This is a genomic window from Liquorilactobacillus ghanensis DSM 18630, assembly GCF_001435235.1.
GTDB classification, from domain to species: domain Bacteria; phylum Bacillota; class Bacilli; order Lactobacillales; family Lactobacillaceae; genus Liquorilactobacillus; species Liquorilactobacillus ghanensis.
Genome location: NZ_AZGB01000016.1, coordinates 1 through 57,671, shown reverse-complemented (window position 1 = coordinate 57,671; position 57,671 = coordinate 1). Strand labels below are relative to the sequence as shown.

The following is a 57,671-nucleotide window of genomic DNA, read 5'->3' as shown; positions in this document are numbered from 1 at the left end:
CTGTTGTTAAACTTGCCATAGATGTTCACTATCCTTTCTTATTGACCATAATTCCCATTTCATCCCAAATATGTCCAATTAAATCCAGCATTTTAGATGATGGGATTTCTTTAATAACCTTCCCTGTCTTTTGATTAACTAACTGTACGTAAATCCGATTAGTTCGTTTATGAATTTTAAATTTCGTTTCCACATTATCATTTGACAATTGTTGGTTGAATTTATTAACCGTTGTTTTTAATGTTTTAGCTTCAGGTTTATCCTGTTGATCAGAAACATCTGCTTTAACCTGTTGCTGCATAGACTTCATCGTTTGTTGTAGTTGTTTTGCCTGAAAACTATCAAATTGATAATCAGCTTGATTGAACCAATCCTGATCAACTCCACTAATTCCACTGACAGCCTCAATATGTTCGCTAGCCATACATTTACCCTCTTTCTATAAAAATATGTTGTTCTTTATGTAGGAAAAGCCGCCCGCCTGAAGACGACCGACTTTTCAATACTACAACAAACTGAAAAATTAGCCCTGTAACAAAGTCAAAACACTGTTTGGCATTGCATTAGCCTGAGCTAACATTGAAGTAGCTGCCTGAGTAAGGATGTTGGATTTGGTAAATTGAGTCATTTCCTGAGCCATATCCACATCACGAATCCGTGAGTTAGCTTCTGACAAGTTTTCGTTAGAAGTTTCCAAGTTACTAATAGCATAGTTCAAACGGTTCTGTGTAGCTCCAAGAGTTGAACGCTGGTTAGTAACTGTTGAAATTGCATCATCAATCGCTTTAATTGCAGCATTTGCAGAAACAATATCAGCTGTAGTATTATCTACAGAAGAATTCGATTGAGAAGCAACGATATCAATACCAGCTGTCAAATTAAGAGCATCTGCATTCATAGCTGAAATTGTAACTGATAGCGTTTGTCCTGAGTTTGCGCCTACTTGGAAAGTAAAGGTTGTTGCAGCTGTACTACCGTCCGCACCTAATAAATCCTTGTTATTAAACTGTGTTGTACCAGCAATTCGAGTGATTTCACCTTTAAGGTCATTAAATTCCTTATCAATTGCTTTTCGATCATCAGTTCCCAAAGTACCGTTAGAACTTTGAACTGCCAAGTCACGCATCCGGTCCAGCATGGTCTGAATCTGACTTAAACCACCTTCAGCAGTTTGAATCAAAGAAACACCATCTTGGGCATTACTTTGAGCCTGAGTCAATCCACCAATTTGGGCCTTCATTTTTTCTGAAACAGCCAAACCAGCTGCATCATCTGCAGCACTGTTGATCCGAGAACCGGATGATAATTTTGTAAGAGCATCACTCTTAGCATCGGTTGCTTGGTTTAAATAACGCAATGTTGTCATTGCTGAGACGTTTGTATTGATTCTCATGTTAATTCCTCCAATTAAGATTCTTTTATTTCTGAGGTTTTCCCCCTCTGTGTATATGTATCGGACGGAAACAGGGGTGTTTAATAGTTTTGCCAAAATATTTTTATTTTCAATTCAATTTTTTATAGCAGCTTTCTCAAAAAACTTGGTATAAAAAGCGTAAAATAAAGGTTTTCATTACCTATGTTCCATAACAAACTAATCTATAATTTTGAAAACCATGTATAAATATCAAAATTGCCAATCTTGGATTTATAAGCAATCAAGAAATTATCTTCTCGTTTGCTAATTACTGATTTATTTCCTATTCCGACATTTTACAATTATCTAACTACAAAAAAATCCAGCTGAAAATACATTCCAACTGGATTCGAGTTAGTTGTTTTAGATGGATTAATACATATAATCCAAAATTGTAGTTTGCATGATTTTAGTTCCCATGGCTAATGTGGCATTGTATGTCAATTTTTCTTTTTCAAAATTTGAGTAAGCGGATGCTACATCCACATCTTGATCATTTGAAAGGCTTTGTTGTAAATTGGTTGACTGCGCTTGGTTACGGCTTAGAGCTGACTGTAAACGGTTAGTCAAAGCTCCGATTTGTGTCCGAACATTGACAAAGTTATCCCGATACGCATCGGTATCCGACAACAAAGTTCCTCCCAATTCGCTCTTATTGTCACTATTCAACGCAGTAACAACATTATTAAAATAATCACCTAGACTTGCCGCTTGGGCTCCTGTATCGCTATTCGCCAAAAACTTGCTGCCATTGGCAAACAAATCAACAGAAACCCCATCAGCAATCTGACGTGATAAATCCCCATCGGTCCCATTGTACGTCAAACCGGTAATATCGCCGGCTTCATTTTTTTCTAGTTCAAATGGTTTGGTTGTTGTATTTTCACCAGCAAAAATATACTTATTGCCGTACTTAGTATTCAAAGTATCAACAATTTGACTCATGTCTTGTTCAATTTCAGCCTTATTAGCACTATTAACGTCAGATCCATTGGTACCATTAGCTGATCCCTGAATCAAATCACGCATTCGCAGCATAATATCACTAATTGAACTAAGCGCTGAATCTTGCATTTGATTCCAAGAAATGCCGTCTTGAATGGAATCACCATACATTGCATTTTGATCAACTGAAGTGCTTAAATTAATGATCTGTGATGCCTTCAAAGGATCATCAGAAGCTTCTGTTAACTGCTTTTGGCTTGCTAATTGCGTCATTGTTTTTTGCATCCTAGCCGTGCTGGTCTCATAGCCGGTCAAAAAATTATTATACATTGTATTGTCAGCAATTCGCATAATTTATCACACCCCAGTCTTATTAATCAAAGTATCAAGCATATCAGAAATTACACTGATTACTCGTGCATTTGCTTCAAAACCACGCTGATAAGCAATTACATTAGTAATTTCTTCATTGACCGATACCCCAGAAACAGTCTGATCTTGATTATTCAATTGATTTAAAACTGAATTTTGCGCTGCCGATAAATTATCAGCTTGTTGTTTAGAAATTGCATTTTTAGTCACTATATTATTAAAAGCATCCGAATAAGTTTTTCCACTAGCAGATGAGGCAAAGGTCATGGTTGTTTTATCATACGAATTCAATTGATCATCAGTAATCGGATAATCAAATTTAACGTTGCTTAAATTAACAATCGCCGTTGCAATTGAGTTATCACCAGAAGCCCCGCTGGTACCGACTGTTAATTTATCAGGATCTGCAGTTAAAGCAGAATTAACGGTCATTTGTGATGCATATGAATCCGTATTGCTGCCAATTTCAAAAAAGCCGCTTGTACTGCTTTGACCATTGGTATAAACCATATTAACGGTTTTAGCAATCGTTGCAGCAAAATCATTCAATTCTTGCATCCGCTGTGAAACTTCACCAGCTGCTGTTTCCAAGCCACCCATTGTTCCGTTATCAACAGTTAACTGGCTATAACTTGTATTGCCATCAGTATCAGTTTGCGTTAACAAGATCGTATTAGTCGGATAATTATCATTAACCTGCTGTTGACCGTCAACCGTATCACCATCTTTAGCGATTGTTGCTGTGCCACCTGTATTAGCTGTAACAACACTTAAAGTATTACGAGTATCGCCATTCAAAATAGTCTGATTGCCCAGATTAATTGAAACTCGTCCATAACTATCAAATGATGTAGATACATCTGCAATATCAGATAAATTTTTTAAGGTTGCATCCCGTTGATCTAATAAATCATTCGGAGTCTGCCCGACACTTGATAAATTATAAATTTGCTGATTAAGAGTTTGTAACTGCTTGACATCACTATTAAAGTCCAAGGCATTTTTAGCTAAGGTACTAGTAATATTATCACTTAAATCAGAAATATTCCCTGCCATTTCTTTAACCGAATCAGCAAATGAACCAGCATCTTGCACCACTGAAGACTTCGCCGTACCTAATTCCGGATCATTTGCTAATGTGTTCCAAGCAGTTGTCAGCGTTGACAACTGCTTGACGATTCCATTGTCAGATGGTTCATTTAAAATATCTTGTAACTGCCCTAACTTATCTGATTTTTCTTGATAATATTGATACTTGGAATTAGCATCCCTGACTTGAGTTCTTACAAAATCATCAACAACACGATTAACTCCAGTTACATCAACCCCAGTTCCAAGTGAACCTACCCCCGGTTGATAAATCGTCGGCTGTTCAGCTGTTCCGACTTGTTGACGTGAATAACCATCCGTATTAGCATTGGCAATATTGTTGCCGCTTGTCTGCATAGCTATTTGATTAGCACTCATTCCCGTGTTACCAACATTTAATGCTCCAAATAAACTCATGGTGTTCCCCCTAACCTCTAAGCTTCCCAGTCGATCAGCGAAATGCCATCGGCTGATTTTTTGCTTTTATTTGGTGAATAGATTGTTCCAGGAGTCTTCAAATTACTGCGAATTGATTTCAACATCATTTCTTCAAATCCCATCGCTTGCTTTGTTAGTAACAAGTTTTCTTTCTGTAGGGTCTGCACTTGCTGAATCAGTTCTTTCATCCTAGGTGTTACTTCCCCTGTATAATCTTGAAAAGGCCGAACATACTTTTGCTTTTTTTCGACTAAAGGCATGAGTTTGTCCGGCTGATTATTGATCAAATACTTATTTTCTTGTTGCAGCAGTCGTTGAAATTGCTGCAACAACCGCTCAATTTCAGCTTCTTTCATAATTAGCGCTTTCCTTGAGCCTTTATATCATCCAGTATCCCCGAAGCAATCTTTTCCGGTGACACCTGATAATTATTTGTTGCAATCAAATTTTTTAATTTATTAAATTTATTTATATCAAAGCCACGATCATTTTTTTCGCTTGCTAAAATTTTTTTGGCAGTCGCTGATAAAGTCACACCATTAGCCTGCTCAGCACCAGCATCTTTAGACGCATAAGCTGAATTGCTAGGCGAAAACTGATTATTGCTCAAATCAACTTTAATCTCATTGTTATAGTTGCCCTCAATTTTCATCATAAATGACCTCCTTTTCCCTGTCATATGTATCATATCGGACAACTACACAAAAGTTAAATAGTTTCTGCCATTTTTTACAATAATTAAATCTTAACCAAGGTTATCCCATATGATCGATTCTTTGCCGTTGTGAAACTATATTGGTAATTCTGATTCCAAAGTTCTCATTAATAACAACTACTTCACCAGTTGCAATTAATTTTCCATTCAATAAAATTTCCAATGGTTCATCTGTTAAATGATTTAATTCAATTACTGATCCTGAGTTGAATGACAAAATATCTCTAACACTTTTTTCTGCCCGGCCCAAAACAACACTCAAGTTCAGTGGAACATCCATAATTAAATCCAAATTATCGCCTTGTGGTACTTTTTCATCCGCTAATTGCTGGAACTCCGGTTTGCTGACTTCAATTGTTTGTTTAGGTTTCGCCGCAGTTGCCTGTGTATTACCAGCAGCTTGATTAGTACCTGCTGTTGTCTGCGCGGTACTAGCAGCCTGATTATTTTCGGCTGTTTGTTGTCCCGCATCGGCTGTTTGATTAGAATTGTTTTTAGCCGCTTGATCATCATCATGACCCTTAACAACGGTTGCCTTATCAGACATTACCGCATCGGCGATATCATCTACCATATCTTCAGTGAAGATTTGCATAATCTCACTTTTAATTAGGCCTTCAACATTCAGCGAAAAAGATATTTCATAGATTTTTTGATCTCCGCCAATGTTTTCGTAATGAACATTATCCGGTTCACGCCAAACTTTAACATCTGGCGGCAAAATATCAACTTTTCGATTAATCATTGTTGCCATGGCCGTCGCTGATGATCCAATCATTTGATTCATTGCTTCAGAAACTGCGCTTAATTCAATTTCAGTAAAGTCTTGTGATTTAGGCTCACCATTACCACCCATCATCAAATCAGCAATAATAATTGCATCTTTTACTTTCAGCAGCATCAAATTGGTTCCAATCAAACCTTCTTTAAAGCCAACTTTCGTAGCAACTTTGGGAGTTGAAATACCCGAAATCAAATCCTTAAAATAAATCCGCGAAACTTTAGGTGTTGTAATTGTTACCCGGTGGTTCAAAATTGAAGATAATGTCGTCGCTGCTTGAGACATAGAAATATTTCCTACTTCACCAATAATATCCTGTTTGGTTTTTTCATCATATTTGCCCTTATCTCCGTCTTTTACCACAGCTGACTTATCCGATTGGTCGGTTGCAGCTTTCTTTTCTTCTGACTGCTCATCTGCAGCTGGTTTGTCTGAAGTCGACGATCCATTTTCGCCTTTCATCAATTTGTCGATCTCCTCTTGCGATAAACTATCACTCATCTTCTGGGTCTCCTTCCAACTTATCTAATAATTCAACTGCCAAATTACCGTCTTTTTTACCAGGTTTTGCTTGATAAAATGGTATTCCATTAACATAAGTGTCTAACGGAGCACTCGTCTTGCGGTCAAGTTTGATCACATCGCCAACTTCCAAATGCAAGAAATCCGCCATCTCCATTTGCGCACTTCCTAAGCGAGCTTCAAGGGATACGCCAACATTATTTAACCCTCGCTCTAATTCACGTTCATCATCTTTACTGAGCTTTTGACTAGAATCAAACCAATTCTTAAAGCTGAGTTTGTCACTAATTCCCTCAAAAAAGACATACGGAATACAAATATTTAAGAAGGTACTCATATCGCCAATCTGCATGGTAAATGTGGTTAAAACCACTGGTTCATTTGGTGACATTGTTTGCAACATCTGCGGATTAGTATCAAGATCATCTAGTTCCGTTTCCATCTGAACAATATCTTTCCATGAATTTTGAAAAACTATTCCTAGCTCTTTCAGTACTTCACGTAAAATAGCTAACTCAATATCGGTAAAACTCTTATCATCAACCACATTATTATTAGTTGTCTTCTTAGTGGTTTCAACCTCTGTTCCACCACACAATAGCTCAACCAAACGCATACAAAGCTGCGGGTTGATTTCAACCATTTGAATCCCCTTCATTGGTGTTTCATCAGCTAAAGCTGAGTGGAATAATCCGATTAAAGTAACTCGGGGAATCGAATGAATAAACTCATCAAAGCTGACTTGTTCGATCGATGCTAACTGCAAAGTAACATTGACTCGTAATAAATTTGATAGTATATTGGTGCTCATTTTAGAGAAGTCTTCAAAGATCATGTGCAGCGTATTGACATATTCTTTGGAAAGTTTGATCGGTCTTCTAAAATCGTATGGTTTGACCTTGGGAGTTTTTTCTTCTTCTTCAATCTTTTCTTGATCAATTTCGCCGTTGTTCATTGCTGCCAGCAGCTTGTCAATTTCCTGCTGCGATAATACCTGATCCAACTTGACCCCTCCTTACTACTAAAAAATCATTTTAGTTACATCAACAACGTTAGCTACTTTATCAGGAAATGAAACAATCCCTGAATAATACTTATTCTGTTCTTTTGCATCATCATTTAAAACTACTTTTTCAGGATCAACATCAAGAATTTCGCTAACTTCTTCAATTAGTAATCCTTTACGCTTATCGTCTTTTTTCATGATCAAAATATTTTTATACTCTTTTGACTCCGGCACACCGATTAATTCTGATAAACCAACAACTGTCATGACCGCTCCCCGCAAGTTAATCAAGCCCTTGACCCATTTTGCAGCCAATGGTACTGGTGTAATCTCAATAGTGTCAATGACTTCTTCAACTGAAGCTGCCGAGATCAAATAAAATTGCTGATTCAGCTTAAAAAGAATCATTTGCATCTGTGATCATCTCCTCAGATTATGAAAAAGCCTTATCCAATGCTTTAATTACTCGCTCAGTATCAAATGGCTTAACAATGAAATCAATTGCTCCGGCGCGGATTGCATCCATAACCATTCCCTGCTGTCCCATCGCACTACACATAATGACCTTAGCATTGGCATCTGCTTTTCGAATCATTTTTAACGATTCCAAGCCGTCAACTTCCGGCATAGTAATATCCATTGTGACCAGATCCGGTTTGGTTTCCTGATATTTATCAAAAGCCTCTTGCCCATTTTGAGCTTCTCCGGCAACCTCGTAACCATTTTTCTCTAAAATATCTTTCAATTTGATTCGCATAAAAACCGCGTCATCAACAATTAAAATTTTCTTTCCCAAATTACTTGCTCCTTTCATATTCCAAGCGATTTAATTAAACTATCCAAGACGCCCTTTTCTGGAATCAGAAATAACGAGGCATCAAGTTTTTTTTCAGCGTAAGTAAATTCATTCCGGATGACCATTACTTGTTCATCATACTGGTCAAACGCCAGATAGGCACTGCTAATTAGTGCTCCAAAAAAATCATTCTTGATCTGCGGCAGTGAAGAAATCAACTGAACATCAAGCAATTTACCGATAGCATTTAAAAAAGAATTAGCAATAATATTAGACAACTCACTCACCGCAGATAATTTAACATCCCACGATACTTGCGTTCCTTTTAAAATCAAATCTGCTAATTGATTAACTGCTTTATCAGTTACTACAAATAAAATCGCTCCTTGGTACTCGCCAACTATTTTGCTGATAACTCCATAAACTTCATCATCGTCGGCCATTACTTTTTGGTATAATTCCTGATAGCTTAAAATTGCCACTTCGGGAACTTTCATATCAATTTTTTCATTAACCATCTTCGAAATACTAGTTGCTGCATTGCCGCCGCCGATATTGATCATTTCGCGTAATCCATCAATTTGTAAATCTGTATATTTCATGATTTAGTTCCTTTTTTTGTTTGACATAAAGCATTAACATCAAGAATCAATGCAATTGAACCATTATCAAAAATAGTTGCACCTTGATAACGATTGATTTTCTGCAATACTGGATCAATTTTTTTAATTACAATTTCTTTTTGTCCAATCAACTGATCTGCTAAAATGCCAAAATACTGTTGATCACTTTTGACAATAATGGCAAATTTTTTGGCACCTTCTTTGGTTTTAATGTTTAATAATTTGTCTGTCCGAACGATTGGAATCAATGTATCTTGAAAACGGTATACTTCCCCTTTAGCTGTTGGTACAATATCTTCATCATGCAACATTACTACCCGTTCAACTACATCTAACGGAATAGCAAAATTACCTGCACCAACTTTGACCATTAAAGCTTGAATGATCGAGAGTGTTAACGGTAGCTTGATAATAAACTTCGAACCAACATTAACTTGACTGCGTAGTTCAATTGAACCACCTAATTCATTGATCTTAGATTGAACTGCATCTAGCCCTACACCTCGACCTGAAATATCAGTAATCTTTTTGGCTGTTGAAAAGCCGGGATGAAAAATCAAATGCTTTAATTCATCCTCAGACATTCCATCGGTATTGATTCCCTTAGATTCTGCGCTGGCTTTAATTACCTGTGGATCAATTCCTTTACCATCATCCTCTAAAGTAATAATTACACGATTCCCTTCTTGATAAGCTGACAGCGTAATCGTTCCTTTACGCGGCTTGCCAAGTTTCTCACGTGTATCCGGATCTTCAATTCCATGATCAGCAGAGTTGCGCAGCATATGAATCATTGGTTCGCCTAATTCAGAAACAACGGTTTTATCAAGCTCAGTGTCCTCGCCAATAACAACTAGATCCATGTCTTTATGCAAGGTTCGTCCTAAGTCACGAATCATTCGTGGAAAACGACTAAAGACAACACTGACCTGCTGCATTCGAATCCGCAACACTAAATCCTGCAGCTCCGAAGTCAACCGCGAAACCTGCTCTAACGAATCGCGAATTCCTTCTAAATCACTGCGATGACTAGAATCTTCCATCTGATTGCGATAAACAACCAATTCAGAAACTAAATTCAAAAAGCGATCAAGCCGACTTAAATCGACCCTGATTGACTGATTGCGAGCATTGTGATGGCTGCTCTTCGCTCTGGCAGCCGGTTTTTTAGCGGCTGCTTTTTTAGGTGCCGGCTTAGCAGCTGCCGCTTTGGGTGCTGCAGTTTTGGCCGGTTGCTTTTCAGCAGCTTCCTCAGCTTCTTTTTGAGCCGCTACAGCTTTTTTAGCATCAAATGGCTCAACGATTGCTTTTTCAAGTTCACTGTTACTCTCAACATTCTTTTTAATGTCATCTTGTGTCTCTCTGGTTACAAAAACCAGTTTAAAATCAGTATCAAACTTACCATCTTCCAGCAAATCAGCTGTCGGCTCTGTATGAATTACATCGCCTTCTTCTTCTAATTTTTGCATAATTAAGAAGACTCGCGGTCCCTTCAACAAGGTTTCCGCATCCAAGCGAATTGCAATTGTAAACACATTCTGGCCGCCGCTTTTGGCTTTCTCGGCAACATCAACATCGGCATCTTCCAAACTAGAAAAAGTTGCAGTTAATTCTGCTTTAGGTGCTGCTGGCTGATCGGCTTCTGCTGCAGCTGGAACCGTTTCTGCGGCTTTACCAGTTGCACTGGTTTCTACTTTATTAAGTTCATCAATCAAATCCTTGATTTGATCTTCACTCAAATCTTTTTCATCTCGTAAATCATCAAGCAGCTGTGATAAACGATCCAAGCACTTAAAAATCAATGAAATGTGATCACCATTAACTTTTAATTTACCTGATTTAAAAAGATCAAAAATATCTTCCATCCGATGAGTCAGTTTGGTCATTACTTCATAACCCATTGTTGCCGAACTGCCTTTTAAGGTATGCGCTGCTCGGAAAATCTCATTGATCAAATCAATATTATCTGGTTCTTTTTCCAATTCTAGGACATTATCATTTAACTGCTGCAGGTTATCTTCACTTTCTTCAAAGAAAAGATCACGATACGCACTATTATCGTCCACTACTTTCAACTCCTTTCAACAAACTAAATCTTTTGATAAATAAACGAATCCAATTTACGCAAATTGAATTGTTCTGGAAAATTAATTGCTTCCGTTGCTCCGGTAAACAGAATCCCCCCAGTAACCAAAGATTCACCAAACTTCCGATAAACTTCGTCACGGATTTCCGGTTTGAAATAAATAGTTACATTACGGCAAACAATTACATGGCAGTTTTTCTCATACAAATTCTTCAGCAAGTCTTGTTTTTTAAAAGTTATTTGTTGTTTAAGACTGCTGCTTACTTGATAACGATCGCCTTCAACTTCAGTAAAGTATTTCTTCAAATCTGTTGCAGCGATATTTTTCAATTGATCCTTGCGATAACATCCCTGATGTGCTTTAGCTAAAATATCATCATCAATATCTGTAGCAATGATTTTTGCTCCCAGTAAATGATGCTTCTCAAGAATCATCGCCAACGTATACGGCTCAGCACCTTCGGAACAGGCTGCGCTCCAAATTTTAGGATTGGGAAATTGAGGAATGACCGTCTGCAAAAGCTGCTGTTCAAAGACTTCAAACAAATCGCGATTCCGATAAAATTCTGTTACATTAATTGTTAAATGCTCAATAAACGCCTTGCGAGCTTGAGCATCAGTTTCTAAAATGTGGGCATATTCTTCCAACGTTTCAGCACCAGTTGTCCGCATGATGTTACCAATTCGGCGCTGCATTTGCCGCTGCTTATAAGCTGTTAACTTAATCCCCAATTTTGCTTGAACCCACTTATTAAAAAAATCAAAGTTTAATTCCATTAGTTTCACCCGACTATTTGATTGATTTTTTGTTCAATTGCCGATAAATCTAAAATCTCATTAACAACACCCAATTCAATGGCACTGCGCGGCATTCCAAAAACAACGCAACTAGCTTCATCTTCAGCAATCGTATAACCACCTAACTGATGAATATCGGCCATTCCTTTGGCACCATCACTACCCATTCCGGTCAATAAGACAGCAACTAAATTACGACGATACATTTTAGCTGCTGAACTGAATAAATAATCCACCGCTGGACGTGTACCATGCAATTTAGGCTGTTGATTCAATTTAATTTGCCCATTTTCCAGTGTCATATGGTAATCACCTGGGCAAAGGTAAACTTGGCGTTCGATCCTCATCCCATCTTGGGCCTCGACTATTTGACTAGTAGTTTCTTGATTCAGCCGCTTGGCAAATGAGGCTGTAAATCCCTTCGGCATGTGTTGAACGATAAAAATTGGCATTTTAATTTCAGCCGGCAGATGTCGAATAATTCGCAATAATGTTCGTGGACCACCAGTTGAAGCCCCAATTACCATTGCATGGACAAAGGTTGGTAATTGCCCGGGAACGGTTGTCAAATCAGTTACTCCAAGTGATTGATCAACCGGATTTAATGTTTGTTGAGATTTGTTTTTGACCATTAAAATTTTATTTTTAAAATCAGTAATCCATTCCTGCTTAATCGAAAACAAATTAACCGGTTTTTCAATAAAATCGGCCGCGCCAGCATCAAGTGCTTCAATTGTTACATCCTGATTGCTTAGTGAACTCAGCATAATTACTGGTACGTTTCGCAGTTTCTTTATCTCCTTCAAGGCTGTCAATCCATCCATGACCGGCATTTCAATGTCCATCAAAATTAAATCAATTTCTGGATCATCCTTAACTGCTTCAACTGCTTTTTGACCATTTCGAGCAATTTCAACAGTTTGAATGAATGAAATTTTTTGAGTTAAATCACTAATGACTCTCCGCATAAAGGCAGAATCGTCTACAATTAAAATTTTCATTAATTATCGTCCTTATAAATAAACTGTTTCTTGATGTACAATTCTGACCATTACTTGAAAGGTTTCCAAATCAGCTACCATCGTTTGACCATTACTGCCGCCCACATGTTTAGCAATAATTGGAATTCGCAACTGTTTTAAGGTTTCTTCAACTGCCATGATATTGCGTGCACCAACATTTTGCGTATTATTATCAAAGTTAAACATATTTGCCCCACCAACAATTTTTGCTTTAAAATGCGGAAAACGGATTTGCCGTTTCATTTCATCCACCATTTTTGGTAAAGCCAAATTAGCAAATTTGGCAGCATTAACTGTTGAACGCTTTTCAAAAGGTCGACTATCCGGCAGCATAATATGGCTTAAACCACCAATTCCACTGCGTTCATCATATATTAACGTTCCTATACAAGAACCTAAGCCAACTGTTATTAAATTATTAGGAGCTTGACTGATCTTATAATCAGCTATCCCGATGCGCAACTCAGTCGGTTTCTGTTGGAGTGTCACCTGCGCCCTCCTTAGACTTTTCAAGTTCTGCAACACTGTCCGTTAAGGCTTGCGACTGATTATTATCAAATAGATAATCCAGCTTCAAAGAAATAACTACCTGATCTTTAAATTTTAAGAATTTGCCAATATAGCCGCGTTTTAAATCAGCTTGCGACAACTCGGCCTCATAATTGGTTTCTTCTAAATAATTAATGCCAACAATGTTTTCAATAAACAAACCCAAGTGTTGGTCCTGCCATTCGCACAAAATCACTTTCGTCGCATCAGTTGTTGGTGTAAATTCACCAAATAGTTTACGCCGCAAATCAATAATCGGAATCATATGCTGTTGATGTTCAAATACTCCCAAAACAAAATCCGGTACATCCGGCAATGAAATAAATTGATCAGTCTCAACAATTCGTTTTACTAATAAAACCGGTAGTGCAAAAAATTGATCATGACTTTTGAAAACTACATATTGATCCACTGATTATCCCCCCTTTTATTTTATTAATCCTAAATTTTGAAGTTTTCCACTTGAAATTTAAAGATTTCAGCTGATTTACTGATTTCTTTAACATTCTTTTCAAACTGTTCCAATCCTTGATAAAGTTCTTCAATACTGGCAGTAGCTTCTTCAGTTCCAGCCGAAGTCTCAGTAATCGAATGCGAAATTGAATTAACTGATTTAGCCACCAAGTCTTTTTCTTTAGAAATACCATTAATGTGCGATTTAACTGTTTCAATACTTTCCACAAATTTCTTAACAATTTCAGAAACCTCTTTTGAAGAATCAATTGCATTATTAAGGGTTTCTGTTTGCTTTTCGCTGCTGGAGTAAGAATCATTTAAAGCTGTAACCATTTGTTCAGATTGATGACGAATAGCTTCAATAATTTCGGTGATATTCTTAGCTGATTGACCACTTTGTTCTGCTAAATCACGAATTTCTTCAGCAACAATAGCAAAGCCTTTGCCGGCATCCCCTGCTCGAGCCGCTTCAATTGAGGCATTCAAAGCCAGTAGATTAGTTTGTTCAGAAATATCATTAATTAAATGAACGATCTTCCCAATACTTTGAACATTTTTATTCATGTCGTTCATTTCTTTGACAATTTGCGACTGGTTATCACGTTCTGTCTGCCAACTTTGTGAAACATCGACCATCAATTTGGAGTTTTTCTGGTTGCTTTGGCGCGAAGTATCAGCGTAACCGTTCATCCGTTCAATCTCTGCATGAATCTTTTCGATCTTACCGCCAAGTTCTTTCATATCATTTGAAGTCTGCTCGGCTTCAGCTGCTTGCGAGCTGGCTGAATCAGCAATCGTTGACATCGTATCTTTAATATTGCCGACTGAGCTTTTGGTCTTGCTAGTCGTCTTCGTTAAATCTTGCGACATTTTGCCTAAACGCTGACTTTCGTCCTTCATACCTACAATTACAGCTTTAAAGACATTAATAATTGTCTGAAAACTGTTTTTGATTTTAACAATAATCGGATTCTTAATTTTTAACTGAGATAACTCTTCAGCACCCGCTAAATCTCCGTTGCTGACTTGATCAAAAACTCTCATCATCTGCTGCATCTCTGGACCGGTACTTTGCCCTGCCTTTGAAGTTACAAACAGCGCAAACAGTAAATGAATAATGATCAAAACAATGGAAAATATTTCAAAACTGTGGTTCAAACCAGTATTGCCTACCGGTTTGATTACTGCAAAATAACAAATCAACAATACTACAATAGTAATTCCCACTGGTATCAGTAAGCCCCACTTAAACTTTTTTCCAAAACTAGTATTCTTTTTTGCCATAATCCTATCCCTTTCTATCAATTTGATAGTTAAACGTTGCAGATGCACCCCAAGATACTCTAACTCTCACTCCCTTAATCTAAAAAAACTTGGATAGCAACCTATCATGTACTATCGGTAAATTATTTATGAAATTAAGCGAATTTATTACCAAATATAAATATCTTTTGAGTCGGAGTTTGTCGAATACTTTCCGTTATCCTCATCACGAACTATTTTTCCCTTTTGTAATTCTAAAACCCGGTGACGAAGTGAATTAACAATTGTACTATCATGAGTTGCAATCATAACTGTCATGCCGCCCAAGTTGAATTTAAAAAATAATCTCATAATCTCCACGGCTGATTTCGCATCCAAATTAGCCGTTGGTTCATCAGCTAATAAAATCGGCGGTTGATTGATCAAAGCCCGGGCAATTGCAATTTTTTTTCTTTGTCCAACTGATAATTCTGCTGGTAATCGTTTTTGATAAGCTGTCATGCCAACCGCTGTTAAAACTTTCTGCGTTTTAATTTGTTGCTGCTGTGGATCATTAACCCCTAAAGCCGCTAAACTATAGCTAATGTTCTCCGCCACATTTAAGTAAGGGATAAATAAATCACGCTGCAAGACAATACCGATTTGGCGACGTAAAATATATGTTTGGCTGGGACGAATCCGTTCAACCAGCATACTTCCCATCTGTAAGGAACCAGTTGTCAAATTTTCTTGTTTATCCATCAACTTTAACAATGTTGTTTTTCCAGCACCGCTTGGTCCGACGATATACACAAATTCTCCTTGATTGACCTGAAAAGAAACGTCCTCCAAAGCCTGAATTTTACCATCATATAATTTTGAAACATGTTCAAATCTAATCAATCTGATCCCAACCTTTATTGATTTGAAAACTCATTAATTGTTCCCAACATATCATCAGTTGATTGCAGAACCTTCGAATTTAATGAATATGCTCGCTGTGTCATAATCATATCGGTCATTGCATCCGCCAAATCAGTAGTTGAATTCTCTAAATGATTTTGTTCGATCGTACCTAATCCGGCAGCTCCTGTTAAAGATGAGTTCAACGCACCACCTTGCAGCTGATACAGATTATTTCCGACAGCCTGTAAATTTTGCGGTTCAGCTGGTTGATATAAAATCACACGTCCAACTTGCGTAGTACGACCATTATTTCCAATTGAAATTTGACCATTTTGATCGATTGAAACTGTACCTTGCGGCCACTGATTTTCGGGCACCGTTGCTTGAATATCTAATCTTTGACCAGCTTGATTAACTAAATTTCCATTGGCATCACGACTAAAATCACCATTACGTGTCAAATAAAGCTGACCATCGGCCCCCCGAACTCCAAAAAAACCATTTCCACTAATTGCTAAGTCATAAGGCGAATCCGTACTGCGAAGACCACCCTGAGAAAAATTAATTGCTTGCTGATGTGTTTCCAATCCCATTGTCATTCCCAGGTTATTTTGTTGTGCTGCTTCAAGATTGGCATCTTGCGGTGTAGTAGAATTTTCTAATAAGTCACCAAAACTGGTATCTCTTTGCTTAAACCCTACTGTATTTGAATTAGCAATATTATTGGAAACAATGTCTAAATTGTTCTGCAAACCATTTAAGCCTGTTCGACTGATCGACAAAATATCATTAACGTTCATTTAAAATTTTCCTCCTAGACTTTGCCTAAATTATTAACAGCTTTTTGCAAAGTATCGTTGGTTGCACTCAAAGCTTTCTGGTTAGCTTGAAACTCCCGTGAAGTCTGGATCATCGAAACCATCTCATCAGAAGTAGATACATTGGATTGTTCCAAAGATCCCTGTTCCAATTGCGGAGCTCTAACTGGGGTTCCAGCCGTTTGACTAGTATAGTAAGCATTGCCCATACTTTGCAGATTTCCATCGTTTGGAAATGAAACTATCGAAAAATTAGGGATTCCAGTGGCGGCAGTCGCCGTAACCGGACCGTTATTTGTCCCAAGAACTTGATAGCCTTCCTGCGTAACATATTGATTTTGATTATTTAAGCGAAAATTTCCATTACGCGTATAAGCAATTTGTCCGTTATTCATTCGAACCTGAAAATAGCCATCACTGTTAATTGCAAAATCAGTTGCGCGGCCGGTCTGCTGCAAGGCCCCTTTGGCGGGATTTAAATATGAACCAGCTAGATAGTTGCCAAATGTAAAACCATCGTACTGAATTCGTTGATTGTTATTGTTGCCACCTTGAAAGTTATGCAGCTGAACTTGACGATATGTTGATTGAAAAAGTTCTTTTGCTTGGTAGCCGCTAGTTCGAACATTGGCAATATTGCCACTGATATTTTCTTGCCTTTTTTCTAACAGATTGACGCTTTGATAAAGCGTATCTAGGCCTCTAATCATTTCATTTCCTCCTTAATCAGCTGGCGTAATTTAATAATTATTTTCCCGTGAATCTGTGAAACCCGTGCAATAGAAACATCTAAAACCGCAGCAATTTCTTTTAAAGTGGCATTTTGCTCGTAATACAAACTTAAAATTAACTGCTCACGCTGATTTAATTTTTTTATTGCAATGATCAAAGCCTGTTTTTCTTCTTGTTGCAGTAAATTCTGTTCACCATTGGCGGCATTGGTATCTTCTAAAATATCCTCCAAGGTAAAATCATCTGACTGTGGGAAAATGGTACTTTCAAGTGATATTCCAGCCAAGTAATGAATATTCTCATAAATTTCATTCAATTGTGTTGATGAAATCTTCATTTCTTCACTGATTTCTTGATCAGTCACTTCACGTTTTAATTTTTGTTCTAATTTTTGTTTAGCCGAATATAAATTATTAATGCTGTTCATTTTATAGCGCGACAGTTTGGCGTGCTTCCTAACTTCATCAATAATTGCTCCTTTAATTCGAATCATGGCATATCTTTCAAACGGAACTTGTTTACTAGCATCAAATTTTTGCAAGGCATCAATCAAACCGATCACTCCGATATCGTACAAATCGCCATACTCATATTCAGTATTTTTGATTGTAATTCGATTGGCTACTCGTTCAACCAATGGCAAATATTTCAATACTTTATCTTCAAGTTTTATCTTATACATTGGAATTGCCCCTTCCGCTCGAATCAATCATTAAAGTTCAATTGTGCCAACTGTTACAATTTTGATTTCATTAGGAACTTCATTTAATGAAATAACAGCGATATCTGGATAATTCATTGAAATCAACTTCTTAAATACTAAACGGATCTTGGGTGAAGTTAAGATCACAAACTTAGTATCCTTAACCAATAAACTTTGCTGGACTTTACCAACAGCCGTTAAAATCTGGTTAACTGTTTCTGATTTAAGAATCGGATATGAACCGGTCGGTGTCTTCTGAATATTTTGAGCAACCATCTCTTCAACTCGTGGATGAACCGTTACAATATTGATCGTTTTATTTTCATCAGCATATTGAGCAGCAATTGTTCGTTTTAAAGCTTGCCGAACATATTCAGTCAGCATCTCCGCATCCTTGGTGATCGTGCCGTAATCAGCCAAGGTTTCCAAAATAGTAGCCAAATCATTAATCGGTATTTGTTCAGCTAATAAATTCTGCAAAACTTTTTCAACTTCACCCAAACGCATAATATCTGGAATTAATTCATCAATTACAACGCCGGACTGACCCTTAATTCCTTCCAGCAATTTTTTAACTTCTTGCCGACCCAGTAATTCCGGTGCATGCTTATTGATAACCTCTTTTAAATGAGTAGCAATTACTGTCAATGGTTCAATAATCGTAAAGTTCTGAAGCTCTGCTTGCTCTTTATCTTGAGCATTGATCCATAAAGCATCTAGATGAAAAGCAGGATCTTTAGTTGGAATACCTTTAAATGGAAAATGCCCGTCATTTTGAGCAATAATCATAAATTTATCTGGATAAATCTTTCCTTTAGCTACCTCATTCCCACGAATTTTGATCGAATAGCCATTTGAATCCAAATATAAATTATCGCGAATCCGAACCGGGCTGATCAAGATCCCAAGTTCTTTGGCAATTTGCCGACGAATTGAAACAATGCGATCCATTAAACTATTTTCAATCGTATTGTCAACCAGCGGAATCAACCCATAGCCGATCTCAATAGCTAGCGGTTCTACCTGGAATGAAGCAACTGATTCCTCTGGCTCTTGTTTGGTCCGCTTTTTCTTTAGCTCTAATTGCTGCTGCTGGCGTTTCTTGGCTTGTGTTTGTTGAACTGTATTTCTTTCGACCAACGAACTGCCGGCAAACATAACGATTCCCATTAAAGCAAACGGAATAAAAGGGAAACCTGGAATAACTGATAAAATCAATAAAATAGCAGCAACGATTCGAAACAGCTGTGGATTACGTAATAAATCCCCAGACAAAGTAGCGCCAAAAGAAGTCTGATTTGCGGAACGGGTAACAATTACCCCAGAAGCAATCGAAATCAGCAAGGATGGAATGGCACTTACTAGACCATCACCGATTGATAATTTACCGAACTGACTCAAAGCCTGAACGATTGACATCTTTCCACCAGCTGCAAAAATAATTGGTCCACCAATCAAATTAATCAAAACAATTAATACACTGGCAATCGCATCACCTTTAACAAACTTGCTGGCACCATCCATTGAACCGTAAAAGTCAGCTTCTCGCTGCAAATCGTCTCGTTTCTTCCGCGCTTGTTTTTCGTCTAATAAACCTGAATTCAAATCAGAGTCGATCGCCATTTGTTTTCCTGGCATAGCATCCAAAGTAAAACGAGCAGAAACTTCCGCAACTCGACCAGTACCATTAGTCACAACAGCCAACTGAACAATCATAATAATGACGAATAAAATTATTCCGACAATGTAGTTGCTCCCCGTAACTACATTGGCAAAAGCACTAATTACCTGTCCGGCACTGCCGGCTGTCAAAATTAATCTGGTCGAAGCCATATTTAAACTCAACTTAAACATTGTCGTAAACAGCAATAAAGTCGGAAATGACGAAAACTCCAAAACCGATTTGGTAAATAAGGTAATCAGCAAAATATTCATTGAGAGCGTCAAGTTGATTACTATCAAAACATCTAATAGTGCTGCCGGCAAAGGAATGATGATCAATGCAATAATCGCCAACACCAAAAAAGATATCCAGATGTCCGATCTAGTCATTTTTTTGCCGAATACTCGATTCATAAATTCTTCTCCTCCTCAACTCTCTCAAATTTTATCTTTAGCTTCTTCATTCAACTTATAAACCAATGCAATAACCTCTGCGACCGATTTATAAAGTTCAACCGGAACAAAATCTCCAGGTTCGACCTTGCCATATAAAGCCCATGCCAACGGTCGATTTTCAATAATTGGGACGTGATATTTTCGGGCTTCTGCTCGCATTTGCTGGGCTAAATGGTCTGCCCCTTTTGCTAATAGAATTGGCACTCCTTCACTACCGGCATCATACTTGATAGCTAATGCTAAATGCGTCGGGTTGGTTACCAAAACCGTTGCATCTTTAACTTGTTTTAATGAATTGCGAACCATTGCAGCATATTTTGACCGCCGTTGTGATTTAAGCCGCGGATCGCCTTCTTGCTGCTTAAATTCATCCTTAACTTCTTGCTTTGTCATTCGTAGATCACGTCGATGGCTATAAAATTGATAGCCATAATCAAAGAATGCAATAATCAACAAAACAATTGCCGTTTGCAACGATAACGCCTGGGCAAACTTCAAAACAAACATCAATACTTGCGGCAGCTCAATATCACTCAAATTATAAAAACCCGGCAGATACTCCATAAACTTTCGATAACAAAAGTAAACAACAATGCCAAATTTAGCCAATGTCTTAATTAAATTTTCAAGCGCCCGCAGACTAAACATTTGTTTAAAGCCCTTTAATGGGTTAAGCCTTTTAAAATCCGGTTTTAGCGGTTTAGTCGTGAAGAGCACCCCAACCTGCAAAAAGTTGGTCAAAAAGCCGATTGACATACTTAAGACAAAAAATGGAGCAGACAGAAACAAAATCATTAAAACAATTTGAACGGCAATTTTAGGCAAATCAGTAATCATTTGCTGATAATTAGCCGCTTGTTCAATTAATTCAACCAAATACGGAACAAAATGTTCAATGACGTATTCCCACAAGGGGACTAGCACCATGGCAAATATTAGCAACGCTAAAGCCGAATTAACGTCTTGACTACGCGGAACATTTCCTTCTCGACGTGCTTTACGCAGTCGATGCGCTGTCGGTTTTTCAGTTTTGCCATTCTTGTCTTGCATCTAATACCCCTTATTTCAAAGATCTAATAAAATCCATCATGTTATTGACTGAGTTGGGCAAATTTGCTTGAAAAAAGCTGATTATATTTGGCAATATCAATAACATCAATAAGAAACTAAGACCAGTTTGTAACGGCAAGCTAAGCATCAACACATTAATCTGCGGAATTGACCTTGAAATAACACCCAGCATTAAATTAACCACCAGCATCGCTACTACCATCGGTGCTGCCAACTCTAAAGCCATCACCATTGTCTGACAAAACAACCGGACAACACCTTCAATCGTTGCTCCATCGGCTGTACCGCCAGTCAAAGAAATGATTTTAAAGGAACGAATAACGCCGATAAGTAATTGCTGATAAAAATCCAGCATAAAAAAAACTGCGGTAGCCAACCAGTAATACACCCGGCCAAATTGAGAAGACATCATCTGAAAAGTTGAATCATATGCTTGAGCAATTGAAAAACCTACCTGAAAATCAATCATTTGACCAGCAATCGTTACGGCACTAAATACTAATTGGCTTAAATATCCCATTGCCAACCCGACTAAAATTTCTTTAGCTGCCAATAATATAAAAACTAGCTCATTACTGGTTGACTGATATTTGGCAACCAACGGATAAGCTGCCATAATCAGGCTGAAACCAATAATTATCTTAGCTAGATTTGGAAAAGCCTTTTGGGAAAAAATTGGTGCTGAAGCAATAAAGGACATAATCCGACAGAGCAATAAAGCGATAATTTGAACTTCAGCCATTGTAATCACTAAATTCAGCTCCTCATAGGGAAGAAATCAACCGGAAAATATACTTCGTAAACTCCAGCAATATATTAAGCATAAAATTTCCTGCTAGAATCAAAGTCAATAAAACAGCAATTAGTTTAGGAACAAAACTCAGTGTCTGCTCTTGGATCTGTGTAGTCGCCTGAAAAATACTAATAACTAGGCCAACTATCATTCCAACTAGTAAAACGGGTGCTGAAATTAATAAAGTTCTGATAAATGCATCCCGTAAAACATCCATGACCATTTCCAGCGACATTGTATTTTCCTCCTAAAATCATTTAAAGCTTTGAATTAATGACTCAACTAACAAATACCAGCCATCAGCTAAGACAAACAATAATATCTTAAATGGCAAAGAGATCATTACCGGCGGCAGCATTACCATACCCATTGACATCAGTACACTTGAAACAACCATATCGATAATTAAAAAGGGAATAAATATTAAAAATCCGATACTAAAGGCCGTTCGCAACTCACTCAGAATAAAAGCCGGTGTAATAATTGTCATTGGAATTTTTTTGTATGAATGATACTCACGTTTCGGTGTAGAACTCTGCTTCACAAACAATTGAATATCTTTTTGACGAGTTTGCTTATACATGAATTTTTTCATCCGCAATTCAGATCGATCAACTGCCTGCTGCTGAGTAATCTGTTGACGTTCATATGGAACAACCGCCTGCTGGTAAATGTTGGTATAAACCGGCCGCATAATGAAAAAAGTCAAAAACAAAGCCAGCCCGATCAAAACTTGATTAGGCGGGTTTTGTTGTGTTCCCAATGCACTCCGTGTAAATGACAGCACCATGATGATCCTAGTAAAAGAAGTTGTCATAATCAGCAATAATGGGATAACTGATAATAAGGTCAACATCAAAAAAGTATTGATAATTTGACTTGAGCCGTTATTACCCCCAAATAGATTATTAACAGCCGATGAAATTCCGCTGGTGCTGATCGCAAACACAGGCGTCGCTGGAATCAAAAGCCAAAGCAAAGTAGCTAATCCGGTTAATAATGGAAATGTCAGCTTTTTTTTCATCGGTTACTTCCTCTTTTTATTATCTAAACTTTGCTTAACTCGTTCTAAAATCAACGCAAAATTTTGTTGCATTTTTTTTGGTTCCGCTGCAGTTGATAGTTGAACTTCGGTTAATAACTTCTGAGCTTCCTCAGCTGGTAATTCAAATAGAATTTGGTTTTGCTGTTCTGAAAAGCTCATCACATAAACTCGATCAACCACTTGGACAACACCGATTGACGAACTTTTACTGACCGGAATCTTTTGTAGAATGCGAAATGATTTATTGGTTTGCAGTGAGTAGTGGTTTAAGAGTTTCAAAAAAATATTAATCAAGTACACTACTATTAGTAATCCAATAATCAGTTTGACTACGGTAAACAGCATATCCATGTTCTCACTCACGCCTCTTTCTATTGAATTACTAAATTAGTAATGAAAATCTGTTCAACAATTTTTTGACCATAATTTTGATTAATATTGTTAATCAGTTCTGTTTTTAAGCTAGGAACACTATTAGCATTAGCTAAAATGTCACTTTCTTTTTTCTGTCGCAAGATATTGATTACACTATCTCTCACCAAAGCCGTATTTTTTTTCAGTTGTTTTGCTTTTTTACTGGGAACTACCAAAGAAATATTAAGGCTGATATATTTTTGCGAAGAACCATCATTTGCCAAATTCACCAGAAACTTATCCATTGGTACGATCTTTTCACCGCTTGCAATTCCGCCGGTATTGACTTGTTTTGCAACTTTAGGTTTATTAAGCAATTTATTCGCCAGCATATCTCCCCCAATTCCGCCGCCAATTGCTAAAATCAATACCAAAGGAATAATAATAATCCATTTTTTTCCCTTTGAACTTTTTCCATCTTTAGCCATATTTTTCCACCTCAATAACGCCCCTTTTTAATGCTTGAATAGTTGAGCAAATACTTTTCGCCGATAAGCAATAATCAAGTGATTAATTTGTTCAGCTGATTCTTGGACTAAAATTACTTTTTCTGTCGTTAGCGTAATTACCGTATCTGGTGTTTCTTCAACTCGATATATCAGATCGGGATTTAAGAAAAATCTAGCCCCATTGATCGCAGTAAGTTCAACCATTGATTATCACCCATTCCACCATCAAATTATTAATTAACTTCTACTCAAATTGGTCAAGTTTTGTAAAACTTCATCAGAGGTTGTAATTACCTTGGCATTAGCTTGATAAGCACGGTTAGCAATAATCATTTCTGTAAATTCTGACGATAAATCAACATTTGACATTTCCAATTCACCAGAAATAAGTGAACCAATTCCATTAGAACCAGAAGGAGAATAAGCTACTGCCCCAGAATTAGCCGTAGCTGCAAACTGCGTATCACCGACTTTTTCCAAGCCTTCAGGGTTCGTAAAATTAGCAAATGCTAACTCGCCAATAGCGTATTTTTGATTGCCATAAGTCGCTGTAATTAAACCGTTTTGGTCAATTGCCAATGATCCGGCACTATATTGATTACCATTTATCGCATTTGGTATATTGATTACTCCTGGATTCCCCGTAGTTGTAATATTAGTCGTTCCGTTATAGACAGCAGGGTTTTGGGTCCAGCCTAAAACTTTCATCCCACCGCTAGTTGTCACTAGATCACCGTTAGCATCCCGTTCAAAAGCCCCAACGCGAGTATAGTAAGTTTGTGGTGTTGTACCTGTTCCTTGAACCGCAAAATAACCGCCACCGTTAATATATAGATCCAAACTTCTTCCCGTCGATTTGGGAGCTCCGTTAGTAGTTATTGTATCGATTGAACCAACTTGTGTTCCTAAACCAATCTGTCTTGGATTGATTCCGCCTGAATTCTGTGATGGAGCTGTTGCATCTGAAAGTGTCTGACTAACCATATCTTGAAACATTGCCCGACTGGATTTGAACCCTGGAGTATTAACGTTCGCAATATTATTAGCTACCACGTCCAAATCTGTCTGCATACTTTTTAACCCACTAACACCTGAATAAAGTGATCTTAACATGATCAATTCCTCCTCATATTATTAACCTTAAATTGTCGTTTCCTTCCGTCATTCAGGAAACATAACGGCCCCCTTACGGTCCAGCCGTTTAATCATTTAATAAATTTAGTACTATCAATATTTGTTACTGTTCCTAATTCATTCATCCCCATTGCTGTAATAATTGTTCGATTTTGAACATTAGCAATGATCCCCATGTTTTTATAAACCAGCAATGATTCTTTACTGCCTTTTGCCTGCAATTCATTCATCGCCGTTGACAACTGGTGTATATCTTCTTGTTTTAATTGCAAGTTTCGCGATACCAATCGTTGTTGAGCATGCTTGGAAACATTAATTGCTGCTTTTTTTTGCTGCAGTACTTGATTAAAAATTTGAGCCTGAGGTTTAGGCTTTGAGGATGCTTTTAAACCAAGTTGATCATTAGAAGCAATACCAGCAATTCTATCCAACATTACTTGTCCTCACCCACTTCGCTCAAAGAACTCATTTGATACTCTTGACCGTTAACTACTAAAGTAGCCAAACCATTGGCAAATTTCACTTGTTCTACTTTGCCACTAACCTGCTGACCATTATCAAGCAGTGAAACTTGTTTGCCCAACATTCCTAATGCTTCTTGCTGTTGCTGAACAGCTACCGAAGCAGACAAAGATTTGTTCATTTCCATTAAAGTATTTAAACTTTCATACTGAGCTAATGAAGTCATATAATCAGTACTTGAACCGCCGCCAGACGAGCCGCTATCATCCATCGATGGATTACTCATTGTCGCTGACATAATTTTCAAGAAATCATCCATTGAAACTGTCGTACTGGAATTAGCAGTATCAGCATTGTAAATACTTGAACTAGCCAACGATGCAATCCCATCAGTTAAACTATTATTCACGATAACTCCCTCCTCTCTTGTTTAGGCTAAAATACTAATCGTACTTTTTCGCAAATCAGATTGTTGAACTTCAGCTGATTGTTTAGGCACTGCATCGGCAAACTTGGCAGCTGCCGCAGAAAAATTATGTCGTGATTGTCGCCCATTAAACTGCTGCTGTGAACCATTAAAGTCAAAAAATGTATTGTTAGCCGTTGATAAATTCGGTTGATTGACCGCCGTCGCATTTTTGATCGCATTATTACCATCAGCTGAATATGGTTGATTTTGCAAAACTTGTTCCAACTTGTCCATTACCGTTCCTAGTAATTGTTTAGCCGCCGTCGTTTGCACTTTAACTTCTAAAGAAACTTGGCTTTGAGCAGCTTTCATAGTAATTTCAACATTTCCCATATTCTCTGGTGACAATTTAATTGTTACCGTCTTGCTTCCTGGAATAGTCAATGTTGAAATTTCCTTAGTTAAATTATTAATTAACTGTGCTTGACCACCAGTGTCTGTTGTATTCCAAGTTAAATTTTGTTTAACGCTAGTCACCGAATTAGTAAAATCAGTTTTCCCAGTTGGAGCAACATTTAGTGCCGCCGTTTGCAATACTTTGCTATCAAATAATATTTTTTGATCTGAACTGGCAACTGGTGCTTTTGCAGTCATTCCTTCTGAAATAACAGTTCCAGCTGAAACAGGCGTTTGCACTGCGTGTTCAGGCTGCATTAAGTCCAACAAACTGGTTTGCCCAGCTTTAAAACTATGTTCTATATTCTGATTTGGAATTGGTGCAGCTACGCCTTGTTCAGGCAAAGCAGGTTGTGGAGCAGATAAATCATTTGAACTTGAAATATTCTTATCAGAAACCTGAACCGCTTGTTTACTGACCTTATCAGCCAAACCAGCTACTAGCTGCTGATTATTTTCAATTTTTCCCTCTGCAGCACTTGATTTCAATCCCGAACCACCCTGCATTGCATTATGCAAGGCAATTGCTGATTGCATTAAATCTTTCTCAGAAGCGTTAACGCTAGTAGTTTTGACTTGATTTTCCGCTTGTACTTTTGGTAAATATGCTTGCTTCGCAACTATTGGGTCAGCGTTCAGTGTTGTCGGTACTGCAGTCCGCTCAGAAACAGTTGCAGTGACAGCTTTAACCAAATCTTCGGTTGCTGACTGCACTTGGGATAAATCCACAGTAGATGTTTGCTCAGCAATTGATTGATTGACATTGGACATAACCGATGGTGTTGCTGTCGGTTTCTCAGCAACTACAGCATCGACTGTTTTAACTAAAGCCGTGGTTGCCGACTGCACTTTGGATAAATTCGCAGTAGGTGCTTGCTCAGCAATTGATTGACCGGTGTTAGGCATAGTCGACGATGCTGGTGTTGCTATTGGCTTCCCAGCAACTGCAGCATTGACTGCCTTAACTAAAGCTGTGGTCGCTGACTGTACTTGGGATAAATCCGCAGTAGGTGCTTGCTCAGCAATTGATTGACCGGTGTTAGGCATAGTCGATGATGCTGGTGTTGCTATCGGTTTCCCAGCAACCATTAAGTCGGTATTAGTCATAGCCGGCGTTGTTACTGTGGTCATCTTCCCAGAAACTACATCATTGACCGCTTTAACTAAAGCTGTGGTTGCCGATTGGACTTGAGACAAATCTACGGCAGGTGTCTGGTTGGCAAGTTCTTGACTGGCGCTAGGCATCACAGTTGGCGTTGTTGTTGGTACTATCGTTTTCCCAGTAACTGTAGCATTGACAGCTTTAGCTAAAGCTGTGGTTGCCGACTGCACTTGGGATAAATCTGTAACAGGTGCTTGGTCAGCAATTGCTTGATTGACGTTAGGCATAGCCGGCAGCGCTGGATTTCCCCCAGAAACAATTGGATTAGCAGCTCCAATCGAAGCTATGTTTGCTGGCAGCACTGGATCTTTTTGAAGCTGATCAGTTACTGAGTTTTTCTTGGCTTCACCAGCTGTCATAGTTGATAAATTAATTTCAGCGTCTGCAGAATTATTCAATTTAGTTGATTGGATAGCTTGCTTTGCTGCAGTTGACGAAGCTACTGGTGAGTTTAACGGCTCCAACTTAGCAATCGTTTGCTGATTAACTTTTCCAACTTGGGATTCTGAAAAGCTTTCTTTATTTTCCTTAAATTGATCTGCTGGTAACACTTTTTCAGTAACAGAAACTGTTTGATCTTTATTTCCCAAGTTGGGTTGAATAGTTAAACCTGAATTCAAAACCAAAGCTGAATTTGCAATAACTGAATCTGCTTTTTCTCTCTTATTTCCAGATCCATTAACAGTAGTTGCAGACATTGTTTTATCGGCTGCTGGCTTAATTGCTGGCGCTATAAACGAATTGTCTTTTGCCATAGAATCTGAAACATCAACCTGTTCCGTTGTCTTTGAAGCGGTCATTCGCTTGTTTGAAACTGCTGATTTATTATTTTCAGGAAATTGCTTAATCAATTTGTCCGCAGTAGTCGTTTGCTCTGATGTCTTAAACTTATTCAGCGCTTTATTAAACTTAGCTTGATCTGCTGTTACCTTTTTTTTCTTTCCAGCTGTTTTTGATTTGATAGCTGTTGTTATTCCTACGTGAGCATTCATTTTTTCACCTCCTTTCAAATTAAATTTCGCTTATATATTTAGAATAATGAAAACTTTTTTCGATTTGCTATTTCATCCAAAACTAATTGTTCTTGGTGCTTGCTATCCAGCAAATATTGGTTATATTGTTTTTCTTCTAATTTCTCCAATACTTGGCTTTTTTTCTTTGCTGCTACTAAATATTGCCTAGCTTGTTCTACTTGTTGCTGCTGCTGAATAACTGCTGCAGCTGCCATCTGAATTTCGTGTTCCAAACTTAAAATATAATGATATTGCAGCTGCATTCTTCCAATATTGAAATCATCAATTTTGAAAGTTTCTTTTTTTTCTTGCTGCAACTCGCTTAACTTTTGTTGTTGTACATTGAGTTTACGCTGTTCCAATAGCAAAGCTTCTTTAACTTGATCGGTCTGCTGTTGGCGAAAATCCAATAGATTTTTTAATGAAAAGCTGAATTTTTTAATAATATTTACCTTCTATCTATCATGTCGATTGAATTTGCTGCGGTCGTTCCGCTGATTGATCATCAAAAAGCTGTAAAAGTTGTTTGATAGTCGTTGGATAATCAGAAAATTCAGCAACTTGCTGACACAAAAATGAATCAATCGGATGATGCAGCGAAACTGCATAATCAATTACCGCATTAGTTCCAGGTTTATACGCTCCAACATCCAGTAAGTCTTTTGCATTAGCATAAACTGTCATATTTTCACGTAATTCACCTGCTGCCTTATACTGTTCTTCACCAACTAGGTCCTTCATCAAACGGCTTAAACTATTTTGAATATCGATTGCCGGATAATGATTTTGACTGGCTATTTTTCGTGATAAAATAATATGACCATCTAAAATTCCTCGGACAGCATCAGCAATTGGTTCATTCATATCATCGCCTTCAACCAAAACAGTATAAAAGGCAGTAATTGAACCTTGGGATGAGGTGCCACTACGTTCTAACAGTTTAGGCAAAATCGCAAAAACGGACGGTGGATAACCCTTAGTAGTCGGTGGTTCGCCAACTGACAAACCAATTTCACGCTGTGCCATTGCAAAACGCGTAACTGAATCCATCATCAACACAACTTTTTTCCCTTGGTCACGAAAATACTCAGCAATTGCAGTTGCCACATATGCACCTTTGAGTCTGACTAATGGCGGTTGATCTGAAGTTGCACAGACAACAACGGCTTTGCGGTAACCTTCTTCACCCAAATCTTTCTCAATAAACTCTCTAACCTCACGACCACGTTCACCGACCAACCCGATCACAATCACGTCAGCTTCACTGAATTTAGCAATCATGCCTAGCAGGGTACTTTTGCCAACCCCACTGCCGGCAAAGATCCCTAGTCGCTGCCCTTCACCAACTGTTAACAAACCATCTATCGGACGAACTCCCGTCGGCAATATTTGCCTAATGGGTCGTCGACGAAACGGATCGGGAGAATCATGCTGAACGGGATAATTTATCAAGTCATTTTTATCAATTGGAGCGCCATCGATTATCCGACCTAAACCATCAAGTGTATGTCCTAATAAAGAACGGCCAACCCGAACTGAAAGTGAACGACCAGTTGGACGAACTAAACATCCAGGACCAATCCCATTCAGTTCGCCCAAAGGCATCAGCAAAACTGTTTTTTTAACAAAACCGACAACTTCAGCTCGAGCTATTTTTCCTGATTCATTAACTTCAACTTCACAAACTTCACCAATAAAAACATTTAATCCTTCAACTTTGATCAACAAGCCGACAACTTCACTAACTTTTCCATATGTAAAGAAAAAATGATGTTTCTGTGCTTGTTTCAAATAGTTTGACAATGGTAAAGAAAATTCCATCAAAACCCTCATTTCTCAGTCTGCTGTAAAAACCGCTCTAATTCCTGAGCTAAATCAAATGAAGTCAATCCTTCGTCTGATTCAACCGATACTTGATAAGCTGATTTATCAGCATCATCTAAAATCAAATAACGAAATCCAGGTAATTTTTGTTTTTCCAGTTTCATCTGACGTTCCAATTGTTGGTGATACCGCGGATGAGCATGGATAGTTAACAGTTGTTCCGGTTGCTGCATTTTTAGCAACATTGGTTCTAACAAGGCACTAATTGCCGCTGGATCTTGGTCTAATTTTCTTTTTACCAGCACTTCTGCCATCTCAACTGCAAACTTCATTAATTCAGCTTGCTTATCCACAACATAATCATGCGCAGCCGTTAAAGAATATTTAACATTTTGTTTGGCTTGAACCGTTAGCTGCTCGGCCAACTTCTGACCGGCTGCTAGTCCTTTTTGATAGCCCGCTTGATACCCGGCCTTTTGACCAGCAGCATTTCCTGCCTGATAACCTTGTTTTTTTAACTTTTCAGCATCTTGATGAGCTTGATCGAGAACCTGCTGACGAATTGACTTAAGCTCAACCTTTTTCTCAGACGAAATCAGATTAGTTTGCGGATTTAAAGTTCCATCTTCCAGCCACAATTTTTCATCCGCTGTGGCAGACTTTTCTTTTTGAGGCTGCTTAGTAATAATTGCCTTAGCTTGACCGGATTCAGCCACAGCTGCTTGTTTCAAAATGCTTTTAGCTGACAACTTCATCTTGCCCACCTCTTTGAATAATAATCTCACCAGCTTCATCTAAGTGACGAATAACACCAACGATTTTCTGTTGAGCTTCTTCAATATTCGACAATCGTGTAGGTCCCAAAAATTCAATTTCTTCTTTAATGTTTTCAACAGCTCGTGTTGACAAGTTGGAGAATACAAAGTCTTTGATTTGATCATTGGCACCTTTAAGCGCCAATACCAAGACATCATTTTCAACATCCCGCAAAACTTTCTGCACATCCCGCGAATCAAGTGTAACGATATCATCAAAGGTAAATAGACTAGCTTTGACTTCACTGGCCAATTCAGGCTGCCGTTTTTCCAAATCACCCAGAATATGTTTTTCAGTACTCCGGCTAACTGAATTCAAAATCTCAACCAAAGTCTTAACTCCGCCAATATTCTCACTATCGCTCTCAACATAGCTTGAAAACTTGGTTTCAATTACCTTTTCAACTTGTTTGATAATTGCTGGTGAAGCGCTGGAAATCGTTCCAATTCGTTCTGCAATATCTGCCTGTTTATCTGGCGGAAAATTTGAAAGAACCTCAGCAGCTTTGCCTGATTGCAAATAGCAGAAAATCAGTGCCACTGTTTGCGGGTGCTCATCAGACAGCAAGTTAACTAACTGTTTAACATCCGCTCGCCTCACAATATCGAACGGCCGCTCTTTTAATTGGATTTGCTTTAATAAATCCAGAATTTCCTTAGCCTTTTGTGGCCCGACTGATTGCATCAGTAAATTTTTAGCGTAGTCAATTCCACCATCTAAAACATACTTATGCGCATGCATGGTGTTAACTACTTCATTAAGAACCTGCGTTTGCTCATCAGAATCAACTGATTCGATATTGGCAATTTCATAGGTCAGCTTTTTTATGAGATTTTCCGGCAACAATTTCATGATTTTCGAAGAGGTTTCAGAACCTAAAGAAATTAAAAGAATTGCTGCCTTTCTAACTCCTTCCATTGAATCCATAGAATCCATAATCTTTACCCCTTATTGTCTTCCTTCATCCATGCCTTTAATAAATCAGCGACCTCTTCTGGATTGTCTTTCGCGTAATCACGAGTCTGTTTATTAAGCTGCTGTTCCTTAGATGGTTTAGCCGGCTTAACTACCGGTTTTTCTTCTCTTTTCGGTTCCTGATCTTCTGGTAGCTTAGTGGTATTGTTAGCTGTGACATCAGCTGCTGGTGCTGCCTCATCTTCGTAATCTTCATATTCTTCTTCCAAGCGCCGCCGCCGGAAACGAATAATCAAGAATACAATTGTTCCGATTAAGATCAAGGCTGCCACACCTAAACCAACATAGGCCCAGATATTCCAATTGCTGCTCTTTTTGGCTTTCTTCGCTTTAGGACGTGGAGTTTTATTATTTTTAGCAAAGTTGACTCCCTGAACCTGCAGGCTGTCACCACGTCCTTGGTTATAACCAATTGCAGATGAAACCAGTCTTCTAATTCGCCGCCGATCAGCTCTTGAAATACCATTAGCAATAATCACTGATGTCGTCATTCGGTTAATTGATCCTGGTGCCCTAATCGTATCTGTTGTCGAAGTATTTAATTCATTATTGACTGTTCGACTGGATGACTGGCTGGCACCATTATTATTGCCGGTCTGGTTAGTTGCGTTATTATTAGCTTCACCGGTTTGGGTATTCTGCGTGTTATTACCATTAGTTTCACTATCAGTTTTTTCACTTCTGATTTGCGGATTATTGTACGTAACAGTTTTATTTTTAACTGCATCAAAATTCATGTCTAAGTTGATCGCTACTTGAACATTTTTCTTGCCATAAATTGGATCCAACAAATTATGAATCTTTTTTTGCAAACTCTTTTCATAGTTTTGCTTGATCGTCAGATACTTATCATTCGCACTAACTAAATTGCTTGAACCTTTTTTACCATTAAAAAGAACGTTTCCTTGACTATCAACAACCTTGATATGCTGCTGATCCAGATTTTCAACCGCTCCAGCTGTTAACGCGACAATTCCTTGAACTGCTTGATTCGAAATTCCGCCACTTTTCAACGTTAATACAATTGAAGCTTTGGCTGGCTTAGAGCTATCTCCATCATCACTATCTGCAAAGACACTTTGTTTAGGCGTCACTAAGATAACTTTTGAAGTCTGGACTTCGTTAAGTGAATCAATTGATTTTTCCAGTTCTCCAGTTAAAGCTCGCTGATACATAATCCGTCGATCGGCATCTGTCGTCATCACATTGGAATTATCAAATAATTCAAACCCCTGTGAACTATTAGGCAGTTTATTATCTTCTGCTAATTGAATTCTGACTTGATCGACCTGAGTTTTATCAACCATGATCGTCTGTCCATTGTCAGCCAGCTTATAAGGAACATTTTCCTGTTTCAGTTCATCTGCAATCGTCCCGGCATCGCCTTCACTCAACCCGGTAAAAAGAACATCATATTGCACTCGCGTGTTCAAATAATAAACCGTTCCTGAAACAAAAAGGATACTTAGAGTTGCTAAGATCCAAATAATTTTTTTAATTCGACTTTGATTTTGCCATTTTTCTTTTAAACCTGAAAAAAACGTAGCCACTTTTCCCACAGTTGTTCAAACTCCCTCTAGCTACTCACCTTAGAATTGCATGTTTTTAACATCGTTATATGCATCCAGTAGTTTATTTCTAACTTGGACGGCTGTCTCCATTGATAATTGTGCTTCGGTCATCTTGACCATGACATTTCCCAGATCACTTGTGTTGCCATTGATCATATTATTAGTAGCATTATCCATTGAGACCATTTTTTGATTGACGTTTGAAACTGCTTTATCTAAATAATTACTAAAGGTTGCAGCATTCTTATTTGTTTTACTTGTTTGATCAAATCCCGTTATCTTTGCTAATGACTTCTGATAATTTTGCAAACTTACTGCTCCGACATTACTTGTTATCATTATGAGCCACCTTATCCCTTACTAATTTCTAACGCTTTTTTCAACATATCTTTGTTTGATTCAGCAGCCGTTTCATTGGCTTCATAAGTTCTCATTGCCTGAATCATGTCAACCATCTGATCAGCTAAATTCACATTTGAAGTTTCTACATACCCATTTTGATCAGCTTGCGGATTTGTCGGATCATATGTCCGCTTCACCGAATCATCTTGTTGGATGCCATTAACTTTTACCCCATAACTCATCTGACCACCATTTGCAATTGACGAATCATCCTTACCGGCATTTTTTACATTTTCAGAAAATAAAACAGACTTAGACCTGTATGGCCCACCATCTGCTGTTGTATTGGTATTAACATTCGCAATATTGGTAGAAATCGTATCGAGTTTCAATCGTTCAAGTGCTAAACCACTAGTATTGATTGCCAAACCATCAAAAATACTCACCTTGAGCCCTCCTTAAAAAATCCTATCAATGCTCAACAACATATCCCATCGTCTGCAGCCGCCCATTTAATTGGGACACAAGCGAATTGTAATATAGGCTATTGGTTGCCTGGTCAGCCATTTCAACATCCAAATCGACATTATTACCATTTCTGGTAACACTAGTGTCATTATTTGTTGTTATATAAGAATCATCCGTGCTGCCAGATGAAATATGTCGTTTATTCGTCGTTGCCAAATTTAAATTTTGTTTGGCGTCTGCAAGTTGATTTTCAAAGACCACACGTTTAGCTTTGTAATTTGCAGTATTAACATTTGCAATGTTGCTGGAAATTACTTTAGCGCGAGTTGCTGAAACACCCATTGCTTCTTTCATTAAATTATAAGTATCCAAATTACAAGCCCCCTTTAGTAAATTATCTTCTAAAAATTAAGGAGATATAAAATTAAATCTTTTCTGGGATTTATTATAACATTCTATTTTTCTAAATACGATTAGAAATTAAGTTTATTTACCGGGACTTTTATGGTCAATATTTTTACGCTTTATATAAATAAAAGTAAAATATTGCGCTATTATTATTTGATGTTGGTTAAATTATTATAAATTATCATGTTATGAATTATAAAATTACCATTAATTAGTTATTGACGTTTATTATTTTAAATAATTCCTTCATTTAAGATTTTCAGATACAATTTTTGGCAAATATAAGCTATTTTTTAAACTAATGGTTATTATATTTTCCAAATCAGGTCGTCAGCACAGCCTTATATCTTCGCAAAAAAAATTATTTTTTTCTTATAAATTAAAAAAAATCAGCTTAGTTCTTAATTAATCCCTGATCCGTACCGATATGTACAAATGGAATATCCAAAACTACGCCAATTGTAGGAGGCTATTAAATATGGATTTATTTTTACTAGCGGGAATAATTATCGGAACAATCGCTGTTTTAGCTGGTATGTTGTTAAAAGGTGCCAGTATTTCGGTTCTAATTAGTCCTGAAGCCGGCTTAATTATTTTTGTTGGTTTAATTGCTGCAACACTCAACTCATATCCAATGCAAGAAATCAAACGGATCCCCAAAATGTTGAAAGTGTTGTTCGCCAATAAAGAGTATAATTATGCCGAAACGATCAGACAGCTGGTTGAATTAGCTAATAAGGCACGCAAAGATGGCCTTTTAGCACTAGAAGATCCCGTACAAAAACTGGAAGATCCCTTCATGAAAAAAGGTTTGGAAATGGTTGTTGATGGTATTGACCCAGATGAAGTTCGTGAAATTATGGAAAATGAAATTGACGGAATTGAGGAACGTCATCGTGTTGGAGCGGGGATTTTCAAAACAGCCGGTTCAACTGCACCAACCTTAGGAGTTTTGGGAGCTGTTATCGGTTTAATCGGAGCATTGGGTAATTTGCAAAATGTCGGCAAATTAGGTGAAATGATTTCTTCTGCCTTTGTTGCTACGATGTTCGGAATTTTTTTTGGTTATGTTATTTTGACGCCAATTGGATCTCGTTTAACAGTTAAGTCCGATCAAGAAGTTCAATCCTTAAATCTAGTTTTAGAAGGTGTCTTGGCAATTCAAGCCGGGCAAGCTCCACGCAGCATTGAGCAAAAATTAAATAGTCTAATCGCCCCAAGTCTGAGATCACAAGATCAGGATCAAGACAAGGAGGAGCGTGGAAAATAATTGAGAAAAAAGAAAAAAAGCGATGAAGGTGCGTCAGAAGGATGGTTATTACCATACTCAGACATAATGACTTTATTACTGGCTCTATTCATTATTCTATTTGCGATGGCTAAAATTGATCAGCATAAATTTGAAGAGTTTCGAACCGAGTTTGGTACAATTTTGTCTAACCATTCCAATACTTATCAAACCGGAAAAAATATGCTTAGTGCCCAATCTGGAGCAGATTCTGATAAGAGCATCTTAAAAGGTTCTGAAGCAGCAAAAAATCCATCATTGGTAAAAAAAGATCAACTAGAAGCAGAACAATTGCAAAACGTTAGTGACCAATTGCAACAAAGCATTGATAAAGATCCCAATTTGGCTAAGAATATTACGGTCAGCCTGCAATCAGATGGTATTCATATCAACTTAAAAAGCAATATCTTATTTGCGTCTGGAAATGCTGATTTAAATGATCAAGCTCAAAAAGCGCTTAATATTTTAGCACCTTCTTTAAAAATTTTGAGTCAAAACCCGGTCGTCATTGCTGGTTATACAGACAATATGCCATACAAAACTAATAATGGGCCTTATCATTCTAACTGGGAATTGAGTTCAGCTCGTGCTATTAACGTTATGCAGTACTATGTTAACAATCAAACTTTAAATGAAAGCAATGTTTCAATTCAGGCTTATGCCGAAAATAAGCCCCGCGCTTCAAATTCGACTCCAGCTGGTCAAGCACAAAACCGGCGTGTTGAAATTATTATTCAAAGAATTAATTACAGCAAATAATTTCGTCAAAAAAAGCCGATGAGTTTAAAACTCATCAGCTTTTTTAATCATAAATTTTAAATTTCTTTAATTGCTTCATTCAGTTCCGGCAACGATTGACCCAAAACATCAGTTAGATCACTAGTATCTTCTGTTAATTCACCCTGACGAATCAATTGCTGAATCATAATAATTGCTCCAGCGGCTGCTTGTAAACCAGCCTGATTTAATATTTCACGATATTGATCATCGTTTACTTGATGAATTTCAGCCTGCTTTCCCTTTGTTTCAGCGGCAATTTGAGCTAATTCACTGAAAGTATGTGGTTTACCGGCAAATTCATAGATTCTTTTCGGCTGTGATATTTGTAAAACTTTAGCAGCTGCTTGAGCATAATATTTTTCCGGTGCCCAGCCAACTTGACCATCTCCAGCTGAGAAATAAACTGGTTTTCCAGCCTGCGCTGTATGGATTAAATCGGCTTGGTTTTCCAGATACCAATTATTCCGTAAAAAGGAATACTGTAAACCACTTTCTTGAAGTGCTTTTTCCGTTGTTCGATGATCAGCTGACAATACACTAGTCGCTTGATCAGCATGCGGAAAACTTGTATATGCAATATAAGTAATCTTAGCTTTCTTAGCAGCAGCTACTACATTCAAATGCTGTTTATCGCGCGGATATCCCCCGCTAGGAAGTGAGGAAATAAATAACAAGCGATCAATGCCGCTAAAAGCCTGTTCCAGCTGTTCTAACTCAGTATAATCTCCCTGGCGGATCTCAATTCCTGCTGGTAGAACTTGCTTTGCTTTTTTCGGATTACGTACAATTGCGACAATATCCGTTGGTGCTACTTGCTCAAGTAAAGTTTCAACCGCCGTTTTGCCAAATTTTCCTGTTGCTGCAGTGACTCCATATTTCATCAGCTATTCCTCCTAAACCCTTTCAATGTGATTATAAAAGTAACACTAAATGAAAGGATTGTCAAAGAAAACGCCTTATCCATTAATTTCTAACAGCATCTTTTCTTCATTATAAAAGTGAAGCGTTGCCAACATTAACAAATATATTACCAGCGGCAGCCAAACATAGTTTAAATTGATCATTCCCAATGTCGCAGCATTTTGAGCATGATTTGGCACATAACCGGCTAAATCGAATAAACCAGCCGTGATTAAACCGCCTAAACCCAAGCCCATATTGACACCGAAATCATCTGTTGAAGCTAATACTCCCTCAGCTTGGATTCCCATAGTCATCCCATAACGCACGGTATCAGCAATCATAATCGAAACCAATCCAACAACGATTCCATTACCTACTGAGTTAACCAAAATTCCGGCAAACAACAACGGTAATAAGTTTAGGTAAACACCACCACTTAATAATAATTGTCCCACTAACTCTACTATAATTCCCAATTGCATCGTTTGCTTTTTGCTTAGATGATGAGTCAGCCGCATAATCAACAATACTCCCAATAAGGAACTCAGTGTAAAGCTATTAGCTAAGGGCACCAAACCCGACGCGTGCAGTGTATATTTGAAATAGTAAATAGTAGTTTGATTCTTAATTGCTGTTACCAGCCAAAACAAAAATATAACAATCGAAATTACGATCCAAGGTCGATTTTGTCGCAGCATTTTCACTACTTTACGTAACGGCTGATGGGCAATTTCATGATCCGTAAAACGTTCACGTACATGAACAAAAGTATTTAAGATCAAAATTAGTGAAATAATACTGAATACTACAATCGTCCAAAAGAATCCCTGACGCTGATTGCCACCGCCAAAAAGAGCTACTAACGGTAATGTGAAAACTGCCACTATAATTTGAACCGAACTGCCACAGAATTGACGAATAACCCCTAACAAAGTCAATTCACGTGAGTTTCGCGTCATCGTTGGCAAAATCGAAGTAATTGGTGAATTAACTGCAGTGTACAAAAATCCCAAACCTAAATAAGTTATATAAGCCCAGATTAATTTTCCTGTTGCTGAAAAATCAGGGGTAACAAAGGTTAAAATGGCAAAAATTGCATACGGTAAAGCATACCATAGGAAAAACGGTCGGCTTTTACCATACTTTGAATGGGTTCGGTCAATCATCAGACCAATAATCAAACTTTCAACAACATCTGCTACACGAGCGACAATGAATAAAATCGCCGCGGCCCCAGCACCTAAGCCATAAACGTCAGTATAGAAAAATAACAAATACGTCGTCATCATCTGAAAAACCAGATTATCAGCCGCATCACTCAAACCGTAGCTGATTCTTTCCGGCCAGCGCGTTTGCCATTTTGACTCATCTTTCATATGGCATTTCCTTTCCCTGATCTACTTGCTTATTTTTGCCGCTGATTATTTTCAGCCAACAATTCTTCTGCGACTACATGAGTGACCCACATCCATGAAACATGCCCAAAAAGTTCTGATAAATGTTCTTCTAATGGTTGATCTTTGGCTGCGGGAACCGTTCCAAATTCTGGTAAAGCAATCAGATGTGCTGCTGCCCAAACACCGGCACCAAAGAAAGTCCCTTGCCCTAACTTAAGCAATGGCAAATAATGACCGGCAACAGTGTAAAAGGCTCCAAAACTTGTTGAAAAACCAAAATGCAACAAAAAACTGACCCAAGGTAATTTATGTCCAGAATAAGTATAGGTTGCATGAGTAAACTTACTTGGGACCCCCAGCTGCTGCAAAAATTGCTGCGGTGGATTAGTTGCATCCCGTTCCGGTGTCCGTGGAGGGAATAAATTTTCCCAGCCTAGTTTAACAAAACCCGAAACGACTCCAGCAATACTACCGGCAATAATTGCATCTTTAACGTCAAAATTATTTTTTTTCATAGTTAGTCCCCCTCGACCAAGATCTAATTCTGGATTAAGTTTACTCCTTTTTAGCCCTTACTTACCAATAATCAGTTTGGATTTTAAGCATTTTTTTGAACTTGGCCAGTTAAAAACAATTGATACGCCAATCGTTCCGGTACTGATCGTTCTTCAAGACGAATCTCGCCAGCTAAATCAAAGCCAAATTTTGTAATCAAATGCCGCATCCGCTGATTAGTCGGATGTGTATCAATTCGAACTTGGTCAAAGCCCAATTGTAATGACCGCGATATTAAATTACTTAAAAACATTTGGGCCAAATTCTGGCCACGAAAACGCTGAGCAACGGCAATTCGATGAATTGTTGCATAATGCCGATCATCCGGCTGCCGCCAAGTTCCAGAGTAAATCTGATTATAATCAGGATCCGGCCAGGTTTGTAAAGCCGCAACCCCGGCAATTTGTCGATCATTTATTAATACATAAGCAATTTCATTTTCAATATCTTGTTCTATGGATGTTTCATTTGGATATCCATCCTGCCATTGAGGGATATTGTCCGCCGCTAAAAGCTGTCGCGCTTCTTCAATAATTTCCATCATTGCTGGTAGATCGGTTAGAGTTGCTGGTCGAATAAAAGTTGTTGCCATTAGTACTTCACTCCTCAGAATTATTGCCGGCGATTTTCGTCCGGTAGATTACATTCTAACCGATTTGGCTATTAAAAAAAATCATTTTACACAGCCGGAAAAACAATTCCCTTTGTTATGCCAATTTAAGCCAAAATAAAAGAACTGCAGCTTGCTTAACTACAGTTCTTTTAATAAAAATTATTCTTATTCAATTGACTATCCTCTTTATTAATTAGGTAAATTATTTTTAAACTAATTCCTGATTCGTTTCTTTGATCAACGGCATCCACTGGGCAGTAATCGTTTCCGGTGTAAAATGACTGATTCTTTCTAAAGAACGTTCAGCATAGTAGCGACGTAAGAAACGACTGCTGGTAAACCGACGGAGAACACGGACAAAATCTTTTACATCTTGGGCTTTAGTCATGATGCCATAACTGTTTTGCTGTAAATATTCTGCTGAGCCAGTATTTTCCATTGCTATTATTGGCAATCCAAATGCCATTGCCTCACCCATTACCAATGGCATCCCTTCCCAACGCGAGGTTGAAACAAAAATTGATGCTGTTTCATAATGCCGCTGTAATTGCTGATCTTTAAGAGCGCCACGATAAATAATCTTGTCAGCCACGTCGAATTTAGCAATCAGCTGTTTAAAAATCGCCATATCTGCTGGCATCCCACTACCAGCAATCGCAATTTTCCAATCTGCTGGTAAATACTGAGCAGCTTCCAGTAAATAATCAATTCCCTTATGTTGAATTGCAATTCGACCAGTAAAAGCAATCAAATGACTATTTAAATCAGCTCGCCGATTAGAAGTTAAGGTCAGCGGATTGTAAATTTTTACTGTATTAGGATTGAATTGCTGATAATGCTGTAAATCTGAATCGGTCAACACAACCACTGTATCTGCTGCGGCTAAACCTGCTTTAAATTCGGTCTGCATTAATTTATAATACTGCTCCATGTAAGTCTGAAAATTATTATGCATCCAAGCGATCACTCGGATATTAGGGAGCCTATCTTTAATTATTGGTGCAAAACTAGTCAACAAACCAGCTGGTAAAATAACACTCGTATATTTTTCAACGGCCAAATACTCACAAAGATCATCAATTTGATCAGCGTACTTTTCATAAGGATCGGCTCCATAGTAATTCAATACATTTCCTGGTGCCGGTCTTTTAGCCGCAACCAATGGCGCTTCTAGAGTATAGTATGGCTGCACGTCTTCTAACGAATAAAAGACAACCTCCATTTGATGGCTCAAGTTGTTGCCTAAAACTGTAGCAGCACGCTTAACTCCATCCATTACAACGTTTTCTAAGACAATTAATAATTTCATTTGCAGGCAGTCTTTTCAATTAGACTGCTCCCTCCCTTCATTGATTAATAAAATTGGGTAGAAAAAAATACACTAAGCAACGACTCAAATCAATCCAACCGACGCTTAAATGCAATTCTCCCTAAATGAATTTTAGCATACTAATTATAAATTTAGAAACAATCTGCTCAATTGTATTTTAATGCAATTCTTATTAAGTTAAATATTCCTAATTTATCAAGGCAGCTGCAGCGTTTTAAACTATCCCTTCATTTTACTTTTCCATTGAAGCAAATTTGCTATACTAAACTAAAACTATCTAAAAGAAGGACTCTGTATGAACATTGAACAACAGCTGGCAGCCGTTCGGCGTTATACCTGTAAAAAAATGAAAAACGATAAAACCGGTCATGGATTTGACCACATTCAACGGGTAGTAGCAACTGCCCAATACTTAGCTGCACATGAATCGCAAACAACTGACCGATTGATCGTCATTAGCGCAGCCTATTTGCATGACATTGCCGATGATAAATTAGTCGCTGACCCACAAAAAAGTGAAGCTGAATTACGACTTTTTTTAGAATCCATTGAGTTCTCAACGACTCAAATTGCCGCTGTAGTTGCTATTACCCACAATCTTTCTTTCAGCAAAAGCTTAGAAAAAAATCCACCACAACTTTCTTTGGCTGGGCAAATTGTCCAAGATGCTGACCGACTTGATGCAATTGGCGCAATTGGTATCGCCCGAGCCATTTACTATGGCGGTGCTCATCAAGAAACCATTTACGATCCGCAAATTAAGCCGCGTAAAAGCTTATCGAAAACGGAGTATCGCAATCTTAATAATGAAACAATCATTAATCATTTCTATGAGAAATTATTGAAACTAAAGGATTTAATGAATACTGTCAGCGGTAAACAATTAGCCGAACAACGACAGCAATTTATGCTGGCCTTTTTAACTGAATTTAAGGCTGAATGGCAAGGAAAAAGTTAAGAATTATTTCTATACATGTATAAAGTAATGGTTACTCTTTACATAGCAATCGAAACTGCTATAATTAAACGGTAACAATTATTATTTGCAGGAGGATTTCATGACTGAATTATCCACTTCGTTAATCACTTGCTCACATTTATCAATGGCTTTTGGCAGTAAACAGCTATTCACTGACTTAAACCTGATTATTCCTCGCGGTGATTTTTTTTGCCTGTTGGGAGCTAATGGGACAGGCAAAACAACCTTCATCAAGCTATTATTAGGTAAAGAAATGCCGACTGACGGTAAAATTGAATTAGCTGCTGAATTACATAACGCGGCCAACATTGGCTATGTTCCGCAATTTCGCAATATTGACGCTAACTACCCGCTTTCAATCCAAAATTTTGTTGCACTAAAATTAAGTAATTCATTCAAGCCATGGCTGTCCAAACAAGAAAAAAGCCAAGTTGCTCAAGCCTTGGAACTGACCGGCTTAACTGCTAAACAACAGCAGGTCTTGGGTAAAGCCTCTGGCGGTGAGAAACAACGAGCTTACTTAGCGCAGGCTATCCTGAAACAACCGGAATTATTAATTCTTGATGAACCGACAGCCAGTTTAGATAAAACAGCTAAGTATGAAGTACTGGAAACTGTTAAGCGATTGAATGAAACCGCCGGAACCACTATCATTTTTATCTCACACGATTGGGTACTGGTAAGCAAGTATGGTAAACACTACTTAGAATTTGATAATGGCCAGTATAAAACCGGTACAACAGCTGATTTAGGAGGAAAATAATGTTTGCTTTAAATTTTATGCGCTATGCCTTTGAAGCCGGAACAGTAGTAGCCATTCTTTGTGGTGCAATGGGTGTCTTTGTAGCTGCGCGCCGGTTGCCGTTTATGACACACACACTATCAGAAATCGGTTTTTCTGGTGCTTCATTTGGAGTTTGGGTCGGGCTGTCACCATTGCAAGGAATGATGATTTTTACCATTTTAAGTGCTTTGGCAGCTGACCGGCTGGGACTGGGTGATAATCATAATGACACTAGTGATGCAGTTATCAGTGCTGTTTCTGCTTTTTTTATGGGCTTAGGCGTTTTATTTTTATCGTTATCCAGTCAAAATTCATCTTATGCTACCAGTATCTTATTCGGAAGTATTGTTGGCATCAATCAAGGAAATGTCACACAGATCGTAATCGTATCTTTGATCGTATTACTAGCGCTGGCTTTGATTTATCGCCGCTTAAAGTTTGATTCATTTGATGCTACTGGAGCAGAGATCGAACATGTTTCCAGCCATTGGATCACTTTAATTTTTTTGGTAATGGTTGCTTTAAGCGTCAGTGTAGCCGCTCAAATTGTCGGTGCTTTATTGATTTTTGTGCTATTAACTTTGCCCAGTGCCAGCGCGCAACCATTTTGCCGCTCAGTCAGCAGTCTGATGCTGGTCAGCGTTGTCCTAGCTCTAATTGGCACTTGGGGTGGCTTATACTTGGGTTATTTAACGAATTTGCCAGTAACCTTTTTCATTGCCACAATTGAAACCTGCTTTTATTTAATCTCTGCGATCTACCGACGAGTTGCTGCTTAAAGCGAATTTAAATTTTAATGCTCTGTATGTGATCGATCGGCAGCCGTAACTTTGCAAGCATAGTTTTTTCGATATTCTTTAGCGGTAACTCCCACTATTTTTTTGAACAATTTCATAAAGTAATTCGGATTGTTAAACGCCAAAGTATAGGCTATTTCAGAAACAGTTATTGAGGTGTTTCTTAACATATACTGAGCCGCTTGAATTTTTTGCTGATTTATATAGGCACTTACAGTTATTTGATACTCCTGTTTAAATTGCCGGCTTAAGGAACTACTGGAATGATTAAGTGCAGCTGCAATAATTGATAGATTTAGTTTTCGCGTAATATTATTTTTAATATAAATGGCACATTTTTGGGCTGGGGAAAGACTATTTTCTTGAATCAGCTGTTTAAATTCAAAAAAACATTGTGTTGCAATTTGTTTCTTCCAAATTGCAATTGGCGGTGGATCTTTTTTAAATGCTACTTTACCTAGAATATCATCTTCAAGTTTAAAAATAGCGGCAACTGGTGCTTGCTTAGTTTTAATTAGACTATTGATTAGTAGCGTAGTAAAGCGAATAATGACGTCTTTTTTCCCATGACCATTTTTCTCAAAAACTTTTCCAAGATATCCGGTAACCGTTGGCGCGTTAAGCAGTTGTTTGAATTTTTCATAATCGAGATCCTGAATAGCCTTAAATAGCATTTCTTCATTATCAATTCTCTTTTGCAGGCTGATTGAACCCTCAAAATTACTTTGGGGCGGGATCGTTTCAATTTGCTTTACGTGGACTTTCCAATTTGGAGCGGTTTTCCCGGTAATTAAGAGAAATACCAACTGACTTAAACTTTTCATATTGTTAATAAAGGTTGTTATTTGCTGATAAGTATGCGAGATATTCGCTGCATTGGCGTGTGGAACAATTATTAATTGATTTTGATCAGTGACTGGAACTATTACCGCATAAAAATTATGAATATTAAAAATATTCAGCTTTTCTGGAACCCCCAGTTTAAGCGCATCTTTGACCAATTCTCGCATATCAAAAATAGGATTATTAGAAAGTAAGCTAATTTTTTTATTTCGAAATTCGTACACGTCGATCGAAGCTATATTACATAGCAAGTTTAGTGCCTCATTTTCAGCCAACAACTTTTCCCCCTTGAAAAAACAGTTAAGTATTATTTTTCACTGAATAATTGAGTTAAATTATACCGTTTTAATTATACTATCTTATGAACTATAAGAATCATTTTTTACTTATTTTCATAAATGAGATTTGTTTGTAAATAATTATTCAAATTTATAAAATGTAAGCCTATTTACAACAAATAAAACTGAACTTTGCAAATATTATTAATGGCTTTCAAGAAAAGAGTTAAATATTTTCCACTGATATTAAACCAGTCATTAGATCGATTCGATATCTTTTTCAGCTGAAATAAATGAGTTAGCACAATAATTTACATACAAAAAAACCGGTAGCTTGGATTGTCCAAACTATCCGGCTTATTCAACAATTTAGTTGTCTTTGATCGCTTAGTTACACTTTACCACTCTGAAAACAATCATAATTAAAATTCTTTTTTAAAATAGTTGCAAACTCGGCAAATAAATTATCCAAATTTAACACTTGGCAATATGTTAAAACATCTGAAATAACTTTAACTCCTTCTTCAAAATTTTCCTCTTGAATTTTTCTTAATCCATTAGCAAATTGTTGATAGCATTTTGCTTGAACATCATTTTCAGAGATCGGCAAATCATTTAGTATTTTTAAAAAGAACTCCGCTTCTGAAAACTTAGAAATCATAAAAAAGATCACTATTTTGAATAGTACCTGAATTTTAAAGACTTGCAATTCTAAATTATTTTCGTCTTTATAAAATTCTCTCCATTTATCATTGGTTGAAAATAAATTTTTTAAAGAAGCAGCATCCAGCATAAATAACGAATCACTTAACAATTGATATTCATAAAAACCCCAATTATTATTTTTTTTCAGGTATTTAAGTATTATCTCTTTTTCCTTTGTCAATTTTATCTTTTCTAATTTTTTATACATCGCGTCAGCTATTAATATTAAATGCTTAACGCTCAGTAAAGGATCACGCTTGTAGAATTTTTCTAATTGATCTTTCACGAGTTTTATATCTTTTAATTTTGCCTGCCTAAAATTGGCAAATAAATTTTTCCGGTACGTTTCAAGCCGCTTATGATTATTGGTCTCCCGTTCGAATAAATTACAAAATTCTGGAAAATCCAAGTTCAATCTTTCAACAATCGAAACTAAATTGATTGCTGTTGTTTCATCTTGACCATGTTCATATTTGTAACTTGACGATCTTGACATTAAGTCATTATAAACATAGTTAGCTTTAATTCCTTTTTCTAATCTAATTTTTCTAATAAGTTCTCCTGTTTTCATAATAATTTCTCCCAAGCTAATATAAGTACCCTTCATCTAAAATATAAATTAATCTTCTAATAAAAAAAAGAGAAGAATTCGCTTTTTTAGGCAATTTTTTGCCCACTTTAAAAAATATATCCCATAAATAGCTATTCCAAGTTTAATATAATTTTAATTTAAAATAAACTTTCTCTTTTGCAAACAAATCTGCTTCATTTTAGACAAAAAAACAGACCTGTGACAAAATATTAATTCTGCCCAGCCCTGTTTATTGCTGAATAAGGTTACAAAAACCGTTTTCTTACACTCAAAACGCATTATTCACCATTAAAATGATTGTAATCGTCTTAGAATGCCAACTACGATAATTTTTACCTTTTAAGCACATCAAGTTATTGGAAATTTACGATAACTTATCGCTAAATTCCGCAATTGCCTGATTACGCCCCTGCCAAGGAACTTAATTATAACATAAACTATTTCTTTAATACCCGCACGCGAATTACTTCTGGAATCTGTAATAACCGGTCTTTCATTTTTTTCAGTAAAGGTTCCGCAATTGTTCCGGTATCAATGACTGTATAAGCTATCTTTTCTCGACTGCGATTAATCATATTATCAATATTAATCTGTTCATCAGCCAAGATAGTTGTAATTCGACCAACCATGTTAGGCACATTTTGGTGGATCAAAGTTAGTCTGGTTGGTGCTTCAAAGGGCATTTCAATCGTTGGAAAGTTGACGGAATTGACAATATTCCCGGTTTCTAAATACTTCCGCAAAGTTTGTGCCGCCATTTTAGCCCCGTTGACTTCAGCTTCAACTGTAGTTCCTCCGATATGCGGCGTGATCACAATTTTTGGATGTCCAATAATTGTATTTGAGCTGAAATCAGTCATATATTTTTGCAGTTTGCCATTATCCAAAGCTGCTACCACAGCTTTTTCGTTAACAATTCCCCAGCGAGAATAGTTCAGCAAAACTGCATTGGGCTTCATCAAATCAAGCTGCTGGGTCGTTATTAGATTTTTATTTTTTTCAGTATATGGAATATGAATCGTCAAATAATCACATTGCGGCAACAGGTCACTTAACCCATCGGCGCGTGGAATTTCATTAGATAGCTGCCAAGCATGCTCAACACTGATATATGGATCATAGCCGACGACCCTCATCCCTAGGCCAACAGCTGCTTGGGCTACTTTAGAGCCAACCGACCCTAATCCAATTACTCCTAATGTTTTACCCGCAAGTTCTGTCCCGGCAAAATGATTTTTACCCTTCTCAGTTTGCAAGCTGACATCGGCGCCGACAACTTTTTTTGCCCATGCAATTGAGCTGACTACTGGGCGATTAGCCAGAATCAGCATTGCAACAATCAATTCTTTAACAGCATTCGCATTTGAACCCGGAGTATTGAAAACCACCGTTCCATTAGCAGATGCCTGCACCAATGGAATATTATTTACACCAGCGCCGGCCCGTGCAATAGCCAAGACATTGGGGCCAAAATAAGTTTTATGCATATCTTGGCTACGAATCAATAAAGCCGCCGGACGTTCGCTTTGATTAATCGTATATTTTTCAGGTGGAAAAATTTCCAGACCTTCTTTAGCGATTACATTATACGTTTTAATATCTTGCTTCATTTGCGACTGCCCCCATGATTCATTTCAAATTGCTGCATAAATTCAACTAATCGTTTAACTCCTGCCAATGGCATTGCATTGTATAAGCTGGCTCGCATTCCGCCAACTAGACGATGTCCCTTTAAATTCATCAGGCCAGCCGCTTGGGCATCAGCCACAAACTCAGCATCCAACTGATCTGAACCCGTTACAAATGGGATATTAGTCAATGAACGATCAGCTACTGCAACTGGGGAACGATATAATGATGAATTTGCAATTTCATTGTACAGTAGCTGTGCTTTTATCTCATTTTGCTGCTGCATTGCTGATACTCCACCTTGTTTTAATAACCACTTGAATACCAGACCGGCAGTATAAATCGCAAAGACTGGTGGCGTGTTCAATGCCGAGTGTTTCTTTACCTGTTTTGGATAGCTGAGCATTGCTGGTAAAGTTGGAATTCCTGACAAAAGAGCATGTTTTAAAATCACCACTGTTAATCCGGCTGGTCCAATATTTTTTTGCGCGCCAGCATAAATCAAATCAAAATCTGTAACTTGATAATCATAGCCTAAAATAATCGAAGACATATCAGCTACAATGGTCTGGTTGTTTAAAGCTGCCGGCAGTTGATGATACATCGTTCCTTCGATCGTGTTATTAACTGTTAAATGCACATAATCATAATCAGCAGTAATTTTAGGTACCTTAGGAATTGCCGTAAAATGGTTTTCTTTACCAGAAGCAATGATCTCTGGAACTACTTTTGGAAGCAACTTTGCTTCTTGAATCGCCCGCTGTGACCAATGACCGGTATCTACAAAAGCTATTTTACCGCTTTTTTTGGCCAAATTCAGAGCCGTCATTGTAAATTGTAAAGTCGCACCACCCTGAAGAAAAAGCACATCATAATCAGTCGGAATCCGCATCAAACGACGTAAATCATTTTCCGCTGCTGCTTGAAGATCAGTAAATAGTGAGGAGCGATGACTGATCTCCAAAATACTCATTCCACTTTTCTGATACGATGTTAATTCCTGCTGAACTTGTTTAATAACTTCCGCCGGCAAAACTGCCGGTCCAGCTGCAAAATTATACACTTGCGGCAAAGCTTCCCACTTCTTTCTTAAAAAAATTTATCAGTTCTTTGCTCATTAAACTCTAATTTAAGCTTAATATAACGCGATCACCAATGTTCAAAATCTAGCTCATAATTTTAACAATGTCAAGTTCCATTCTAATATGGCTCGGCAAAAAGTACTACTTTTTATTTTATTAACTAAAATTATTCATCAGTAAAAGCAAAAATCCAGTAAATGATTTATTAACTTAATACTTCCGTAATAAATTTCATTATAAATCAGGACTTTATAACTTTTCTAAATTATCGTTTTTGCTGATTGTTCTTAATAAGTTTAAACTTTTTGTAACATGAATGTAACTTTTAAACCTGATTCAGTTTTTATTTGGTTATTTTATTATTTTAGAAATGCGGATATATAAGGATTTCTGCACATAAAAAATTATTGCTTCGTGAGTTAAAAAAAAAAAAAAATATTTTTTCTTGATTTAAAGGGATAATTAGTAGTTTTATTACATTTATCTAGAATTTGTAATGTTTTTTCTACTCTTTTGCAATATTAATCGGGTAGACTATATACAACTGATTAAATAATTATATAGTTGAAAGACTATAAAAATTCTAAGTAGGAGTGAATTCAATTTGAAAAAAACAACTAAGACAATTATCGCGGGCACTGTTGGTGCTGCAGGTTTATTCCTCGCTTCTACAGCAAACGCGAGCGCATCAACTACTGTTAAAGTAGCTAAAAATGATACTGTATGGGGACTTGCAAAAAAATATAACGTTTCAATTAATTCAATTGAATCATTAAATCATATTAACCAAAATAGTCATTTGATTTTACAAAATCAATCATTAACAATTCCTGAAAAGAATGCACCAGCTGCTAAAGCTACTAAAACTTCAGCAACCAATACTTCTTCTGTAACTGTTAAGAGTGGCGATTCTTTGTGGGCAATTGCTCAAAAATACGGTACTACTGTTGCTGAATTGCAAAAGTTGAACGGCTTAAACGGTAATACTTTGATTACACCAGGACAGTCTTTGAAGGTTAGTGGTACCGCTCCAGCTGCAACACCAGCTCCAGCAAAAGCTGCTACTACTACACCACAAGTTACTGTTTCTGCTAACCACGTTACATACACTGTTAAATCTGGCGATTCATTATATACAATTGCGCAGGAATATGGTGTTTCAGTAGATTCATTAAGATCTGCTAATAAATTAGGCAGTGTTTTAGTACCTGGTCAAACATTAACAGTTAATGACCCAACTAAGACACCAGCTCAAACTCCAGCTGCTAATACCCAAACTGCTGCCAATACAAATACAACGGCCGCTACTGCAAGTACTACAACCAATACTCCAGCTGCTGCAAGTTCAAGTAGTTCAACAACCACAGCTAGCTCAAGTAGTTCAGCTGTTGCAAGTAGTTCCCAAGCTACAAGTACTCAGGCTACAACAAGCACTAGTGCAAGCAGTTCGGCTCCGGCTACAAGTAGTAACACTACTAACACCACCCAAACTGCTACAAGCAGTAGTACACCACAAGCTACAACACAAAGCAGTCATACAGCTGTTGCAGCAACCAGTGTATCAACTTCTTCAGTAATTAGTTATGCTGAACAATTTGTTGGTGTTCCATATGTAATTGGTGGAACCAGCCCTAATGGTTTTGATTGCTCTGGCTTTGTTCAGTATGTCTTTGCTCATTTCGGTGTTAATTTACCAAGAACTTCTCAAGCTCAGTCAACTATTGGTTCATCGGTATCTGTTTCATCAGCTAAACCTGGCGATTTATTATTCTGGGGTGGCCAAGGTTCTGCATGGCATGTTGGAATTTATGTGGGCGGTTCAAGCTACATTGCTGCTCCGCAACCTGGCGAATCTGTTGCTGTTAAGAGCTTCCAGTACTTCCAGCCTTCATTCGCAGTTCATATGAACTAAATTAAAATAATAAATTAACAAAAAAGCAAAATCATTAATTTGATTTTGCTTTTTTTATTACCAAATCGAATTATCTAGAAATGTCGTAAAAATCATAATTAATACTAACGTAAAAAAATAGCCCTTGCGAGCTATCAAATAATACTATTCAAGCAATTTTATAATTAAAAATATTAGTTTGCAACTTATTGTGACAACTGCTGATAAATAAAGCCTTCACGCGCACCACTTTCCGAAAAAACTACTTGCGAACAATGCAATTGCTGTAGCAATAAAATTACTGGTGTCATTCCTGCCAGAATAATATCCGAACGCATGGCTTCCATTCCTGGAACCTGTTTGCGCTGCTGATTATCTAAACCCAGCAGCCGTTGATAGATTTCTGTAAAATCTTTAGTTGTCATTTTAAATCCATGAAAGGAGTCAATTGGCTGTAGTTTTAACTCAGTTCGTTTTATCCGAGCCACTGAGCGATTACAGCCACCCAATAAAACTAATGGCAAATCACTCGCCTGCTGCAGCCAAAATAATGCGCTAAACTGTTTACGTAAGAAAGTTTGGAGTGCAAATAATTTAGCAGCTGTCAAATTAGCCGCCGTAAATTTTTCACCTAAACTAACAGCTCCAAAGGGCAGACTAACTCCGGTTTGAAATTTACCGGATTTAACTAAAGCTAATTCGCAACTGCCCCCTCCAATATCAAAGATTAGACAATCCTTAAGTAACAAAGAATTCATAACTGCTAAATAATCAAAATAGGTTTCTTCGTGCGCACTTAAAACTTGCAGCCGACAGCCCGTTTGTTGATACACTTGATCAATCAAACTTTTACGATTAACTGCTTCTCTAACGGCCGCGGTGGCAATCCCAACAACTTGATAATTAGAATATTGCTGGTATATTTTTTTAAAATCGGCAACTGCGGCTAAAGTTCGCTTGATTGCTGCTGGTGTCAAACGTTTCTCCCCAGCAGTCAGCCCCATTCCTTCTGCCAAACGAGTTGTTGCTTTGCGACGAAGTATTTCTTTAAATGTATTTTTCCCAGTTATTTGATTAATTGAAAATCGAACCGAATTAGATCCAAAATCCAAAACTACCAAGTTATCCATTTTGATCACTCCCGCTTGCAAGGGTTACATTGACCTTAGTCAAAATAATTAACTCCAATTGCTGCTCGAACTTCCTTAAGTGTTTGCTCAGCTACTTCATTGGCCTTTTCGCTACCTTTTTTCAAAATATCATATACTGCTGGAATATCTTTAGCAAATTCTTGCCGCCGTTCGCGAATTGGCCGCAATTCAGCCTCCAAAACCTCATTTAAATACCGTTTGATTTTAACATCACCTAATCCACCAGCTTGGTACTGCTCTTTTAATTCAGCAACCTTTGCTTTATCTGAATCAAAAATATCGAGGTACGTAAAGACCATATTTCCGTCAATTTTACCAGGATCACTAACATGAATATGGTCTGGGTCAGTATACATTGACATAATTTTTTGGCGTAAGGTATCTGCATCATCTGACAAATAAATACAATTTCCCAAAGACTTACTCATCTTGGCATTACCATCTAATCCTGGAAGCCGACCAAAACCTTTTGGTGGAAAAACTCCTTGTGGCTCAACCAAAATATCTTTTTGATAAATTGTATTGAAACTGCGAACGATTTCTCGGGCCTGTTCAATCATTGGTTCCTGATCGTCGCCAACTGGAACCAGGTCGGCTTTAAAAGCAGTAATATCAGCTGTTTGGCTAACAGGATAAATGAAAAATCCTGCCGGGATCGATCTCTCAAAATGTTTTTGCTGAATTTCTGCTTTAACAGTCGGATTCCGTTCAATCCGAGAAACAGTTACCAGATTTAAATAGTAACTTGTTAATTCTGTCAAAGCTGGAATTTGCGACTGTACCAAAATTGTTGATTTGGCTGGATCAATGCCCACTGCTAAATAATCCAGTGTCACTTCAACCAGTGAACGGCGAATTTTTTCAGGATCACGCGCATTGTCAGTCAGTGCCTGCTGGTCTGCAATCATGATAAAGGTTCGATACTTACCACTATTTTGCATTTTTACGCGATTTTTTAATGAACCGATATAATGCCCAATGTGCAACTTACCAGTTGGCCGATCCCCAGTTAAAATTGTCTTCATAATTAACATTCCTCCTATAAAAAATCTAGCTATAAAAAAACCTATTGCAAAAATATTGCAATAGGACGAGTTATCGCGGTGCCACCTATTTTGCAGAATCAATCTGCCACTTATTATCCATTTGTAATACCCATTTCGTTAAGCTCTTGTACCTTTCAGCATCAAGTACATCTCTGTCAGCAGCTTCAACTACTTAATTACTTTTTCTTATTTTAACGCTAAATTTCACTAAAAGTCAAAGCGGATTCAACTTTATGCGCTATAATTGTTGCTGATAACTTGATATGTTAAGATAATAGTCCCAAGGAGGAGCTATGGAAAACGAAAAGAAAATTGAGCAACACCGAGTTGATCAGGTTGTTGCAAAAATCAAAACTAAATTAATGAATAAAACGACTGAACTAAACCAAGCTCAAATGGAACGTTCAGCAGTTGAACGCAATTACGGGCAAAATGCTAAAATCAACACATTTGAAATTGATGATCAAATGGAAACTAATGCTGAAGTGCAACAACAAAAACAATTGGTTGCTAAGAATCTGCAAACCGAAGATATTTTGGATCATCAAGTCAAAACCTTGAAGTTCTTAAGTTCGTCGCCATATTTTGGACGAATCGATATTCATGAAACTGGTGAACCAGGTCCGGAAACTTTGTATATCGGTAATGCCTCATTTGCTGATGAACAAAATAATTTTTTAATTTATGATTGGCGTGCACCAATTTCAAGTATTTATTACAATGGAACTCTTGGTCAAGTAACTTACCAGACTCCCGGTGGAAAACAAACAGCCAAATTACTGAAAAAAAGACAGTTTCGGATCAAACAAGGTCAAATTAAGCAAATGTTTGACACAAATGAAACGGTCGGTGATCAGCTGCTGCAAGCAATGTTAAGTGAACACAGTTCTGAATATATGCAAAATATCGTTGCCACCATTCAACAAGAACAAAATGCCATTATTCGCGACACCCAACATGATCTCCTGCTAGTCCAAGGCGTCGCCGGCAGTGGCAAAACTTCGGCAGCTTTGCAACGGGTTGCTTTTTTGCTCTACCATAGCCGTGAAAACTTAAAGGCTGAGCAAATGGTATTGTTCTCACCTAATCGTTTATTCAGTAACTATATTTCTGAAGTGCTTCCCAGCTTAGGAGAGAATAATCTACGCCAAGTTACTTTAGCCGAATTCTTTGGTAAACGCTTTGAAGGCTTAAAAATTGAAAGCTTATTCACTAGTTTTGAACACCAACTAGTTAAATCTGATCCAACTTTAGATAAATTAAATACTTTTAAACAAACAGCCGCTTTCATTCGACAAGTCATTACTTACGCTAAAAATTTGCCTGCCGATTTATTACAGTTCGTTCCTTTAGACCTAGCTGGCCGAACCATTATCTCACAAAGACAGATTCGCCAGCTTTATCAAGCAACTCCAACTGGATGGCCAGCAACTTTACGCTATAGTGAAACCAAAAAGAAATTACGTCGGTTACTACGGCAAAAGATTCAAGCTAATGTAAATAAAGACTGGGTAACCGATAAAATGCAGGATCTAAGTGATGAACAAATCCGATCAATGACAGCACAATTGGGTGATGATCCGCTAATAATTGAACAGGCTTTACGCCGACAAATTGTGACTCAAAGTTATCAGCCCTTATTCGAAGCTATTTATAACGATTACTTTATCGACATCTATAAGCAGTACAGTCTTTTTTTAGCTGAACAAGATATAATGGCAGCAGATGCTTTTAACCAACAATTAGAATTCCATCGACTAGCTTTAGCTGACTGTGCTCCGTTGTTGATGCTGCGAGATACTTTAACGGGTTCTGGACAGAACCATCAAATTAAACAGCTCTTTATTGATGAAATGCAAGATTACACTCCTGCTCAACTACTCTATTTAAAGCATGCCTTTCCAAGTGCTCATTTTACCTTATTAGGCGACAGTGAACAGGCACTTTACACTACTGCTAAAAGTGCTAAAAAGGTACTACATGAATTAAAAAAAGATCTGCATTTTAAAAAAGCACAGTTAGTTGAATTAAACAAGAGCTACCGTTCAAGTCAGGAGATAACCTTATTCATTCGTGAAATGCTACCGGCCGGTCAAAACATTCAACCATTCAGCCGTCATGGTGAACGCCCTGAATGGCTCATTACAAGTCATGATAATTGGAAGTCTGATTTGCTTAAACAAATTCAGTCATTGAAAACTGAATTTACTTCCATTGCTATCATTACACAGACCGCTCAAGCTGCCGAAAAATTGCAGGCCCAGCTGCGAGCTCAACTTAAAACAACCGTCCTCAAAAGTGATAATTACAAGTTACCTGACGGCATTATTATTTTGCCGGTTTATTTAGCAAAAGGACTAGAATTTGATGCTGTAATCGTTTTTAATGTCAGTGAGAGTGAATACCCAGAAAGCAGAAGAAGTATTCTTTATACGGCTTGCTCTCGAGCAATGCATAGCTTAAAATTACTAAGCATTGATACACCAGCCAAACTTATTGAACAAGTTAATTCGGCTACTTTTAAAAAAACCTTGCTTTCCAATCAAGTACTAAAGTAAAAGCCAAGAAATTAATCTACTGCAAACTATGCTGATCTGTTGAACAGCAAACAATCGTTACTCAAAATTAATTATTTTTAATTACCGTTGATTTTAAATCTATCCTGTAATATACTATTTAAGTAATGTTTGTTGCCACTTTAGCTCAGCAGGTAGAGCACCACCATGGTAAGGTGGGGGTCACCGGTTCAAATCCGGTAAGTGGCTCTCAACTGTGAAAGATCGACTTTTTTATAAGTCGGTCTTTTTTGTTTTAAATTTACTCCTAACATTAGCTCCTCATAAATTAAAAACTTTTCACTAGAATTACTAACGTATCATCAATAACTATTATTTTTTAATTAATTCATTATTTTTTATCATACATTCTGAATTCATATCCTTCCAATTACAACAAAGAAAGCCATTTATACTATTAACTAATTATTTTCCAGATTCAGTTACCTCATAAATTTATTTTTTAAATTTTTCAAAATTAATTACCTAATTTATTCAGTTTTGTAATATAGGTAACTTTTTGTAAATGAATTATTTGATACATTATACTTGTTAAAAAAATAATGTGTTAAGGGTGGAAATCGAATGAACGAAAAAGTAACGTTTTTAAAATCAAATCTTGAGAATCAACAGTTAGTTCAAAGGATTAAAGAGCATAAAGATAATCATGCTTTCAAAACCTTATTCAATAAATATACTCCAGTCGTTTGTGGGTCTATTGCTCGCTATCATTTTCGTTTCTTTGCAATTGAAGATTTGCTGCAAGAAGCACGTTTAGTTTGTTATCAAGCTGTGCTCGCTTATGATCTTCAATCTCCAGTTTCATTTGGAAAATATTTTCAAAAAAGTTTGCAAAACCATTATTGCAGTCTATTACGAAAAGAAAATGCTGCTAAGAGACAAAAAGAAAAATACGCTGAGTCTTTTGAAGAAACTTTTGAAACAACCGATTGCTCATCGACAAACCTTAGCAGCTTGCAAGACTATCCACTTTCGATCTTAATTGCTCAAGAACAATTAGTGGAAGCGTCTAAATGTTTATCACAACTGGAATTTGAGATACTTTATCTATTAGCCGTTGAGCATTTAACTCCTGAAGAAATTGCTGCAGATTTAGATAAAGACATTATTCAAATCACTCGTGCCGTTTCTCGTTGTCACAAAAAGATTTCTGAAACTATCTCTAAAAGATAATGACTATTAGATAAAGGACGCTTACTGACTTTTTCCTGCTGAGTTTTAGTTCACTAAAACTCAGCTATTTCTTTTGTTTCATTTATTAGTACTTAGCATATCAAAAAATAATCGAGTATAGGAGGGTAGTCACACCACCGTACGTACGGTTCCGTATACGGCGGTTCAATAACTTAAGCATTCTGGATTCGCTGGAGAGTTTCGGACATATTTGTCAGTCCAAGGCTCTCCAGCTTTTCGTTCTAGTATTCGTCCATGCCGGGCGCACCAAAAAAGCAGTTGACACTTTAAAATGTCAACTGCTTTTACTGTCTTATTTAAGCACGGCAGCTTCCT

The 57,671-nt window shown here is 37.4% G+C and carries 61 protein-coding genes and 1 tRNA gene (1 of these 62 running past the window's edge); 9 read left to right on the top strand and 53 right to left on the bottom strand.

The window, feature by feature from the left end:
* The 42 genes from fliD to flgB form a co-directional block, all read right to left on the bottom strand.
* Nucleotides 1-19, bottom strand: partial view of a flagellar filament capping protein FliD gene (fliD, locus tag FC89_RS05825; protein ID WP_057871616.1) — the 5' end (the start) only. 1,466 nt of this gene lie to the left of the window's left edge; the window shows 19 of its 1,485 coding nt (coding positions 1-19); it begins with the start codon at nt 17-19; the stop codon falls past the left edge of the window.
* Nucleotides 20-28: 9 nt separating this feature from the next.
* Complete coding sequence (locus FC89_RS05820; RefSeq protein ID WP_057871615.1) at nt 29-424, bottom strand: flagellar protein FlaG; 396 nt, start codon at nt 422-424, stop codon at nt 29-31.
* 99 nt (nt 425-523) lie between these two features.
* Nucleotides 524-1,393: a flagellin N-terminal helical domain-containing protein gene (locus FC89_RS05815; RefSeq protein WP_057871614.1), complete on the bottom strand. Its 870-nt coding sequence runs from the start codon at nt 1,391-1,393 to the stop codon at nt 524-526.
* A gap of 393 nt (nt 1,394-1,786) precedes the next feature.
* Complete coding sequence (gene flgL / locus FC89_RS05810) at nt 1,787-2,710, bottom strand: flagellar hook-associated protein FlgL (RefSeq protein ID WP_057871613.1); 924 nt, start codon at nt 2,708-2,710, stop codon at nt 1,787-1,789.
* Nucleotides 2,711-2,716: 6 nt separating this feature from the next.
* Nucleotides 2,717-4,237 carry a flagellar hook-associated protein FlgK gene (gene flgK / locus FC89_RS05805; protein ID WP_057871612.1) on the bottom strand — a complete coding sequence of 507 codons (1,521 nt, stop codon included), beginning with the start codon at nt 4,235-4,237 and terminating at the stop codon, nt 2,717-2,719.
* A 17-nt stretch (nt 4,238-4,254) separates the two neighbouring features.
* Nucleotides 4,255-4,614 carry a hypothetical protein gene (locus tag FC89_RS05800; RefSeq protein WP_057871611.1) on the bottom strand — a complete coding sequence of 120 codons (360 nt, stop codon included), beginning with the start codon at nt 4,612-4,614 and terminating at the stop codon, nt 4,255-4,257.
* A gap of 2 nt (nt 4,615-4,616) precedes the next feature.
* Complete coding sequence (locus tag FC89_RS05795; RefSeq protein ID WP_162258270.1) at nt 4,617-4,913, bottom strand: flagellar biosynthesis anti-sigma factor FlgM; 297 nt, start codon at nt 4,911-4,913, stop codon at nt 4,617-4,619.
* 100 nt (nt 4,914-5,013) lie between these two features.
* Complete coding sequence (gene fliY, locus FC89_RS05790) at nt 5,014-6,255, bottom strand: flagellar motor switch phosphatase FliY (RefSeq protein ID WP_057871609.1); 1,242 nt, start codon at nt 6,253-6,255, stop codon at nt 5,014-5,016.
* Nucleotides 6,248-7,279 carry a flagellar motor switch protein FliM gene (gene fliM, locus FC89_RS05785; RefSeq protein ID WP_057871608.1) on the bottom strand — a complete coding sequence of 344 codons (1,032 nt, stop codon included), beginning with the start codon at nt 7,277-7,279 and terminating at the stop codon, nt 6,248-6,250. Before fliM ends, fliY begins: the two co-directional genes overlap by 8 nt.
* Before the next feature lie 18 nt (nt 7,280-7,297).
* Nucleotides 7,298-7,696: a chemotaxis protein CheW gene (locus FC89_RS05780; protein ID WP_057871607.1), complete on the bottom strand. Its 399-nt coding sequence runs from the start codon at nt 7,694-7,696 to the stop codon at nt 7,298-7,300.
* 19 nt (nt 7,697-7,715) lie between these two features.
* Complete coding sequence (locus FC89_RS05775; protein ID WP_057871606.1) at nt 7,716-8,078, bottom strand: response regulator; 363 nt, start codon at nt 8,076-8,078, stop codon at nt 7,716-7,718.
* 14 nt (nt 8,079-8,092) lie between these two features.
* Nucleotides 8,093-8,680: a chemotaxis protein CheC gene (locus FC89_RS05770; RefSeq protein ID WP_057871605.1), complete on the bottom strand. Its 588-nt coding sequence runs from the start codon at nt 8,678-8,680 to the stop codon at nt 8,093-8,095.
* Nucleotides 8,677-10,767: a chemotaxis protein CheA gene (locus FC89_RS05765; RefSeq protein WP_057871604.1), complete on the bottom strand. Its 2,091-nt coding sequence runs from the start codon at nt 10,765-10,767 to the stop codon at nt 8,677-8,679. The genes FC89_RS05770 and FC89_RS05765 overlap by 4 nt, the downstream gene beginning before the upstream one ends.
* A gap of 23 nt (nt 10,768-10,790) precedes the next feature.
* On the bottom strand, nt 10,791-11,564 hold the full coding sequence (locus FC89_RS05760; protein ID WP_057871603.1) for a CheR family methyltransferase: 774 nt from the start codon (nt 11,562-11,564) through the stop codon (nt 10,791-10,793).
* A 5-nt stretch (nt 11,565-11,569) separates the two neighbouring features.
* On the bottom strand, nt 11,570-12,586 hold the full coding sequence (cheB, locus tag FC89_RS05755) for a chemotaxis-specific protein-glutamate methyltransferase CheB (RefSeq protein WP_057871602.1): 1,017 nt from the start codon (nt 12,584-12,586) through the stop codon (nt 11,570-11,572).
* Between the two features lie 12 nt (nt 12,587-12,598).
* Complete coding sequence (locus tag FC89_RS05750; protein WP_057871601.1) at nt 12,599-13,096, bottom strand: chemotaxis protein CheD; 498 nt, start codon at nt 13,094-13,096, stop codon at nt 12,599-12,601.
* Nucleotides 13,071-13,568, bottom strand: a complete 498-nt coding sequence (locus FC89_RS05745) for a chemotaxis protein CheW (RefSeq protein ID WP_057871600.1) — start codon at nt 13,566-13,568, stop codon at nt 13,071-13,073. The genes FC89_RS05750 and FC89_RS05745 overlap by 26 nt, the downstream gene beginning before the upstream one ends.
* A 29-nt stretch (nt 13,569-13,597) precedes the next feature.
* Entirely contained in the window at nt 13,598-14,896 is a 1,299-nt protein-coding gene (locus FC89_RS05740) for a methyl-accepting chemotaxis protein (RefSeq protein WP_057871599.1), read from the bottom strand.
* 147 nt (nt 14,897-15,043) lie between these two features.
* The gene (locus FC89_RS05735) at nt 15,044-15,757 is read right to left on the bottom strand and encodes a cell division ATP-binding protein FtsE (RefSeq protein WP_057871598.1); all 714 of its coding nucleotides are present in this window, start codon (nt 15,755-15,757) and stop codon (nt 15,044-15,046) included.
* 14 nt (nt 15,758-15,771) lie between these two features.
* Nucleotides 15,772-16,560, bottom strand: coding sequence for a flagellar hook-basal body protein (locus FC89_RS05730; RefSeq protein ID WP_057871597.1), 789 nt, complete (start codon nt 16,558-16,560; stop codon nt 15,772-15,774).
* 14 nt (nt 16,561-16,574) lie between these two features.
* Complete coding sequence (locus tag FC89_RS05725) at nt 16,575-17,288, bottom strand: flagellar hook-basal body protein (RefSeq protein ID WP_057871596.1); 714 nt, start codon at nt 17,286-17,288, stop codon at nt 16,575-16,577.
* Entirely contained in the window at nt 17,285-17,992 is a 708-nt protein-coding gene (locus tag FC89_RS05720; RefSeq protein ID WP_057871595.1) for a sigma-70 family RNA polymerase sigma factor, read from the bottom strand. Before FC89_RS05720 ends, FC89_RS05725 begins: the two co-directional genes overlap by 4 nt.
* Before the next feature lie 30 nt (nt 17,993-18,022).
* Entirely contained in the window at nt 18,023-20,089 is a 2,067-nt protein-coding gene (gene flhA, locus FC89_RS05715) for a flagellar biosynthesis protein FlhA (protein WP_057871594.1), read from the bottom strand.
* Nucleotides 20,090-20,113: 24 nt separating this feature from the next.
* The gene (locus tag FC89_RS05710) at nt 20,114-21,181 is read right to left on the bottom strand and encodes an EscU/YscU/HrcU family type III secretion system export apparatus switch protein (RefSeq protein WP_057871593.1); all 1,068 of its coding nucleotides are present in this window, start codon (nt 21,179-21,181) and stop codon (nt 20,114-20,116) included.
* A 10-nt stretch (nt 21,182-21,191) separates the two neighbouring features.
* Complete coding sequence (locus FC89_RS05705; RefSeq protein WP_057871930.1) at nt 21,192-21,944, bottom strand: flagellar biosynthetic protein FliR; 753 nt, start codon at nt 21,942-21,944, stop codon at nt 21,192-21,194.
* A gap of 22 nt (nt 21,945-21,966) precedes the next feature.
* A complete protein-coding gene (gene fliQ, locus FC89_RS05700; RefSeq protein ID WP_057871592.1) occupies nt 21,967-22,230 on the bottom strand; it encodes a flagellar biosynthesis protein FliQ in 264 nt (87 codons plus the stop codon).
* 18 nt (nt 22,231-22,248) lie between these two features.
* A complete protein-coding gene (gene fliP, locus FC89_RS05695) occupies nt 22,249-23,019 on the bottom strand; it encodes a flagellar type III secretion system pore protein FliP (RefSeq protein WP_057871591.1) in 771 nt (256 codons plus the stop codon).
* A gap of 3 nt (nt 23,020-23,022) precedes the next feature.
* On the bottom strand, nt 23,023-23,391 hold the full coding sequence (locus FC89_RS05690; RefSeq protein WP_057871590.1) for a flagellar biosynthetic protein FliO: 369 nt from the start codon (nt 23,389-23,391) through the stop codon (nt 23,023-23,025).
* A gap of 20 nt (nt 23,392-23,411) precedes the next feature.
* Entirely contained in the window at nt 23,412-23,882 is a 471-nt protein-coding gene (locus FC89_RS05685) for a flagellar basal body-associated FliL family protein (protein WP_057871589.1), read from the bottom strand.
* 27 nt (nt 23,883-23,909) lie between these two features.
* On the bottom strand, nt 23,910-24,107 hold the full coding sequence (locus FC89_RS05680) for a flagellar FlbD family protein (RefSeq protein ID WP_057871588.1): 198 nt from the start codon (nt 24,105-24,107) through the stop codon (nt 23,910-23,912).
* 33 nt (nt 24,108-24,140) lie between these two features.
* Nucleotides 24,141-25,016 (bottom strand): flagellar hook-basal body complex protein, encoded by an 876-nt coding sequence (locus FC89_RS05675; protein ID WP_057871587.1) that lies wholly within the window; start codon nt 25,014-25,016, stop codon nt 24,141-24,143.
* A 92-nt stretch (nt 25,017-25,108) separates the two neighbouring features.
* The gene (locus FC89_RS05670; protein WP_057871586.1) at nt 25,109-25,471 is read right to left on the bottom strand and encodes a flagellar protein; all 363 of its coding nucleotides are present in this window, start codon (nt 25,469-25,471) and stop codon (nt 25,109-25,111) included.
* The gene (locus FC89_RS05665; RefSeq protein WP_057871585.1) at nt 25,471-25,908 is read right to left on the bottom strand and encodes a flagellar basal body rod modification protein; all 438 of its coding nucleotides are present in this window, start codon (nt 25,906-25,908) and stop codon (nt 25,471-25,473) included. The genes FC89_RS05670 and FC89_RS05665 overlap by 1 nt, the downstream gene beginning before the upstream one ends.
* Nucleotides 25,909-25,929: 21 nt before the next feature.
* The gene (locus FC89_RS05660; protein ID WP_057871584.1) at nt 25,930-28,518 is read right to left on the bottom strand and encodes a flagellar hook-length control protein FliK; all 2,589 of its coding nucleotides are present in this window, start codon (nt 28,516-28,518) and stop codon (nt 25,930-25,932) included.
* Nucleotides 28,519-28,556: 38 nt separating this feature from the next.
* The gene (locus FC89_RS05655) at nt 28,557-28,949 is read right to left on the bottom strand and encodes a flagellar FliJ family protein (RefSeq protein ID WP_057871583.1); all 393 of its coding nucleotides are present in this window, start codon (nt 28,947-28,949) and stop codon (nt 28,557-28,559) included.
* Nucleotides 28,950-29,001: 52 nt separating this feature from the next.
* Entirely contained in the window at nt 29,002-30,360 is a 1,359-nt protein-coding gene (locus FC89_RS05650; RefSeq protein WP_057871582.1) for a FliI/YscN family ATPase, read from the bottom strand.
* Nucleotides 30,361-30,368: 8 nt separating this feature from the next.
* Nucleotides 30,369-31,118 carry a FliH/SctL family protein gene (locus FC89_RS05645; protein WP_057871581.1) on the bottom strand — a complete coding sequence of 250 codons (750 nt, stop codon included), beginning with the start codon at nt 31,116-31,118 and terminating at the stop codon, nt 30,369-30,371.
* Entirely contained in the window at nt 31,102-32,106 is a 1,005-nt protein-coding gene (fliG, locus tag FC89_RS05640; protein WP_057871929.1) for a flagellar motor switch protein FliG, read from the bottom strand. Before fliG ends, FC89_RS05645 begins: the two co-directional genes overlap by 17 nt.
* 14 nt (nt 32,107-32,120) lie before the next feature.
* Complete coding sequence (gene fliF / locus FC89_RS05635; protein ID WP_057871580.1) at nt 32,121-33,713, bottom strand: flagellar basal-body MS-ring/collar protein FliF; 1,593 nt, start codon at nt 33,711-33,713, stop codon at nt 32,121-32,123.
* A gap of 30 nt (nt 33,714-33,743) precedes the next feature.
* Nucleotides 33,744-34,064, bottom strand: a complete 321-nt coding sequence (fliE, locus tag FC89_RS05630) for a flagellar hook-basal body complex protein FliE (protein WP_057871579.1) — start codon at nt 34,062-34,064, stop codon at nt 33,744-33,746.
* 11 nt (nt 34,065-34,075) lie between these two features.
* Nucleotides 34,076-34,513, bottom strand: coding sequence for a flagellar basal body rod protein FlgC (gene flgC, locus FC89_RS05625; RefSeq protein ID WP_057871578.1), 438 nt, complete (start codon nt 34,511-34,513; stop codon nt 34,076-34,078).
* Nucleotides 34,514-34,538: 25 nt separating this feature from the next.
* Entirely contained in the window at nt 34,539-34,907 is a 369-nt protein-coding gene (gene flgB / locus FC89_RS05620; protein WP_057871577.1) for a flagellar basal body rod protein FlgB, read from the bottom strand.
* Between the two features lie 514 nt (nt 34,908-35,421).
* Here flgB and motA point away from each other — a divergent pair.
* Together motA and FC89_RS05610 are read left to right on the top strand one after the other, a co-directional pair.
* Nucleotides 35,422-36,213: a flagellar motor stator protein MotA gene (motA, locus tag FC89_RS05615; protein ID WP_057871576.1), complete on the top strand. Its 792-nt coding sequence runs from the start codon at nt 35,422-35,424 to the stop codon at nt 36,211-36,213.
* Entirely contained in the window at nt 36,214-36,990 is a 777-nt protein-coding gene (locus tag FC89_RS05610; RefSeq protein ID WP_057871575.1) for an OmpA/MotB family protein, read from the top strand.
* A 56-nt stretch (nt 36,991-37,046) separates the two neighbouring features.
* Here the strand turns inward: FC89_RS05610 and FC89_RS05605 are convergent, their stop codons facing one another.
* The 5 genes from FC89_RS05605 to FC89_RS05585 all read right to left on the bottom strand — a co-directional run bounded on the left by FC89_RS05605 (nt 37,047) and on the right by FC89_RS05585 (nt 41,788).
* Complete coding sequence (locus tag FC89_RS05605; RefSeq protein ID WP_057871574.1) at nt 37,047-37,892, bottom strand: NAD(P)H-binding protein; 846 nt, start codon at nt 37,890-37,892, stop codon at nt 37,047-37,049.
* 75 nt (nt 37,893-37,967) lie between these two features.
* Entirely contained in the window at nt 37,968-39,290 is a 1,323-nt protein-coding gene (locus tag FC89_RS05600) for an MFS transporter (protein WP_057871573.1), read from the bottom strand.
* A 29-nt stretch (nt 39,291-39,319) separates the two neighbouring features.
* Nucleotides 39,320-39,826, bottom strand: a complete 507-nt coding sequence (locus FC89_RS05595) for a YagU family protein (protein ID WP_057871572.1) — start codon at nt 39,824-39,826, stop codon at nt 39,320-39,322.
* 83 nt (nt 39,827-39,909) lie between these two features.
* Nucleotides 39,910-40,458, bottom strand: a complete 549-nt coding sequence (locus tag FC89_RS05590) for a GNAT family N-acetyltransferase (RefSeq protein WP_057871571.1) — start codon at nt 40,456-40,458, stop codon at nt 39,910-39,912.
* 229 nt (nt 40,459-40,687) lie between these two features.
* Nucleotides 40,688-41,788: a glycosyltransferase gene (locus FC89_RS05585; RefSeq protein ID WP_057871570.1), complete on the bottom strand. Its 1,101-nt coding sequence runs from the start codon at nt 41,786-41,788 to the stop codon at nt 40,688-40,690.
* Between the two features lie 316 nt (nt 41,789-42,104).
* On the opposite strand from FC89_RS05585, the gene FC89_RS05580 reads away from it, so the two are divergent.
* From FC89_RS05580 to FC89_RS05570, 3 genes are all read left to right on the top strand, one after another.
* Complete coding sequence (locus FC89_RS05580) at nt 42,105-42,767, top strand: HD domain-containing protein (RefSeq protein ID WP_057871569.1); 663 nt, start codon at nt 42,105-42,107, stop codon at nt 42,765-42,767.
* Nucleotides 42,768-42,867: 100 nt separating this feature from the next.
* Nucleotides 42,868-43,551 (top strand): metal ABC transporter ATP-binding protein, encoded by a 684-nt coding sequence (locus tag FC89_RS05575; protein ID WP_057871568.1) that lies wholly within the window; start codon nt 42,868-42,870, stop codon nt 43,549-43,551.
* On the top strand, nt 43,551-44,351 hold the full coding sequence (locus FC89_RS05570; protein ID WP_057871567.1) for a metal ABC transporter permease: 801 nt from the start codon (nt 43,551-43,553) through the stop codon (nt 44,349-44,351). Before FC89_RS05575 ends, FC89_RS05570 begins: the two co-directional genes overlap by 1 nt.
* Before the next feature lie 14 nt (nt 44,352-44,365).
* Here the strand turns inward: FC89_RS05570 and FC89_RS05565 are convergent, their stop codons facing one another.
* From FC89_RS05565 to serC, 4 genes are all read right to left on the bottom strand, one after another.
* Nucleotides 44,366-45,487 (bottom strand): helix-turn-helix domain-containing protein, encoded by a 1,122-nt coding sequence (locus tag FC89_RS05565; RefSeq protein ID WP_057871566.1) that lies wholly within the window; start codon nt 45,485-45,487, stop codon nt 44,366-44,368.
* A 394-nt stretch (nt 45,488-45,881) separates the two neighbouring features.
* Nucleotides 45,882-46,766, bottom strand: a complete 885-nt coding sequence (locus FC89_RS05560) for an Rgg/GadR/MutR family transcriptional regulator (protein WP_057871565.1) — start codon at nt 46,764-46,766, stop codon at nt 45,882-45,884.
* A gap of 458 nt (nt 46,767-47,224) precedes the next feature.
* A complete protein-coding gene (locus tag FC89_RS05555; RefSeq protein ID WP_057871564.1) occupies nt 47,225-48,397 on the bottom strand; it encodes a phosphoglycerate dehydrogenase in 1,173 nt (390 codons plus the stop codon).
* Nucleotides 48,394-49,488 (bottom strand): 3-phosphoserine/phosphohydroxythreonine transaminase, encoded by a 1,095-nt coding sequence (gene serC / locus FC89_RS05550; RefSeq protein WP_057871563.1) that lies wholly within the window; start codon nt 49,486-49,488, stop codon nt 48,394-48,396. The genes FC89_RS05555 and serC overlap by 4 nt, the downstream gene beginning before the upstream one ends.
* A 614-nt stretch (nt 49,489-50,102) precedes the next feature.
* Between serC and FC89_RS05545 the strand changes: the two genes are divergently transcribed.
* On the top strand, nt 50,103-51,410 hold the full coding sequence (locus FC89_RS05545) for a C40 family peptidase (protein ID WP_057871562.1): 1,308 nt from the start codon (nt 50,103-50,105) through the stop codon (nt 51,408-51,410).
* 185 nt (nt 51,411-51,595) lie between these two features.
* On the opposite strand, the gene FC89_RS05540 is transcribed toward FC89_RS05545, so the two are convergent.
* Together FC89_RS05540 and trpS are read right to left on the bottom strand one after the other, a co-directional pair.
* Entirely contained in the window at nt 51,596-52,519 is a 924-nt protein-coding gene (locus FC89_RS05540; RefSeq protein WP_057871561.1) for a Ppx/GppA phosphatase family protein, read from the bottom strand.
* A gap of 35 nt (nt 52,520-52,554) precedes the next feature.
* Complete coding sequence (gene trpS, locus FC89_RS05535) at nt 52,555-53,574, bottom strand: tryptophan--tRNA ligase (RefSeq protein WP_057871560.1); 1,020 nt, start codon at nt 53,572-53,574, stop codon at nt 52,555-52,557.
* A 305-nt stretch (nt 53,575-53,879) separates the two neighbouring features.
* Here trpS and helD point away from each other — a divergent pair, with 305 nt between their 5' ends.
* From helD to FC89_RS05520, 3 genes are all read left to right on the top strand, one after another.
* Nucleotides 53,880-56,144: an RNA polymerase recycling motor HelD gene (helD, locus tag FC89_RS05530; protein ID WP_057871559.1), complete on the top strand. Its 2,265-nt coding sequence runs from the start codon at nt 53,880-53,882 to the stop codon at nt 56,142-56,144.
* A gap of 134 nt (nt 56,145-56,278) precedes the next feature.
* A tRNA-Thr gene (locus tag FC89_RS05525) sits at nt 56,279-56,351 on the top strand.
* Between the two features lie 375 nt (nt 56,352-56,726).
* Nucleotides 56,727-57,335, top strand: a complete 609-nt coding sequence (locus FC89_RS05520) for an RNA polymerase sigma factor (RefSeq protein WP_057871558.1) — start codon at nt 56,727-56,729, stop codon at nt 57,333-57,335.
* Nucleotides 57,336-57,671 lie beyond the last annotated feature (336 nt).

Bases quoted from the DNA above. Each gene is read 5' to 3' on its own strand.
- FC89_RS05540 (WP_057871561.1), bottom strand. From the start codon at position 52,519: ATGGATAACTTGGTAGTTTTGGATTTTGGATCTAATTCGGTTCGATTT.
- FC89_RS05645 (WP_057871581.1), bottom strand. From the start codon at position 31,118: ATGAAGTTGTCAGCTAAAAGCATTTTGAAACAAGCAGCTGTGGCTGAA.
- FC89_RS05725 (WP_057871596.1), bottom strand. From the start codon at position 17,288: ATGATTAGAGGCCTAGATACGCTTTATCAAAGCGTCAATCTGTTAGAA.
- FC89_RS05705 (WP_057871930.1), bottom strand. From the start codon at position 21,944: ATGGCTGAAGTTCAAATTATCGCTTTATTGCTCTGTCGGATTATGTCC.
- FC89_RS05650 (WP_057871582.1), bottom strand. From the start codon at position 30,360: ATGGAATTTTCTTTACCATTGTCAAACTATTTGAAACAAGCACAGAAA.
- FC89_RS05555 (WP_057871564.1), bottom strand. From the start codon at position 48,397: ATGAAGCAAGATATTAAAACGTATAATGTAATCGCTAAAGAAGGTCTG.
- cheB (WP_057871602.1), bottom strand. From the start codon at position 12,586: ATGAAAATTTTAATTGTAGACGATTCTGCCTTTATGCGGAGAGTCATT.
- FC89_RS05590 (WP_057871571.1), bottom strand. From the start codon at position 40,458: ATGGCAACAACTTTTATTCGACCAGCAACTCTAACCGATCTACCAGCA.
- FC89_RS05600 (WP_057871573.1), bottom strand. From the start codon at position 39,290: ATGAAAGATGAGTCAAAATGGCAAACGCGCTGGCCGGAAAGAATCAGC.
- FC89_RS05800 (WP_057871611.1), bottom strand. From the start codon at position 4,614: ATGAAAGAAGCTGAAATTGAGCGGTTGTTGCAGCAATTTCAACGACTG.
- FC89_RS05710 (WP_057871593.1), bottom strand. From the start codon at position 21,181: ATGCAAGACAAGAATGGCAAAACTGAAAAACCGACAGCGCATCGACTG.
- flhA (WP_057871594.1), bottom strand. From the start codon at position 20,089: ATGAATCGAGTATTCGGCAAAAAAATGACTAGATCGGACATCTGGATA.
- FC89_RS05720 (WP_057871595.1), bottom strand. From the start codon at position 17,992: ATGTATAAGATAAAACTTGAAGATAAAGTATTGAAATATTTGCCATTG.
- FC89_RS05675 (WP_057871587.1), bottom strand. From the start codon at position 25,016: ATGTTAAGATCACTTTATTCAGGTGTTAGTGGGTTAAAAAGTATGCAG.
- FC89_RS05580 (WP_057871569.1), top strand. From the start codon at position 42,105: ATGAACATTGAACAACAGCTGGCAGCCGTTCGGCGTTATACCTGTAAA.
- FC89_RS05680 (WP_057871588.1), bottom strand. From the start codon at position 24,107: ATGGTTGAACTTACTGCGATCAATGGGGCTAGATTTTTCTTAAATCCC.
- flgL (WP_057871613.1), bottom strand. From the start codon at position 2,710: ATGCGAATTGCTGACAATACAATGTATAATAATTTTTTGACCGGCTAT.
- motA (WP_057871576.1), top strand. From the start codon at position 35,422: ATGGATTTATTTTTACTAGCGGGAATAATTATCGGAACAATCGCTGTT.
- fliY (WP_057871609.1), bottom strand. From the start codon at position 6,255: ATGAGTGATAGTTTATCGCAAGAGGAGATCGACAAATTGATGAAAGGC.
- FC89_RS05740 (WP_057871599.1), bottom strand. From the start codon at position 14,896: ATGGCAAAAAAGAATACTAGTTTTGGAAAAAAGTTTAAGTGGGGCTTA.
- FC89_RS05595 (WP_057871572.1), bottom strand. From the start codon at position 39,826: ATGAAAAAAAATAATTTTGACGTTAAAGATGCAATTATTGCCGGTAGT.
- FC89_RS05730 (WP_057871597.1), bottom strand. From the start codon at position 16,560: ATGAACGTTAATGATATTTTGTCGATCAGTCGAACAGGCTTAAATGGT.
- FC89_RS05815 (WP_057871614.1), bottom strand. From the start codon at position 1,393: ATGAGAATCAATACAAACGTCTCAGCAATGACAACATTGCGTTATTTA.
- fliE (WP_057871579.1), bottom strand. From the start codon at position 34,064: ATGATAACAAGTAATGTCGGAGCAGTAAGTTTGCAAAATTATCAGAAG.
- FC89_RS05820 (WP_057871615.1), bottom strand. From the start codon at position 424: ATGGCTAGCGAACATATTGAGGCTGTCAGTGGAATTAGTGGAGTTGAT.
- fliQ (WP_057871592.1), bottom strand. From the start codon at position 22,230: ATGTCGCTGGAAATGGTCATGGATGTTTTACGGGATGCATTTATCAGA.
- FC89_RS05780 (WP_057871607.1), bottom strand. From the start codon at position 7,696: ATGCAAATGATTCTTTTTAAGCTGAATCAGCAATTTTATTTGATCTCG.
- trpS (WP_057871560.1), bottom strand. From the start codon at position 53,574: ATGTTAATTATGAAGACAATTTTAACTGGGGATCGGCCAACTGGTAAG.
- flgK (WP_057871612.1), bottom strand. From the start codon at position 4,237: ATGAGTTTATTTGGAGCATTAAATGTTGGTAACACGGGAATGAGTGCT.
- FC89_RS05690 (WP_057871590.1), bottom strand. From the start codon at position 23,391: ATGGATATGCTGTTTACCGTAGTCAAACTGATTATTGGATTACTAATA.
- FC89_RS05795 (WP_162258270.1), bottom strand. From the start codon at position 4,913: ATGATGAAAATTGAGGGCAACTATAACAATGAGATTAAAGTTGATTTG.
- FC89_RS05520 (WP_057871558.1), top strand. From the start codon at position 56,727: ATGAACGAAAAAGTAACGTTTTTAAAATCAAATCTTGAGAATCAACAG.
- FC89_RS05575 (WP_057871568.1), top strand. From the start codon at position 42,868: ATGACTGAATTATCCACTTCGTTAATCACTTGCTCACATTTATCAATG.
- FC89_RS05605 (WP_057871574.1), bottom strand. From the start codon at position 37,892: ATGAAATATGGAGTCACTGCAGCAACAGGAAAATTTGGCAAAACGGCG.
- FC89_RS05560 (WP_057871565.1), bottom strand. From the start codon at position 46,766: ATGAAAACAGGAGAACTTATTAGAAAAATTAGATTAGAAAAAGGAATT.
- fliP (WP_057871591.1), bottom strand. From the start codon at position 23,019: ATGAAAAAAAAGCTGACATTTCCATTATTAACCGGATTAGCTACTTTG.
- FC89_RS05670 (WP_057871586.1), bottom strand. From the start codon at position 25,471: ATGTTGGATAGAATTGCTGGTATTGCTTCTAATGATCAACTTGGTTTA.
- fliG (WP_057871929.1), bottom strand. From the start codon at position 32,106: ATGGATTCAATGGAAGGAGTTAGAAAGGCAGCAATTCTTTTAATTTCT.
- FC89_RS05660 (WP_057871584.1), bottom strand. From the start codon at position 28,518: ATGAATGCTCACGTAGGAATAACAACAGCTATCAAATCAAAAACAGCT.
- FC89_RS05760 (WP_057871603.1), bottom strand. From the start codon at position 11,564: ATGGAATTAAACTTTGATTTTTTTAATAAGTGGGTTCAAGCAAAATTG.
- FC89_RS05570 (WP_057871567.1), top strand. From the start codon at position 43,551: ATGTTTGCTTTAAATTTTATGCGCTATGCCTTTGAAGCCGGAACAGTA.
- FC89_RS05685 (WP_057871589.1), bottom strand. From the start codon at position 23,882: ATGGCTAAAGATGGAAAAAGTTCAAAGGGAAAAAAATGGATTATTATT.
- FC89_RS05585 (WP_057871570.1), bottom strand. From the start codon at position 41,788: ATGAAATTATTAATTGTCTTAGAAAACGTTGTAATGGATGGAGTTAAG.
- helD (WP_057871559.1), top strand. From the start codon at position 53,880: ATGGAAAACGAAAAGAAAATTGAGCAACACCGAGTTGATCAGGTTGTT.
- FC89_RS05770 (WP_057871605.1), bottom strand. From the start codon at position 8,680: ATGAAATATACAGATTTACAAATTGATGGATTACGCGAAATGATCAAT.